Source organism: Mycobacteriales bacterium (assembly GCA_035995165.1).
Lineage (GTDB): Bacteria > Actinomycetota > Actinomycetes > Mycobacteriales > CADCTP01 > CADCTP01.
Genome location: DASYKU010000045.1, coordinates 1 through 49,237, shown reverse-complemented (window position 1 = coordinate 49,237; position 49,237 = coordinate 1). Strand labels below are relative to the sequence as shown.

Here is a 49,237-nt window from a genome sequence, read left to right as displayed (position 1 = left end):
GGAGGCGGACGGCCTGCTGCGCCGGCATCTCGGGGTGGTCTTCGACATCGGCCACCAGTCCGTCGGCTTCGAGGACGTCACGGTCTCGCTGCGGAAGCTCGTCACGGCCGGCATCCCGGTGTTCAAGCTGCAGGAGGCGGCCGCGCTCTGGGTCGAGGAGCTGACCCCGGCGGTCGTGCCGGACCTGCGGGTCTTCACCGACACGATCTACCTGAGCCAGTCGGTGCTGCGGCAGGACGGCGAGGCCCGGCACTTCCTGCACCTGGGCGAGGCGCTGGACGCGTACGAGATGGACCCGCGACCGGCCGAGCTGCGGACGCACTTCCACGTCCCGGTGTTCCTGGCCGAGCTCGGCCCGTTCCGGACGACGCGGTCCTCGGTGCAGGACGCCCTGCGCCTGCACCGGGCCACGCCGCTGTCGGACCACCTGGAGATCGAGACGTACACCTGGGACGTGCTGCCGGCCCACCTCAAGACCGGCGACATCGTCGACTACGTCAGCCGCGAGATCGACTTCGTCCGGGCCGAGCTGACGTCCTAGCGGCTCGCGTAGAGGGCGCCCGTGACCCCTCCGAACGGACGCAGGATCAGCGAGGACCGCTGACCTCGAGGGCGAGCCAGCCGGCGAGATCGTCGATCTCGGCGCCGACGGACTTCGTCATCGCCTTGGTGAACGGGACGTCCTCGTGGATCGCGTCGACCCGCAGCACACCGGCCTTGCGGTCGGCGGTCGCATCGAGCTTCCCGACCAGGCGGTCGCCGTGCAGGATCGGCAGGGCGTAGTAGCCCCAGCGCCGCCTGGCCGCGGGCTTGTAGATCTCCAGCGCGTAGTCGTACTCGAAGATCTCGACCATCCGCTTGCGGTCGTGCACCAGCCGGTCGAACGGCGACAGCAGCGCGGTCCGCCCGGCGAACGGACCGTCCAGATAGGACGGATCGACCCGCCACTCGCCCTTCACGCCCTCGATCTCGGCCGGCTCGCCGACCTCGGCGACGTCGGCCGGCTCGACCGGGCACTCCGGCCCGCGGGCCCGGGCCAGGCCGAGCGCGCGCAGCCGGCGTTCGTTGCGGGTCCGGGTCGCCGTCTCCACCGGCACCGGGCGGGTCTCCGGGTAGATCCGCCCGGCCAGGTCCCAGAGCCGGTCGTTGCCGCGCCGCCCGGCCACCGCGACCTCGCCCCGCAGCACCATGAACTCCAGCAGCTGGCTGACGTTGCGGTTGTTCGTCCAGCCGCTGGACTTCCAGGGCCGGACGCAGCTGTCCGGCAGGTCGCGGGAGGTCAGCGGACCGCCGGCGCCCAGCCGGCCCAGGATGTCCTGGTGGCAGGCGCTGTTGTCGGCGATGAACTCCTGCCGCGGCCGCTGCCAGCCCTTCGGGTCGAACTCGGGCCAGCGGTCCATCTCGCCGCGGTAGAGCGCGACGTCCTCGGCCGGCCGGATCATCGCCCGCAGCTCCACCAGCTCGCGCCGGTCCAGGGCCGCGGCCAGGTCCGCGGGGGAGTACGCGGAGCCCAGCCGGCTCCAGGCGACCAGGTCCGCGCTCGGCGTCACCGCCGCGGTCGGGTCGAGCTGCAGCAGCGTCAGGTGCCGGACCAGCTCCAGCAGGCCCGCCGGCCGCTGCGCGTCGAGCAGCTGCGCCCGTACCGCGATCCGGCGCGCCTGCGCCCGCGTCAACCGATGCACGCTCACCCGGGCCAGCCTAGGGCGTGTCGAAGCGGGTGAGGACAGCGTCCATCTCCTCGAAGGTGGGGGGCGCCGGGAGCGGGCCGGGCGCGGGGGCCGAGAAGGCCTCCAGCAGGTACGCGATGAGCCGGGGCGAGGTCGTCGGGGCCAGCCCCGCGGTCGCGGTGACCACGCCCGCGTTGGCCATGAGCACCATCGGGAAGTCGTGCGGCGAGAAGTCCGCCCGCAGCCGCCCGGTCCGCTTGGCCCGGTCGAAGACCTCGACCGTCCGCAGGTAGGCCTGCAGCCGGAGCTCCTCGAACTCGCCCGCGCCCGGGAACGCCTGGGTCAGCACCTCGGTGAAGCCGCGGTCGCCGGCCTGCAGCGCGCAGACCCGCTCGACCAGCCCGGTGAAGCCGTGCCAAGGGTCCGGGTCCTCCAGCGCGACCTCGACCAGCGCGGCGAAGTCGCCCATCCGGTCGCCGAGCGCGGCCGCGACGAGCAGGTCCCGGCTGGGGAACCGGCGCAGCAGGGTGGCCAGGCCGACGCCGGCGCGGCGGGCGACCTCGTTCAGGGAGGCGCCGAGACCGTCCTCGGCGAACACGACCCGGGCCGCCTCGACGATCCGCTCCCGGTTGCGCCGCGCGTCCGCCCGCAACGCCGGCGGCTCGGCCGGGGGCAACGCTGCCGCACGGTCCTGGGTGCTCGTGTGCGCACTCACAGTGCACACAGTACGCACTTAACCGGAGTGGGTTGTCCACTTGCCCCGGCGCGTGCTTCCATTCGATCTGAACAACCCTCTCCACATCAGCGCCCTGCCCACGCGTTCGGGGGAGCCATGCGAGCACTGCACGTCCCGGCCATCGGTGCCCACGAACAGCTGTCGGACCTCCCTGTCCCCGAGGTCGTCCCCGGCACCGTCCTGGTCCGGGTCAAGGCGGCCGCGCTCAACGCCATCGACAACGTCATCGCCGTCGGGATGCTGGCCCGCCAGCTGCCCCGGGCGTACCCGGTGATCCTGGGCCGGGACGTGGCCGGCGTGGTCGAGGCGGTCGGGTCCGGGGTCGAGCACGTCCGGGTCGGCGACGAGGTCGTCGGCACGGTCCCGCTCACCCCGCCGCTGCACGCCGGCACCCTGGCCGACTACGCCCTGGTGCCGGCCTGCAGCGTGGTGGTCAAGCCGCCGGCGCTGTCGTTCGTGTCCGCGGCCGCGATCCCGCTGGCCGGGGCCGTCGCGATCGCGGCCGTCCAGGCTGTCGACCCCGCACCCGGGCAGACCGTGCTCGTCAACGGGGCCAGCGGCGGCGTCGGCTCGTACGCGATCCAGCTGGTCGCCGCCCGCGGGGCCGAGGTCCTGGCCACCGGCACCGCCGAGGACGCGGTCCGGCTGAAGCGGCTCGGCGCCGGCACCGTGCTCGACCACACCCTGGCCCCGCTGGTCCGGCAGGTCCGCGCGCTGCGGCCGGGTGGGGTGGACGCGCTCATCGACCTCGTCGCGTACACGGCCCGGACGATGCCGCTGGGCGCGGTGGCGGAGGGTGGCGTGGTCGCCAGCGCGCTCGGGGCCGCCGACCCCGGGACGCTCGCGGCCGCCGGGCTCACCGGCGCCAACGTCAGCGCGGCGGTGACCCGGGAGCTGCTCGCGCGGCTGGCCGACCAGGTCGCGACCGGTTCGCTCACGGTCGACGTGACCACGGTCCTGTCGCTGGACCAGGCCATCGACGGCCTGCACACGATCGCGGCCGGGCGGGCCCGCGGCAAGATCGTCGTCTCGGTCGCCGACTAGGCGGTCGAGTCACTCGCCGACGTCGCCGGCCGGGCCGGGGCCACCGCCGCAGACAGGCGGTCGGCCAGTCTGCGGACCTCGGCCTGGAGCTCCTTCGAGCCGAGCACGGTGAACGGCAGCGGGATCGCGGCGAGCGCGCCGGCGTACCAGTCGAGTTCGTTGGTGCTGCCGCGCAGCAGGCAGCTGCCCGCGTCGATCGGCTCGACCCGCCCGAGCGTGCGCGGGACCCAGTGTGCGACCACCTCGGCCGGGGCGTCGATCCGCACCTCGGTCTCGTACGTCCACCCGTCGGCCAGGTGCTCCTCCACCTCCCGCACCGGGTCCAGCCCGGCCGGGGGTTCGTAGGTCTCCCCGGTCGGTTCGCAGCGCAGGACCCGGTCCAGCCGCAGCACCCGGCGGGCGTCGGCGGTGCGCGACCAGCACAGCACGTACCAGCGCCCGTGCCGGACCACGACCGCCCACGGGTCGATGACCATCTCCCAGCTGCGGCCCTCGCTGCGGCCGTACCGGATCCGGACCTGGCGGCCGACCTCGCAGGCCTGCGCGAGCGCGGCGGTGAGCCCGGGATCCGGGCTGGCGGCGGCGTCGCCCGGGTTCTGGGCCAGCACCCGGCGCATGGCGTCGGCCGGCCCGGCCGCCGTGGAGGGCAGCACCCGCACGATCTTGGCCAGCGCGGTCGCCGCGGGGTGGTCGGAGTCGACCGAGCCGTGCCAGCCCTGCAGCACCGCCATCACCAGCCCGAGGGCTTCGTTCGTGCTGAACATCAGCGGCGGGACCCGGGCGCCGCGCCCGATCCGGTAGCCGCCGTACGGGCCGGTGACGGACTCGACCGGCATGCCGGCGTCGCGCAGGATGCCGACGTACCGGCGGGCGGCGCGGTCGGAGACGCCGAGCCGGCCGGCCAGCTCGTCGCCGGTGATGCCGGGCTTGGCCTGGATCGACTCGAGCGCGAGCAGGGCGCGGGCGGTCGGGTTCAGGTCGGGCGGCATTCGTGATCCACTCCGGGTCCAGGAAGCACTTCGTCCGGAATGGACAGTAGTCTTCCCCGGCATGGCGAGCAGGGTTCGACGGCACCGACCTCTCCGGAGCTGAGGTGGAGCTCGGGTTCAGCGGCGAGATCTGGTACTGGCGCGGGCCCGCGCCGTATTACTACGTCACCGTGCCGGCCGGCCTCTGCCGCGACATCGAGGACGTGTCCGGACAGGTCAGCTACGGCTGGGGGATGATCCCGGCCATCGTGACGATCGGCTCGACCACCTGGAGGACGTCCCTGTACCCCAAGGACGGCCGGTACGTGGTGCCGATCAAGGCCTCCGTCCGCCGCTGCGAGCACCTCGACGAGGGCCACATCCCCGAGCTGCACCTCTCCATCGACGCCTGAGCGTCAGGTCCGATCCGCGCCGGTCGGCGGGTCGAGCTCGGCGCGCAGGCGGGGCAGCTGGTCGGGGTAGCTGCGGGCCAGGAAGGCCAGCAGCTTCTCCCGCACCTCGCAGCGCAGGTCCCAGCTGGTCGGCGCGTCCACGGAGCTCATCAACGCCCGCAGCACCATCGTCGTCGGGGTCGTGTCGACGACCTGCAGCACCCAGTCCCGCCTGTCCCACAACAGCGAGGACTCCAGCACCCGCTGGAGCTCCTCCCGTACGGGTTCCACCGGCAGCGAGAAGTCCACGTGCAGCAGGACGCTGCCGAGCACCCGGGCCTCCTGCCGGGTCCAGTTCTGGAACGGCTTCTGGGTGAAGTACGTCGTGGGCAGCACCAGCCGGCGCTCGTCCCAGAGGTGGACCACGACGTAGGTCAGGGTGATCTCCTCGACCCAGCCCCACTCCTCCTCGGCCACCACCACGTCGTCGAGCCGGAGCTCGTCGCTGAAGGCGAGCTGCAGGCCGGCGATGACGTTCGCGAGCGTGGTCTGGGCGGCCAGGCCGGCGACCGCGCTGAGGATGCCGGCCGAGGCCAGCAGGCTGGCGCCGAGCGCCCGGACCGAGGCGAAGGTGATCAGCATCGCGGCGAACGCGGCCACGAAGACCACCGCCACGGCGACCCGGCGGACGACGATGACCTGGGTGTAGAGCCGCCGGACCCGCAAGTTGTCCGGCACCGAGCGGTCGTAGCGGCGCAGCGTCGCCTCCTGGGCGACCAGCGCGACCCGGGCGAACAGCCAGGCCACGGCGGCGATGAGCACCAGCAGCAGGCTGTGCCGGACCAGGTCGGTGGTGTCCGCGTCGGCGCCCCGCTCCGGCCGGGCCAGCAGCAGCGCGACCGTGAGCACGACCAGCCGGAACGGCAGCCGGCCGCGGCCGGACAGCATCGCCAGCAGCGGGTCGCGCCGACCGGCCCGGCTCACCACGACGTGCACGACGGTGGCGATGACGAGGGTCGCCACCAGGGCCGCCGCGCTCGCGACGGCCGCCTGCACCGGGTCCCATCCCACGCCCATCACCTCCGCCGGGCCGGGGCCGGGGTCGGCCGCCGACCGCTCGCGGCGAGTATGGGCGCGCGGGGGAGCAGGCGCTCAGGCGACCTCGATCGGTTCCTCCGGGTCGACGGTGAACACGGCGTCCAGGCCGAGCAGCGCCAGCAGCTGGCGGATCCGGCCCGACACGCCGCGCAGCCGCATCGTGGTGCCGGCCGCGGCGACGTCCCGCTGCGCGGCGACGAGCACGCCGAAGCCGGCGGAGTCCATGAACGTCACGGCGCCGAGGTCCACCAGGACCGGTACGCCCCGGTCGGCCGCGTCCACGAGGGCCCGGCGCATCCGGGGCGCGGTGTCGATGTCCACCTCACCCTGGACCTCGACGACCGTCTGCTCGACGGCGGGGACACTGCGAACCGAGAACGACACGCGACTCCAGAGGGGAGGTCACCGGCCGCCGCTGGACGGTGAGCTGAGTAAGGGACCCCGCCGGAGGCCCGCGATGACGCGATCCGCCGGTTCGGTCGTCCCGGTCGCCGCCGCCGGGTTTGCCGAGCCGGGCCCGGTCAGGCGGGTCGGTCCGGCGGCGCGGCCGCCAGGCGGACCGGCCGGGCGGGTCGGGCGGGTCGGCCGGGCGGGTCGGGCGGGTCGGCCGGGCGGGCCCGGTCAGGCGGGTCGGTCGGCCCCGGCGCCGGCAGGCGGGTCGTCAGACCGGGGGTGCGGTCAGGTCCAGAGCGCGGCGACCGCGGCGGCGTGGGTGGCGCCGAGGGCGCGACCGGCCCGGGCCGCGGGACCGCGGGTGGCGGGGGAGAGCGGGTTCGGGCCGAACGCCTCCAGGGCGGCCTGGTCCGGGCTGATCACGTACACGGCGGCCGGCCCGAGCGCGGCCAGGTCGGCCTCGTCCCCGCCCCACGGCTGCGACGGGGTCGGCAGCGGCTGCAGGATCAGCACCCGGTCGGCGCCGGCGGCGAGGTCGGCGTTGGTCATCGTGCGGACCCCACCGTCGACGTACCGGTGGTCCCCGATCGCGATCGGCGGCCAGACGCCGGGGACCGCGCCGCTGGCGGCGACGGCGTCGACCAGCTCGGCCCCGGACGCCCGGGTGAAGACCGTCCGCTCGCCGGTCCCGGCGTCCACGGTGGTGAGCAGCAGGCGCCGGTCCGGCCACACCGGCACCGGGAGCCGGCCCTTGATCGCGGCCAGCCGGACCGCCGGGGTCACTGTGTCGGCGGCCAGCGCGAGCGCGCCGATCCGGCGACCGGCGTCGGCCGCGTCGGAGGCAGCGGTCTGGGCCGTGGCGAACTCGGCGAACAGCTTCGCCGCGTCGACGTCGACCTCGATCTCGGACGTCGACGGCCGCAGCTGGGCCTCGTACAGCTCGTCGAGCGGGACGCCGCTGGTGATCTGGGCCCCGACTGAGGCGCCGGCCGACGTGCCGATGACCACGTCGGCGCCGAGGACCCGCTCGGCCAGCCCGGGGTCGGCGTCGGCGAGGCCGCGCAGGATTCCGAGCTCCCAGGCGATACCGGCGACCCCGCCGCCGCCCAGGACGAGCGCGGTGCCGTACGAAGCCTGCGGTTCGGTCATGGGCGATCACGTCCTTGTCGAGTGGGTCACCGTCCTCGATCACCGTAGGCGCGGGATACGACAGATCCACCGTTGGCACGCCTCCGTAACACGGACGAAAGTCGGCGCGTTTATACAGACGTCCACGGGGATGGCCCGGGCCGTGCGGGTGCCTGCCCGTTCGTGCCCGGATTCCGGGAGGATCAGTGAACTCACCCGCCAGTCCGCGCGACATCCGTGCCCTGCTGACCCAGCGTCTCGGCCGCCGCGGCTTCCTGCGCGCGGCCGCGGTGGTGGGCGGCGGCGCGGCCGCGCTGTCCGCCACCACCGGCACCGCCGCGGCCGGCTCCCCCGCCACCGGGACGGCCGGGTCCAGGTCCACCGCCCTGCCGCGGGAGGTCCTGCAACCGGGCCAGGGGCCCATCCCGGGCAGGCACTACCTGCCGTCGCTGCCGGACCAGGTCCGCTGGGGCTACGTCCCGGCCCTCGGCAGCGCGCCGGTGCTGCGGATGCGCTCCGGCGAGACCGTCACGGTCGACACCGTCTCGCACGAGGGGATCCTGGAGGACCAGGGCCGCGACCCGATCGCCTACTTCGGCTCGCACGGCGTCCCGCGCAGCCGGGTTCTCACCGACGCGATCGCGGTCGCAGCCGAGTACGACCGGACCACCCGGAACTTCGACGTCGACGGCCCGCACGTGGTCACCGGGCCGATCCAGGTGGACGGCGCCGAGCCCGGCGACGTGCTGAAGATCGAGATGCTGTCCTTCCTGCCCCGGGTCCCGTACGGCGTGGTCTCCAGCCGGCACGGCAAGGGCGCGCTGGCCCGCGCCGCCGACGGCTCGGCCCCGCCCGGGATCACCCTGGCCGAGGTGATGCCGCCGATCGCGACCGACGGGCGGGCCACCGCAATCCCCACCGAGTACGGCAACGTCTCGACGTTCACGCCGGTCGAGTCGCACCGGCGTGGCGCGGTCGGCGTGCTGCCGCGCGGCCGGCACGGGTCGGTCCGGTTCCCGCTGCACCCGTTCATGGGCATGACCGGGGTCGCGTTCGCGCCGGCGCCCACGCTGACCGACCCGAACCTCAACTCGATCCCGCCGACGCTCGGCGGCGGCAACATCGACATCAGCCTGCTCACCGTCGGCTCGACGTTCTACCTGCCGGTCTTCGCCGAGGGCGCGTTGTTCTACACCGGCGACCCGCACCTGGCGATGGGCGACGGCGAGGTCGCGCTGACCGCGATGGAGGGGTCGGTCCGGGCCACCTTCCGGCTGACCGCCTGCAAGCCGGGCTCGGGCGACGCGCCGTCGGTCGCGTTCGGCTACCCGTTCGGCGAGACCGGCGACGTCTGGATCCCGATCGGACTGTCCGATCCGGACGCGGCCCGGCAGGGACAGGTCAACGACCTGAACATCGCGATGCGGCGGGCCGTGGTCAACGCGTTGGACTTCCTGCAGGACGACCTCGGACTGGACCGCGCGGTGGCGTACGCGTACCTGTCGGCCGCGGTGAACTTCCACGTCTCCCAGGTGGTCGACCGCACCACCGGCGTCCACGCCTCGATCCCCAGGTCCCACTTCGGCTGAGCCGTCACATCCCGGCGCCGCCGTTCGTCAGACCGACCGACGCGACGTTCGAGGACGGGACGCCCATGCTCGGTCGGAAGGACTACACCGAGGACGAACTGGCCCGGGCCCGGGCCGCGGTGGACCAGCAACTGGCCACGTCCCGGCGGCTGGCCTCCGCGGCGATGGCGGCCGGCGAGCCGGACACCGTCGCCGAGCTGGAACGGCGGTTCCGCTGAGCGTCAGCCCAGCGCCGCCACGTACGCGGCGAACTCCAGCGCCGTCTCCAGACTGCCCGGACGGGGCGGTGCGTCCGGGTCCCAGCCGAGCGGACGGTCCTCGATCACCTGGGTGAGCAGCGGGCGCCAGCGCGGGTCGAGCTCGTCCCGGGCCCACGTCAGTGCCCCGCGCTTGGACGTCACCTCGGCCGTCCGCAGCGTGTAGAGCACCCGGCAGTACGTCGAGACCAGGTAGCGCTGGGTCCAGGCGATGTCGAACGGTGCCCAGCTCCGCAGGCCGGCCAGGATCCCCGGCAGCGCGGTCCGGGCCTCGGCCCGCAAGGACTCCGGCGGGACCGGGTCGACCAGCTCGGTGACCGGCGGCCCGGCCAGCGTGATGCCGTGCCGGTGCAGGATCCAGCGGGCGTGCGCGCTGTTGCAGTGCGTGTCCCAGATCAGGGTGCGATGGCCGTGGTCGTTGAACAGCCAGGGCACGCCGAGGCCGTCGACGCTCCGCAGCGACGTCACGTCCGCGTACGAGCCCTCGATGTTGCGCGGCCAGAGGCCGGGGCGGGTCGGGATCTCGTCGTGCAGCGCCCGCAGGCCGGCCTCGGCCGGGCCGGACGGTGGTGCGGTGGTGGCGACGATGAAGTCGCAGTCGCTGGTGAGGTCGCCGGCGCCGAGGGCGAAGGAGCCCTGCACGTAGGCGCCGACGAAGGTGTCGCCGAGGATCGCGCGGGCCGAGCCGACCAGGTCGGCCAGCAGCGCGTCGAGCTCGGGAAAGGGGGTGACCATGCGGAATCTCCGTACCCGTAGGAGGTCTGGGGCGTGTACGGGCGCGGCGGAGGCCTCAGCAGGACGTCGCCGCGCTCAGGCGCGACGGATCCGCAGGGCGTCGAAACAGGTCACGCGGTCACGATAGCCCCGTCGCCAACCGGGTTCGGGGAGGCGGGCGTAGCAGGTCTGGGGCCGAGCGCGCGGGGGGTTTTCGGCCGCCGGAAGGATTGTCGGCCCGCGACAGCCGTGGGATATTGCCCCCGAGATCCCTGGGGGTGTTCGCAATGGCGCGAACCATCACAGTCCTGCTCGTGCTCGCCGCGATCGCGGGCGGATCCGTCGCCGCGGCCGGGCCTGCGGCTGCCGCCGGACCGAACTGCCGGGTCCAGAACGCGGCGCTCGGCGCCTCGTACGGGCCCGACACCGGCGTCGCGCTCAGCACCGCCATCGCGGCGGCCCGGGCCGGGGACCGGCTGGTCGTCTCGGGCACCTGCACCGGGAACTACGACGTCACCACGGACCTGACGATCGCCGGTCTGCACCCCGGCGCCCGCCGCCCCGTGCTCGACGGCGGGGGAGCCGGCTCGGTCCTGCTGGTGGACTTCGCCACGGTGACGCTGACCGACGTCGTCGTGACCCACGGCCAGACCGGCATCGACAACTTCGGCACCCTCAAGGCGACCCGCCTGCTGGTCCGCGACAACACCACCGTGGGCTCGGGCGGCGGCATCCTCAACTCCGGGTTCCTCACGCTGGTCCGCTCGACCGTCGCCGGCAACCGCAGCACCCTCAATGACGGTGGCGGGATCTGGAACAACGGCACCCTGGTCACCTGGTCGACCCGCATCAGCGGCAACACCGCCGCCAACGCCGGTGGTGGCCTCCTCAACGAGGAGATCGCGGTCCTGCACGGGTCGACGATCACCGGGAACACCGCCACCTTCGGCGGCGGCATCTTCGCCACCTTCGGCGGCAGCAGCATCCCGACGCTCGACCACACCACGGTCACCGGCAACCACCCGGACGACTGCGCACCGGCCTGCTGATCCTCGGTCCGGCCCGGGACCGGCCGTACGAGGCCTGGGGCCGGTCCGGGCATGGCCTAGGGTCGCGCGGGTGAAGGTCAGCGAGGACGAGGTACGGATCCCGGCACCGGACTGCGAGATCCGGGCGGTGCTGATCACGCCGGCCGGGCCCGGACCGTGGCCGGGCGTGCTGCTCTACACCGACATCTTCCAGCTGACCGACTCGACGCTGCGGACCGCGCGGCGGCTGGCGGCGGCCGGGTTCCTGGTCTGCGTGCCGGAGATCTACCCGCGCGGCGAGCTGGCCGGGGTGGCGCTGGAGTTCGACGACGGTGGCAAGGCGGCCGGCCTGGCCGGGGCGGCCGCGACGACGACCGCGCAGTTCGACTCCGACCGGGTCGCGGTCCTCGACTTCCTCCAGCAGCGGGCGGACGTCGATGCGCTGCTGGCAGTGGGTTTCTGCATCGGCGGGCACCTGGCGTTCCGGGCCGCGTTCGACCCGCGGGTCTCGGCCACCGTGTGCTTCTACCCGACCGGCCTGCAGGACGGCGGGCTCGGCGCCGACGACCCCGGCTCGCTGGCCCGGGCCGCCGACGTCCACGGCCGGCTGATGATCGTGTTCGGCTCGCGGGACCCGCACGTTCCGGCCGCCGCCCGGGCCCAGGTGATCTCCGCGCTCTACGCGGCCGGCCGGGAGGACACCGAGCTGCACGTCTACGAGGGCGGCGAGCACGCGTTCATGCGCGACATCGGCGCCCGGCACGATCCGGTCCTCACCGACCTCGCCCTGACCGAGGCGGTCTCCTTCTTCCACGGCCGCTGACGCGACTCGATCTGCGCCGACCGGGGTAGGGGCACGGCATGACAGAGGACAACGAGCCACTCCGTTCGCCCGACCCGTCGCAGGGCGGCCCGGACATCGAAGCCGCGGTCGAGAACGCCGAGTCCGGCAGCCTGACCGAGGACGTGCACCACCCGGCCGCGCCGGGCACCGAGGAGGGCGAGTCGCGCCTGGAGCAGCTGCGGGAGGTCGACCGCGACGAGGACTAGGCCCGCCAGGGGGCGCGCCAGTCGGGGGCGTCGAAGGGCTCGGCGTAGTAGATGGTCTCGCGGGAGACCTTGTCGCCGCGGAACTCGTAGATTCCGACACCGTGGTTCCAGGGGCCGCCGTCGTACCGGACCGCGATCTCGGCGACCCAGACGTCCTCGCCGCCGCGCACCCGGCGGATCTCGAAACCCACCTGTGCCGGGTACTTCCGCCGCCACTCCAGGAAGTTCGGCACGCCCTCGAACCGCTCGCCCGACTGCGGGAACTCGAGGACCGCGTCAGCTGTGTAGATCTCGTGCGCCCCCTCGTCGTCACCCGCGGCACTGTGGTCGATGTAGTGCTGCAGTGCCGTACGGGCACCGGTCTCGTCCATGCTCCCGGACGGTAACGGCGGATCCGGCCGGATGCGACCGTGTCGCGTCAGGCGGGTTGGTGGGCGCGGGTACGCCGAAGTCGGTAGCGTGCCCCCACGGTGGTCGCTGCGACGCCGCGGGGCAGCGTGGCAGCCGAGCGGTGGGGGCCCGGATGGGGATGAAGGTCACGCGTACGGCCGGGGACGGTGGCGTGCGCATCACGGTCGCGGGCGAGGTCGACATCGACTCCGCGCCCAAGATGCGTCAGGCCCTGGACGCCGCGCTGGCCGTGGGCGACCCCATCGTGGTGGACCTCGCGGCGGTGACGTTCATGGACTCCTCCGGTCTGTCCGTGCTCATCGCCGCGCACCTGCGGGCCCGCGACCGCGGCCTCGAGCTCCGGCTGCGCGACGTGCCGTCCCGGGTGGCGGCGCTGCTGCGGGTCAGCGGCCTCGACAACGTCCTCGTCATCGCCGACCCCTCCGACCCCGGCAACTGAACGCCCGCCGGCCGAGTGCCGCCGCGACCGTCCACAGTGGACTGGTGGCCGCCGGGCGAGCGGGGTCAGCGGGTGGCCGTCCGTCACCCGCAGGACGTCAACGCGCGGACCGCGGTGACGCACGGCGCGACCGTCGGCACCGCCGCCGCCGGCGGTGCGGGGAGCGCGCCGCCGGGGCCGCGACCCGCCGGTGAGACCGGACGTGATCGACCATCCGCCGGATCGCGATGCCCCAGGCCTTTCCCGGGCCCGCCGAGATGTCAGCACGAATCAACGGGGAGGGCCGAGTAATGCCGTGGGCGGCACCTGGTCGCAGCACACCGACCGATCCGATCCGCCGCGAGGCGGCCGCGGCCGACCCGCAGCCCGGACCCCGGGCTCAGGAGCGACGCTAAACCGAGTTGAGGTACGGTTCGGGTGGTTGATTCGCCAGCCGCCGTGCTTCGTCCGCGTCGTTCTGGAGTCGCCATGACCCTTGCGATCGGACCGCCCCTCGGGCGGGACGGCATCCGGGAGATGTTCACCCGGATGGCCGAGCTGCCGGCGTCCGCGCCGGAGCGGGTCCGGCTGCGGCAGCGGCTGGTCGAGCACCACCTGCCGATGGTCCGCTACTTCGCGCACCGCTACGCCGGCCGCGGTGAGCCGCTGGACGACCTGATGCAGGCCGGCTCTGTCGGGCTGGTCAAGGCCGTCGACCGGTTCGACGTCGATCGCGGCCTGGAGTTCAGCACGTACGCGGCACCGACGATCCTGGGCGAGATCCGGCGGCACTTCCGGGACCGGACCTGGGCCGTGCACGTGCACCGCAGCCTGCAGGAGCTGACCACCGAGATCACCCGGTACGCGGGCGAGCTCACCCAGGAGCTCAACCGGTCCCCGAGCGTGGCCGAGCTGGTCGAGCGCTCCGGCCGGACCGAGGAGGAGGTGCTGGAGGCGCTGGAGTGCGCCACCGCGTACCGGGCGGACTCGCTGGAAGCGCCGATCGGGGACGAGCTCACGCTGGCCGACACGATCGGCGGCGAGGACCGGGCGCTGGCCGACGTCGAGCTGCACGAGTCGATCGGCCCGGCGCTGGCGACGCTGCCGGAGCGGGAGCGGCGGATCCTGCTGCTGCGCTTCTACGGCAACCAGACCCAGTCCCAGATCGCGGCCCAGCTCGGCATCTCCCAGATGCACGTCTCCCGGCTGCTGGCCCGGACGCTGGCCCAGCTGCGCACCCAGTTCGCGGACTGAGTCAGCGGCCGGCCGGTGACACCAGGCCGGTCTCGTACGCCAGGACGATGAGCTGGGCCCGGTCGCGGGCGCCGAGCTTCATCAGCAGCCGGCTCAGGTGGGTCTTGGCCGTGGCCGGGGTGACGTGCAGGCGGTCGGCGATCTCGGCGTTGGACCAGCCCTTCGCGACCAGGCCGAGGACCTCGACCTCGCGCTCGGTCAGCCCGTCCAGCTGGGGCGGGGGAGCGGCCGAGCGCGGCGGGCGGCGGACGTACTCCTCGATGAGGTGGCGGGTGACGCTCGGGGACAGCAGCGCGTCGCCGCCGGCCACGGTCCGGATGCCGGACAGCAGCGCGGCCGGCGGGGTGTCCTTGAGCATGAAACCGCTGGCGCCGGCCTTGAGCGCGGCGAAGACGTACTCGTCCAGGTCGAAGGTGGTCAGCATGAGGACCCGGACGGCCTGCTCGGGGTCGGCGGCCAGGATCCGGCGGGTCGCCTCGAGGCCGTCCATGACCGGCATCCGGATGTCCATGAGGATCACGTCCGGGTGCTCGCGGGCCGCGACCTCGACCGCCTGGGCGCCGTCGCTGGCCTCGCCGACGACCCGCAGGTCGGTGGCGGAGTCGACGAGGACGCGGAAGCCGCCGCGGACGAGGGCCTGGTCGTCGGCGACCACGACCCGGATCACGACGCATCCTGGGCGAGCGACGCATCCTGGGCGAGCGACGCGTCCTGGGCGAGCGACGCGTGCTGGGCGGGCGACGCGTCGTGGGCGCGCGACGCGTCCTGGGCGAGCGGGAGCCGGGCCAGGACCCGGTAACCGCCGCCGGGGCAGGGACCCGCGTCGAGGTGCCCGCCGAAGATCGCGACCCGCTCCCGCATGCCGACCAGCCCGTGCCCGCCGTCGACCGGCCGTGGGCCCGGGACCGGCCGGCCGGTGTCGGTGATCTCCAGCCGGACCTCGTCCGGCCGGTGGTCGACGGAGACGGTCGCGGCCGGGCCGCCGTGCTTGAGCGCGTTCGTCAGGGCCTCCTGCACGATCCGGAACGCGGTCAGATCGACCGGCAGCTCCGGCTCGGCCGGCGTGCCGGTGACCGTCGAGCTGACCTCGAGACCGGCCTCCCGGACCTGGGCCAGCAGCAGCGGCAGGTCGGCCAGCCCCGGTGCCGGGGACAGCGCGGCCCGGCTCTGGCCCTCCTCCCGCAGTACGCCGAGCAGCCGTCGCATCTCGGTCAGCGCCGCCCGGCTGGTCGTCTCGATCGCGGCCAGCGCGCGGCGGGCCTCCTCCGGCTGGGTGTCCAGGACGTGATGGCCGACGCCGGCCTGGACCGCGATCACGCTCATCGAGTGCGCCACGACGTCGTGCAGCTCGCGCGCGATCCGCAGCCGCTCGTCGACCACCGCGCGGCGGGCCCGCTCCTCGCGCTCGGCCTCGATGAGCCCGGCCCGTTCCTCCAACGCGGCCCAGCGGGCCCGGCGGTGCCGGAGGTTGTCGCCGCCGAGGCCGGCCACGATCGCCAGCAGCAGCGTGGACACCCAGGTCGAGGCCGTCGCGATCCCGTCGGGCTGGGCCCACACGGCGACCGTCAGCGCGATCAGGGTGGCGGCGAAGACCACGATCCGGCGGCGCCGATCCTCGGTGTGCAGCGAGATCGCGAACAGCAGCGCGAAGGCGTAGAAGCCCGGGTACGACTGGCTGTGCAGGAAGGCCAGGCCCAGCAGCGCGGCCAGGCTGACCGCGGCCGCGACCAGTGGCGCCCGGCGGTGGACCAGGTACGGCAGCACCATCGCGGCGGTGAGCACGGCGACCGGCGCGTCGTGCGGGCGCTGCCCCGGCTGCGGATCGCCCGCGGTCCAGGCCTCCAGCGCGAACAGGCCCAGCAGCGCGAGGGCGACGAGACCGTCGACGGCGACGGGCCGGTCCCGCGGGGGCATCCTCACGGGCTCACCCTAGGCACGGCCGCGCCCGCCGTCGTCGCCCCGACGGCGTACGCCCCGCGGCCGACGACGGCGGTCCCGGACCCGACCGGCGGACCGTCCGGGGTCGGCCGTGCGGACGAGCGGCGGCCGTGCGACCGACGGCAGGTGTCGGCCGGGAGCCCGACGACGCGAGGGCTCCGCCCGCCCATCGTGGAGACGTTCCCGTTCCCCTCACCCGGAGGTCTTCCGATGCCCGCCACCTTCCGCCGCCCGGCCCTGATCGCGGCCGCCGCGACCGCCCTGCTCGCGGCCGGCGCTGTCACCGTCGCCGCCGGCTCGCCCGCCGACGCCGCGTCCCGTCCGCAGGTGCTGCGGTTCGGGGTCCAGTTCAGCCCGTTCACGATCATCGACGTGCCGCCGCTGCAGACCGGCGACGGCGACTTCCGGCCCGGCGACTACACCGTCTTCAGCGACGTCCTGACCGACCGGGCCGGCCGTACGGTCGGCACCGAGGGCGGCACCGGCGTCATCACCAAGGTCGACTCCACCGGCGTGCAGCTGAACTACACCGTCAGCCTGCAGCTGGCCGGCGGGCAGATCACCGCCCAGGGGCTGGCCAGCACCGATCCCGGCAAGCACCTGGCGATCACCGGCGGCACCGGCCCGTACACGGGCGCCGCCGGCCGCTTCGACCTCACCGAGCTCGGCGACGGCACCGGCACCCTCACCCTGACCCTCGGCTGAGGCGCGACTAGCCTCGCCCGGGTGCGGGCGGAGGCCAGTGATCGGCGGCGGGTGCGGGCGCACGTGGACCGCGTCCGGGACGCGCTCGCGGACCCGCGCCTGCAGGACGCGGTCGCCGCCGCGGCCGAGCAGATCCCGGGCGACGGCCACCCGCGGGCGAAGGTCGAGACCGTGATCCCGGCCGACGTCGGCCGGGATCCGTCCTCGGGCGGCGGGCCGCGCGGCGTGCCGTACTTCTCCCGGGCGCCGTTCGTGAGCCTGGTCCAGAGCCACGTCGACGAGGCGCTGGCCGAGCAGCCCGCCCGCGGCCTCTGGGTCCGGATCGTCGCCGCGGTCGAACGGCTGCTGCACCTGGCGCCCGGCTCGTTCACCGCCCGGGACCCGGACTGGTATCTCGGGATCGCCCGTGGCGTGCTGGCGAAGCTCGCCGGCGGCAACCACGACTTCAACCCGTACCCGGCCGAGCGCGAGATCGCGGCGGACGCGCGGCTGGTCGTCGTCGGCGACTGGGGTACGGGCCTGCCGCGGGCCCGCGACGTCGCCACCCACATGCAGGAGGAGGTCCGCGCGGCGCTGGCGGCCGGCCGGCAGGTGCACGTGATCCACCTCGGCGACGTCTACTACTCCGGCCTGGACAGCGAGGACCGCGACCGGTTCCTCGCGTTCTGGCCGGTGACCGCCGAGCAGGCCGCGGTCGGCGTGACGTCCTGGTCGCTCAACGGCAACCACGACATGTACAGCGGCGGCTTCGGCTACTTCGCCACCCTGCTCGCCGACCCGCGCTTCGCCGCCCAGCGCTCACCGGACGGCGCGGCCACGAGCTTCTTCCGGCTGCGTTCCCCGGTCTGGGACTTCGTCGGTCTCGACACCGCCTGGGACGGCGACGTCGTCTCCGACGGCCAGGTCGGGGTCCTGGAGGACCCGCAGGCCGGGTACGTCGCCGAGGTCGCGGGGGAGGGGCGCAAGCTCGTCCTGTTCAGCCACCACCAGCTCGCCTCCGTGTACGAGACCGGCGACCTCGGCGACACCCTGCCGGCCAAGCTCGCGCCGGTGCTCGGCGCGGGCCGGGTCACCGCCTGGTGGTGGGGGCACGAGCACCGTGCGATCACGTACGAGGAGACCGGCGGGGTCCGGTACCCGCGCTGCCTCGGCAACGGCGGGGTGCCGATCCTGCCGGAGCCCGAGCCGCCGGCCGGCAGCGAGCCGGGCATCACCTGGCGCAGCACCCGGACGGTCCGCTCCGGCGGGAAGGCCTGGCGGCGCTTCGGTTTCGCCGTCCTGGACCTCGACGGCGACCGCATCGAGGTCCGCTACGTCGACGACGACGGCACCCTCACCCACACCGAACAGATCGTCTGACCGCCACGTCCGAACGGGCGCCCCGGGTCGAGGACTCCCCGACGCTGCCGGTGCAGCGGGCCACCCTGCGCGAGGCCATGCCGGTGTCCGACGAGACCGCGGACGAATTGCACGTCCAGGCGCGCGGTTTCCGCAGCGTCCTCGTCATCTCGACCTCGGTGCTGTCCGTGATGGCGATCGTGATCTGTGTCGTCGGCGCGATCGAGCCGGCCGCGATCCCGCTGTGCTTCAGCGACGCGCGGCGCCTCGGTCGTGCTGAGCCTCAACCAGCTTCCCAGCGGTGCGCTGACCGGGGTCGTGGGGCTGCTGCTGGTGCGCGGCGAGTTCATCCCTGGACTGTCCACACTGGACGACCAGGGCCAGATCCTGGCCCGGGCGGTCCTGCTCGGCTTCGCAGCACCTGGTGACCAGGTTCATCGACGACGGGGCCGAGCAGGTCATCGACAGCGTTCCGGACAAGTCCGGCCGGTCCGGGACCGAGCAGGGCGGTTCCGGTCCGGAGGACGGGTGAGGGGGTCAGCCCTGGACGATGAGGGTGCCGATGCCCTTCATCTGGGGGTGGAAGGTGCAGCTGAACTTGTACGTCCCGGGCGCGGTGGGCGCGGTGAACGTGGCGCTCTCGTTCTGGTGGATCGCCGGGGTCCGGAACATGCCGGCGTCGTCGGAGACGACGTCGTGGTCCACCGGGTCCTTGTTCGTGACGGTGATCGTGGTGCCCGGGGCGACCGTGAGCGGGGAGCCGAAGGCGAAGCTCTGGATAGTGATCGCACCCGCGGCGGTGGAGGAACCGCTGGACGCGCTGGTGGTGCTGGCGCTGCTGGGCGCGGCCGAGCTGGAGCCGCTGCTTCCGGACGAGCAGGCCGCGATCGTGAGCGCGACGGCGGCCGCGCCCACGCCGAGCGTGACGAGTCTCTTCATGTCCGGGAGCACGGGCCCGGTAGCTGACGCGGTTCAGCCGCGCGCCTAAGCGAACGCTGTGAAGACCCGCAGCGTGTCGGCCTCGGAGACGACGTCGGCGTACTTGGCCTGGAGATCGAGGAGGTTGGCCTCGTGCGGACGTTCGTCCCGGTCGCCGACGGCGTCGCGGACGACGATCGGGACGAACCCGTGCTGCATCGCGTCGAGGGCGGTGGCGCGGACGCAGCCACTGGTCGTCAGACCGACGATGACGGTGGTGTCGACACCGAGCGCGCGCAGGGTCGAGGCGAGGGAGGTGCCGAAGAAGCCCGACGCGTACTGCTTGAGCACGACGACCTCGCCCGGGGCCGGCGCGACCGCGGGCGCCGGCTCGCCCAGCGCGCAGCCCTCGTCGAACACCCAGAGCGAGGGCACTTTGCGCCGGAACAGGCCGCCGTCGAGGCCGCCGGGCTGGTACCGCACCCGGGTGTGCACGACCGGGACGCCGGCCGCCCGGGCCGCGGCGATGACCCGGGCGGCCGAGGCGACCGCGTCCTCGACGCCGGCGTAGAGCGGCGAGTCCTTCTCCAGGTACGCCAGCGCGATGTCGACGGCGACGACCGCGGGCGCGGCGCCGAATCCCAGCCCGGCGCCGAACCCGTGCTCGACGTACTCCGCCCCGAGGTCGGAGCTCACGCCGGGACCCCGGCGCGGAATGTGGGCGGCCGGGGCGCGGGCAGGCCGGTCTCCTCCAGGCACCGCTCCCGCAGCTCCTCGATGCTCGGCCCGTAGACGAAGATCTGGGTGTCGCCGCGCTCGGCCGTCAGCCGCTCCCGCAAGGCCGCGGTCGCGTCCGCGTCGGCGGTCCCGTCCGCGGCCAGCACCACGCCGTACCGGGCGGCGCCGTCGGCGGAGACCAGCCCGCGCCGGACCTCCAGCGCGACCAGCCCGGCATCCCGCGTGTACGGGTCGCCCCACCCGCCGCCGCCCCAGGTCACGTAGTGCAGCACGTCCCCGGGCGTGACCTTCACGTTGTCGCACTTGCTCGGCAGCACCTCCCGCGACCCGTCCGGCCGCGCCAGCCACTTGCGCGAGCGCATCCCGGGCTCGCCGCCGTTGACGCCCCAGGGGTAGGTGAACCAGCGGTCGTCGTGGATGGAGACGGTGCCCGGCTCCAGGAACCGGTAGACCACGTCGATCCCGTTGCCGCCGCGGAAGAACCCGGGCCCGCCGGAGTCCGGCACGGTCTCGTACGACTCGATCCGCAGCGGGAAGTACGCCTCCAGGAACTCGTTCGGCACGTTGGAGAACGACGGCCAGAGCGAGTGTCCGTCCGGCCCGTCGCCGAACGGCCGGCCCGGGATCCCGCCGAAGCCGATCTGGTAGAGCTGGAACCACTCGCCGTCGGCCCGGTTGCCGCTGTACATCAGGTGCGGCGAGGAGGAGAACCCGGCCGCGCAGAGGAACTCCGGCTGCCGCTGGCCGAGCAGCCCGCCGAGGATGTCGAAGATCCGGCCGAGTCCGTGCGTCCGGCAGGACAGCGCCGCCGGGTAGTCGGGCTTGAGCAGCGTGCCCTGCGGGATCCGGACGTCGACCAGCGGGTAGAACCCGTCGTTCCAGAGGATCTGCGGGTCGAAAACCATGATCATGTAGATCCCGAAGAACATCTTGTAGAGGTTCTCGTTGAGGTAGTAGTTGATCGACCCGGGCGACTGCGGATCGGTCCCCTCGAAGTCCAGGACGACCCCGTCGCCCTCCCGGTACATCGAGCAGTGGATCTTGTACGGCCCGAACCCCATCCCGTCGTCGCAGATGTAGTCGGTGAACGTGAGCGTCTCGTCGGCCGGGATCGTCGTCGCGATCAGCTGCTTCATCGCGTCGAAGTTGCGCTGCAGCAGGGCGTCCAAAGTGGACACGTACGTCTCCGGGCCGAAGCGGTCGCAGAGCTCGGCCACCCGGCGGGCGGCGGTCCGGCAGGCGGCGACGATCGCGTTGAGGTCGCTGCGGTTCCACTCCTTCATCCGGACCTGGTTGAGGATCAGGCCCAGCATCTCGGCGTTGAGCTCGCCCTTCTTGTACAGCTTGAACGGCGGGACCAGCACGCCCTCCTCGTAGACGGAGGTGGCGTCGGTCGGCAGCGAGCCCGGGACCTTGCCGCCGACGTCGGTCATGTGGCCGAACATCGCGGCCCAGCCGACGATCCGGCCGCCGTGGAAGATCGGCAGCACCACGAGCCAGTCGTTGGCGTGGCTGATCGCGGCGCCGCACGCGTACGGGTCGGAGGTCATGAGGATGTCGCCCTCTTCGACCGTCCCGTCGAAGCCGGCCAGGAAGTCCGGGATGGACAGTCCGAACTGGCCGACCACCATCTTCCCGTCCGGGTCGGCGATCAGCGGGAACTCGTCGTGCTGCTCCCGGATCCCCGGGCTCATCGCCGTCCGGAACAGCACGGCGTCCATCTCGTAGCGGGCGTTGCGCAGGGCATTCTCGATGATGTCGACGGTGACGGGGTCCACGTCCGCCCGCGCGAGCGGGGTCGTGGTGGTCTCGACCAGGGTGGCCATGGGTCACGCTCCCGCGGGGATCGGACGGATGAGGATCGAGCCGACGGCGTCGACGGTGCCGGCGTGCCCGGGCAGCACGAGCGTGGTGGAGTCCATCTCGGTGATCACGGCCGGGCCGGGGACGACGTTGCCGGCCGCCAGCAGCGCGCGGTCGTAGAGCTGGGCCTGGGTCCAGCCGCCGTCGACGTAGACCTTGGTCTCGCCGGTCCGGGCCGCGCCCGGGTCGGCGTCGCCGGTGGGGACCAGCGGTGCGCTCACGCGCGGCGGCCGGCCGGTGACCACCGCGCGCAGGTTGACCAGCTCGTGCTCGGCGTCGGAGGCGAAGGTGAACAACCGCTCGTGCTCCACGTCGAAGGCAGCGCCGACCGCGCCGAGCTCGACGCGGTCCAGGTCCACGTCGACCGGGACCTCGAAGCCCTGCCCGTGGTAGCGCACGTCGACCTGGTAGCCGACCTCCTGGTCGGCCCGGGCCACGCCCTCGGCGTCGAGCTGGGCCTGGGCGTCGGCGGCCAGCGCCGCCAGCTCGGCCGCGACCTCGGTGTCGGAGGTCTCGCCGAAGCGGCGGATGAACGTACGCGCGCTCTCGTTGCGCAGGCTCGTCGTCGCGTCCCCGTACGCGCAGAGCACGCCCGGGCTGGGCGGCACGATCAGCGGCCAGGAGCCGAGCAGCTTCGCCAGCGCGTTGGCGTGCAGCGGGCCGGCCCCGCCGAAGGCGACGAGGGAGAAGTCGCGCGGGTCGTACCCCTGCTGGACCGAGACCAGCCGCAGCGCGCCGAACATGTTCTCGTTGACGATGTCGATGATGCCGGCGGCCGCGGTCTCCGCGTCGGGCAGGCCCATCGCGTCGGCGACCGCCTGGACCGCCGCCCGGGCGGCGTCCACGTCCAGCGCCATCTCGCCGCCGACCAGGCTGGGCGGCAGGTAGCCGAGCACCACGTTGGCGTCGGTCACCGTCGCCGACCTGCCGCCCCGCCCGTACGCGGCCGGGCCCGGTTCGGCGCCGGCCGACTGCGGCCCGACCCGCAGCGCCCTGGTCAGCTCGGGCACGTGCGCGATCGAGCCGCCGCCCGCGCCCACCGTGCGGACGTCCACAGAGGACGCTCGGACGTTCAGCGAGCCGACCGTGGTCTCCCGGCCGATGCGGGGCTTGCCGTCCTGGACCAGCGCGACGTCGGTGCTGGTACCGCCCATGTCGAAGCTCAGCAGGTTCTCGAAGCCGCTCTGGCGCGCGACCCAGGACGCGCCGGAGACGCCGCCGGCCGGTCCGGACATGAGCAGCTGCACCGGCGCCTCGGTCGCGGCGGCCACCCCGGACAGCCCGCCGTCGGAGCGCAGCACGTGCAGGGTGCCGCCGATCTGCTTGCCCCGCAGGGCCTTCTCCAGGTTCTCCAGATAGCGCCCGACCGTCGGCCGGACGTAGGAGTTGGCCACCGTGGTCAGCGTCCGCTCGTACTCGCGGATCTCCGGCAGGATCACGCTGCTCAGCGAGACCGGGATGCCGGGCAGCTCCGTCGCGACCAGCTCGGCGATCCGCTGCTCGTGGGCCGGGTTGGCGAAGGAGTTGACCAGCGCGACCGTGACCGCGTCGACCCCCTGCGACCGCAGGTAGGCCAGCTTCGGCAGCAGGTCGGCCTCGTCCAGCTCGGTGACGACCTCGCCGCGGGCGTCCACCCGCTCGATGGCCTCGACCGTGTTCTCCAGCGCGGCCAGGGGTTCCGGCTTCGGCCAGATGATCCAGGCCGCCAGCCCGCCCGGGACGAACGAGCGGGCCACCTGCAGCACCTGCCGGAAGCCGCGGGTCACGATCAGCCCGACCACGGCGCCCTTCCCCTCCAGCACGGCGTTCGTGGCCACCGTGGTGCCGTGCATGACGTGCTCGATCTGGGCCGGCTCGATCCCGGCCAGCGCGCAGACCTTGTCGATGCCGACCAGCACGCCGGCGGACTGGTCGGCCGGGGTGGACGGGGTCTTGGCCCGGTGGGTCGCCCCGGTGTCCTCGTCGATGAGCAACAGGTCGGTGAAGGTGCCGCCGACGTCGACTCCGAGCCGGTAGGTCATGTCGTCTCCCGCGTCTGCAAGGGTCGGGGCAGGAAGGGTTCAGCCGCTGGACAGGGCGGCGGTCTCGGCGTCGGAGTAGCCGAGCAGGTCGTGCAGGACCTCGTACGTGTGCTGGCCGAGCGCGGGACCGGTCCAGCGGATCGAGCCCGGGGTCCGGGACAGCCGCGGGGCGACGTTCTGCATCGTCAGCTCGCCGAAGTCCGGGTCCGGGACGGTCACGAGTGACTCGCGCTCGATCATGTGCGGGTCGCTCAGCATGTCCTCGGCCCGGTAGATCCGGCCCGCGGGCACCCCGGCGGCGTCCAGCAGCGCCAGCAGCGGGTCGGCCCCGATCCGGGCCGACCAGGCCGCGATGTGCTCGTCGAGCTCGACCTGGTGCAGGCCGCGGGCGCCGTGGCTGACGTAGCGGGGGTCGTCGGCGAGCTCGGGCTCGCCCATCGCGGTCACCAGCCGGCGGAAGACCGAGTCCTGGTTGGCGGCGATGAGGATCGTCTGCCCGTCCGCGGTCGGGTACACATTGGACGGTGCGATGTTCGGCAGGATCGCGCCGGTGCGCTCCCGCTGGTAGCCGGCCACCTGCCACTCGGTGACCAGGCTCTCCATCATCGCCAGCACCGCCTCGTAGATGGCGGAGTCGACGACCTGGCCGCGGCCGGAGCGCTCCCGCTCCTGCAGCGCGGCCAGCGTCCCGATGCAGGCGTACGTCGCGGCGAGCGAGTCGCCGATGGAGATGCCGGCCCGGGACGGCGCCCGGTCGGCCTCGCCCAGCACGTACCGCAGGCCGCCCATCGCCTCGCCGATCGAGCCGAACCCGGCCCGGGGCGCGTACGGGCCGGTCTGGCCGAAGCCGGTGACCCGGGTCAGCACGAGGCGCGGGTTGATCCCGGCGAGCGTGTCGTAGCCGAGGCCCCAGCGCTCCAGCGTGCCGGGCCGGAAGTTCTCGATGAGCACGTCGCTGACCGCGGCCAGCCGGCGGACGGCCTCCTGGCCGGGCTCGGTCCGCAGGTTCAGCACGACCGACTTCTTGTTGCGGGCGACGACCGGCCACCAGAGCGACTGCCCGTGCGGCTTCTCCCGGCCCCACTGGCGCATCGGGTCGCCGGCGCCGGGTGCCTCGATCTTGATGACCTCGGCGCCGAGATCGCCGAGCAGCTGGCCGCAGAACGGCCCGGCCAGCAGCTGGCCGGCCTCGATGACCCGGATCCCCGCCAGCGGGCCGGTCATGACGCCTGCCCGAGGGCGCGGTAGCTGGACAGCAGCACGGCCCGGGCGGCCAGCACGTGCGAGCGCATGACGCTCTCGGCCCAGGCGCCGTCGCCGGCCCGCAGCGCGTCGACGATCTCGCGGTGGTGGGCGTGGCTGCGGGCCAGCGCGGCCGGCGTGTAGCGCCGATAGGTCTGCATCACCAGCGGCAGCTGCACCAGCCCGCCGAGCGTCGCGGCCAGGTGCGCACTGCCGGCCGCGGTCGTGATGACCGTGTGGAACTGTCCGTTGAGCGCGGCCAGCTCGTCGAACTGCCCGGCCGGCCGGTGGCCCAGGCTCGGGTCGACCGTCACCATCCGGCCGGCCAGCGCGTCGAGCTCGGCCAGCATCGGCTCGTCGATCCGGGCCGCCGCCCGCCGGGCCGCCAGCCCCTCCAGCACCGCCCGCAGCTCGTACGTCTCCTCGAGGTCCTGGGCGGTCCAGGTCCGGACCCGGGCGCCACGGTTGGGCAGCACCTCGACCAGGCCCTCGGAGCCGAGCCGGCGCAGCGCCTCCCGGACCGGGGTGCGGGACAGGCCGAGCTCGTCGGCGATCTCGATCTCGCCGAGCCGCTCGCCGAAGCCGTGCCGGCCGGTGAGGATGCCGGCCCGCAGCGCCGAGTACGCCCGGTCCGCCGCCTGCGTCACGCTGCCCCCTCGGCCTGGATTGCATGCAAAGTAGAACCGCGACGGGCTCGTGGGCAAGGTTTGGCCCGTTGTGTAGGCACCGGTGCATACATCGCTAGCATCGGCGGCGTGGAGGCAGGCGTCGTGCTGGCCGGTGGCCGGTCGTCCCGGATGGGCGCGCCCAAGGCCGGCCTGGAGTGGCACGGCTCGACGCTGCTGCACCGGACGGCCGCGCTGCTGGCCCGGACCGTGACCGGCCCGGTGCTGGTGGTCCGCGCGCCGGGCCAGCGGCTGCCGGCGCTGCCGGCCGGGGTCGAGGTAGCCGACGACGAGGCCGAGGGCCTCGGCCCGATGCAGGGGATCGCCGCCGGGCTGGCCGCGGTGGGGGACCGGGCCGCGGCCGCGTTCGTCTGCTCGACCGACCTGCCGTTCCTGCACCCGGCGTACGTCCGGCGGGTGCTGCGGGGACTGGACGACCCGGCGGTGCAGCTGGTCGTCCCGCTGGTGCGGGGGTTCCGGCAGCCGCTGGCGGCGGCGTACCGGCCGGGGCTGGCGGCGCTGGTCCGGGACCGGCTCGCGCGGGGGAGCCGGCGGGTGAGCGGGTTGCCGGACCTGGCCCCGGCCGCGCTGCCGGACGAGGACGAACTGCTGGCCGACCCGGAGCTGGCCCGGCTCGACCCGCGCCTGGAGTCGCTCCGCAACGTCAACACCCCGGCCGAGTACGCCGCGGCCCGCGCCCGCCCCGGCCCGGAGGTCCTGCTCGAGTGGGACGGCCGGACCCGCCCGGTCGTCGCCGCCACCCTGACCGAGGCCGTCGCGGGCCTGGGCCGCGCCCCCGGGCGGGCCCGGCTGAACGGCGTCGTGGTCCGGCCCGACCCGCTGCTGCCGCTCGTCACCGGCGACGTGATCGCCGTCGAACTCCAGATCCCGGTTGACGGGTGGGGTGGTACGGCGTAGGCACGCAGCGTCGGGGGAGGGCGCATGGGGCGGGACGGCGACTGGACGGTGCGGCTGGCCGGGCCGCTGTCGGTGACGCGGGACGGCCGGCCCTTGGACGAGACCGGGATCGGCAGCCGCAAGGCCCGCAGCGTCCTGGCGCTGCTGGCGCTCGACGCGCCCGCGGCCGTGCCGGTCGACCGGCTGGTGGAGGCGGTCTGGCCGGACGGGGCGCCGCGCCGCCCGGCAGAGAACCTGGCCACGATGGTGAGCCGGCTCCGGGCCGCCCTCGACCCGGCCGTCGTGCTCAGCGTCGCGGGCGGGTACCGGCTCGGCGACCGGGTCGCGGTCGACCTGGCCGAGGCGGCCGTCCTCGTCCGGACCGGGCAGGACCGGCTCGGCGCGGGGGAGCCCGCGCCGGCGCTGGCCACGGCCCGGCGGGCGCTGGAGCTGCTGGGCACCGGAGCGGTGCTCACCGACCAGCCCGGCGCCGAGTGGGCGGCGCCGGCCCGGGCCGACGCGGCTCGGCTGCTCCGGCTCGCGCGGCACACGGCCGCGGCCGCCGCCCTCGCCCTCTCCGATCCCTTGACCACGCTCCCGCGCGCCGCCGCCGACGGCGCGGTCATGGTCGCGGGGGCGGCGGTGGCGGCGGATCCGCTGGACGAGGCCGGGTCGCGGCTGCTGATGCGGGCGTACTGGCAGGCGGGCGAGCCCGCCCGCGCCCTGGCCGAGTACGCCCGGCTGCGGGCCGCGCTGGCCGCCGAGCTCGGCGCCGACCCGGCCCCGGAGACCCAGGCCCTGCACGCGGCGCTGCTGCGCGGCGAGCCACCGCCGAGCGCACCGGAAGCCCGCGCGTCCCGCCGGCGCCGGGCGTCGGAGACCGGTCCGCTGGTGGGCCGCGAGTCCGAGCGCCGGGTGCTGGCCGGGCTCTGGTCGGCGGCGACCGCGGGCGAACCGGGGTTCGTGCTCATGACCGGGGCGGCCGGCATCGGCAAGACCCGGCTCGCGGCCGAGCTCGTCACGCTGGCCGCGGCGACCGGCGGACGGGTGCTGCAGGCGCGCTGTTACGGCACCGAGCGGTCGTTGTTCCTGCAGCCGCTGGCCGACGCGGTCCGGCCGGTCGTCACCGGCCTGCCGCCGGACGTGCTGGCCGAGCTGGCCGGGTCCGACCCGGCCGCCCTGGCGGTGGTGGTGCCGGAGCTGAGCGAGGTGCTCGGCCCGTTCGAGCACGCCCCGGATCTCCGGTTGCGGCGGTCCTTCGCCGTGCTGGCCGGGTTCCTGCGCCGGCTGGCCGGGCGCGGACCGGTGCTGCTCGTCCTGGACGACATCCAGGAGTCCAGCATCGAGACCGTCGAGTTCCTGCACCACCTGGCCCGGCACGCGCGCGGCGTGCCGCTGCTGGTCCTCGTGGTCGGGCGGACGGGGGAGTCCGACGAGGTCGCCGACCAGCTGGCCGACGTCCTGGCCCGGCTGGAGGTGGCGCCGCTGACGCCGGCCGCGGTGGCCGAGCTGGCGGCGGATGCGGGCCGGGCGGAGCTGGCCGGTGAGCTCTACCGGCTGACCCGCGGCCACACGCTGTTCGTGGTGGAGACGCTGCGCGGGCTGCGGGCCGGGGAGCCGGGCGTCCCCCGCTCGCTGCGGGACGCGGTCGTCGGCCGGGTCCGCCGACTCGGCCCGGAGACCGAGGAGGCGTTGCGGGCGGCCTCGGTGCTGGTGCCGCCGTTCGACCCGGCCACGGTCGCGGGCCTGCTGGGCATCCCCGCCCCCGAGTCGGTCCGGCGGTGCGAACGGGCCCTGCGCGCGGGGCTGCTCGCGGTCACCGGCGACGCGTACGAGTTCGCCAACGACGTCGTGCAGGAGGTGCTGCTGGGAACCACCCCCGCCCCGACCCGGGTGCACCACCACCGCCGGGCCGCGGACCTGCTCGCCGACCGGCCCGAGGCGGCCGCCAACCACGCCGCCCGCGCCGGCGAGTCGATGCGCGCGGCCCGGGCCTGGCTGCGGGCGGCCGAGGACTCGCTGCGGCACTGGGCCGCGCCGGACGCGGAGGCCTTCCTGGAGCGCGCGCTGCACGTGGTGTCCACTGTGGACGAACCCGGCCGGGCCGAGCTGGCCGGCCGGCTGTACCTGACCCGGGGCCGGGCCCGGGAGGTGCGCGGCGCGTTCGAGGACGCCTGGGCCGACCACGAGCAGGCGGTCGCGCTGGCCCGGGAGGCCGGCGACCAGCGGCTGGAGATGGCCGCGCTGCGCCAGCTCGGCGGCGACGTGCTGGTCGGGCGGGGCCGCGGGATCGAGCAGTGCGTGTCCTACCTGGAGGCCGGCGTCCGGATCGCGCACGGGCTGGGGGACCGGGTCAGCGAGGCCGACCTGCTGGCCCGGCTGGCGGTCGTCTCGGTCAACCGGCTGCGCTTCGACCTCGGCGTCCGGCACGGCACGGCCGCCCTCGCGACCGCACGCGCCACCGCCGACCCGGCCGCCCTGGCCGCCGCGCTGGACGGCCTGAAGACCGCGTACGCGTACCTCGGCGACCTCGCCCGGCTGGCGCCCGTCCTGGCCGAGCTGGAGCCGCTGCTGCGGGCGCAGGGCGACCTGTGGCGGCTGCAGTGGACGGTGCTGGAGTCCGCGTTCCCGGCCGTCGCGGTCGGCGACTGGGACGCCGCCCTGGACCGGATCGCGGCCGGGCGGGCGCTCAACCGGCGCAGCCGCTTCGGCGCGTACGAGGCCTGGTTCGTGGTGCACGCCGGCTGGGTGCAGCGGCTGCGCGGGCGGCCGGCCGAGGCGGTCGCGGCCGGCCGGGAGGCGGTCGAGCTGGCCGCGCGCGAGGGCGGCAGCCATCCCTGGTGGCCCGCGGCCGCGCACGCGTTCCTGGGCACGACGCTGCTGGCCGGCGGCGACCGGGCGGCCGCGGTACGGGAGCTGGAGACCACGCTGCGGATCACCGTGGACGCCGGCGCGGACGCGTACCTGCTGCGGGGGCTGGCCCCGCTGGCCGAGGCGACCGGCGACCGGGTCCTGCTGGCCCGGGCCGACCGGCTGCTGGCGGGGGTGACCGCACCGGCCGGCGCGGCCTGGCTGCTCGGCGCGGACGCCTACCTGGCGGTGGCCCGGGCCTGGCTGGCCGCGGGCGAGCCGGACCGGGCCCAGGCCGTCCTGGACCGGCTGCTGCCGGCCGCGTCCGGCTGGCCCGTCCTCGTCGCGCTGGCGGCCGAGGTCGCGGCCGAGGTGGCGACCGCCCGCGGCGACGAGCCCACCGCCCGGCAGTGCGCCGCGCTGGCCGCGGTCCTCGCCGCCCGCTACGGCGTGGCCCTGCGCGGTCAGCAGAGCTCGGCCAGCATCCCCGCCGCCCGCGCGGCGGCGCCGGGATCGACCGGCAGGTAGTCGACCTCGCGGCCGATCTCGGCCGCGATCGCCGCGGCCAGCTCGTCCGGCGTGGTCTGCTCGTAGTCCAGCCGCCGGCCGGCCCGGTGGCGCTCCAGCCGGTGTCGCACGTGGACGGTCTGCTCGAAGTGGTTGCGCAGCGGCACGTAGAGAAACGGCCGGCGGCAGGCGGTCAGCTCCATCGTGGTGGACAGTCCACCTTGGACGATCGCCAGGTCGCTCGCGGCCAGGTGCCGGTAGAGGTCGGGCACGTAGCCGCGGACCTCCAGCCCGGGCGCGGCCGGCACCGACGCCGGGTCGATCCGTGGCCCGGTGACCAGGACCGTACGCAGCCCCGGCACCAGCGCCCGCGCGGCCGGCTGGGCTGCCGCGACCCGGCGCAGCAGCGCGCCGCCGACCCCGGACCCGCCGACCGCGACCACGCACACCTGCTCGTCCGGCCCGTACCCGAGCTCGGCCCGCAGCGCGTCCCGGTCGGCGACCTCGGCCGGGTCGAACCCGGTGACGTGGCCGGCGAAGTCGAAGTGCGCGCGGGTCCATTCCGGGATGCCCGGCAGCCCCGGCCCGAGCGGCCGCGGGACCAGGTCGCCCGGGTCGCCGACGAACACCGACCGGTCCCGCAGCCGCGGGAACCGGGCGACCTGCTCGACCATCTCGGCGTTGTAGTCGGCGGTGAGGGTGTCCTCGTCCGAGGACCCGACCGGCAGCCAGCCGACGAAGTCGGTCAGCCAGGCGTACGGCGCGGTCTTCAGCTCCGGGTTCTCGTGCAGGAAGTGGTCCAGGTCCCAGGCCTCGTCGCCGATCCAGAGGTCGTACGGCTCGGACTCGACCAGGTCGGCGAAGACCATGAAGTTCGCGACCAGGATCTCGTCCATCCGCCGGATCGCCCCGAACGCGTGCAGGTCGTGCTCGCCGGCCTCGGCCTCGATGTGGGCGGACTCGGCGGCCAGGACGGCCGAGGCCGGGTGTACCCGCTCGCCGTGCCGCCGCAGCACCTCGGTGACCGGGTGCTGGGCCAGCCAGTCGATCTGCAGCCCGGGCCGGGCCCGGCGCAGCTCGCGGGCGATCGCGACGTCGCGGGCGGCGTGCCCGAGCCCGATCGGCGAGCTGAGGAACAGCGCCCGCCGGGGCCGGTCCAGCGGCCGGGTCCAGCGCCGGGCCGCCGCGCCCGGGAGCATCTCCCGGATCAGCCGGTTCACGACCACCGGCTCCCGGGCCGGGGCCAGGTGGCCGGCGCCGGCCAGCGTCACGAGCCGGCCGCCGGTCAGCTCGGCGGCCAGGGAACTGCGCTCGATCGGCTGGCACCGGTCCGCCTCGCCGTGGACGGTGAGCACGGGGCAGCGGACCCGGGCCAGCAGGGCCTCGGTCTCCTCCCGGGTCGGGGCCACCCGCGCGGAGGTCGCCTGCAGGATCAGCGTCTCCGGCGTGGTCCCCAGGGCCCAGCCCACGGCGTCCTCGTACTGCTTGGACGAGTGCGGTTCGGACAGCAGCTGGTCGAAGAAGAACTCCACGAAGCCGCGGTAGTCCCGCAGCCAGAAGTGCCGGTTGTCCTTGGCCCAGCCCTCCTCGGTGTCCAGCGGCTCGGCCCAGGCGAAGCGCGCCCGCTCCGGGAGCGTCGGGGTCAGCGTCGACAGCTGCGGGGCGAAGGCCACGACGGCGTCGGCCCGGTCCGGGTGCCGGGCCGCGGTCAGCAGGCTCAGCCAGCCGCTCCAGCACAGCCCGACCAGCACCGCCGAGCCGATCCCGGTCTCGTCCATGACCGCGATCGTGTCCGCGACCGACTGGGCGTCGCCGTACGCGTCCACAGTGGACGGACGGTCGGACCGGCCGTTGCCGCGCGGGTCGATCGTCACCACCCGCGCGTGCCGGGCCAGGTACGGCACCTGGGCCTTCCAGACCCGGGAGTGCACGATCGGGTCGACCGGCGGGAAGACGACGGCCTGCTGGCCCCGGCCGAACACCTCGTACCCGACCTTGACGCCGTCGCGCTCGACGAACCCCTCGACGGCCGGCTCCAGTGCCCGCACGGCCACCCCCCTCGGTCCGCGACCAGCATCCCCGCGGTCATTGCAGCCCGGTTGCAATCCGCCTGCAAGGCCCGTGCGGATCCTCCTGATCGACCGAGGACGACGAGAGGACGACAGGATGACTGTGGACGAGGGCAGGCTCACCGAGTTCCTGGGCCGGTTCGTGGGGGACCTGGGCGCGACGGTGGCCGCCGGCGCGGTGGTGCTCGGCGACCGGCTCGGGCTCTACCGGGCCCTGGCCGAGGGTCCGGCCACGGCCGGCGAGCTGGCCGGCCGCACCGGCACCGACACCCGGTACGTGACCGAGTGGCTGCGCGGGCAGGCCGCCGGCGGGTACGTCACGTACGACCCCGAGGGGGACCGGTACGCGCTGACCGAGGAGCAGGCGTTCGCGCTCACCGACCCGGACGGGCCGGTGTTCCTGCCCGGCGCGTTCCAGCTGGCGCTGGGTGCCCTGCGGGCCGCGCCGCGGATCGAGGACGCCTTCCGGTCCGGCGCCGGGATGGGCTGGAACGAGCAGGACGAGGACGTCTTCGACGGCTGCGAGCGGTTCTTCCGGCCCGGGTACGCGGCCAGCCTCACCTCGGCCTGGATCCCGGCCCTGGACGGGGTCGAGGCCAAGCTGGGCGCCGGGGCGTCGGTGGCCGACGTGGGCTGTGGGCACGGGGCCTCCACGGTGCTGCTGGCCCAGGCGTACCCGGCCAGCCGGTTCGCCGGGTCCGACTACCACGGCGGGTCGATCGAGCGGGCCCGCAAACGCGCGTCCGAGGCCGGGGTGGCCGAGCGGGCCACCTTCGCCGTCGCCGGGGCCCAGGACTTCCCGGGCACCGGCTACGACCTGGTGACCACCTTCGACTGCCTGCACGACATGGGCGACCCGGTCGGCGCCGCCCGGCACATCGGCCAGGCGCTGGCCCCGGACGGGACCTGGCTGATCGTCGAGCCGGCCGCGGCCGACACCGTGGCCGGCAACCTCAACCCGGTCGGCCGGGTCTACTACTCGTTCTCCACGTTCCTGTGCGTGCCGAACGCGCGGTCCCAGCCGGGCGGGTTCGCGCTCGGCGCACAGGCCGGCGAGGCGGCGATCCGCCAGGTCGTCACCGACGCCGGCTTCACCCGCTTCCGCCGCGCCGCCGAGACCCCGTTCAACCTCGTGTACGAGGCCCGCCGCTAGGGACGATCCGGTAGGTGAGGTGGGTGACGAGGTCGTTGCCGGTGACCGAGACCGGCTCCAGGTCGGTGTCCCCGACGCCGGTGAACAGCCGTTCGCCGGCGCCGAGGATGGCCGGGACGACGTGCAGCCGCAGCTCGTCGATCAGCCCGGCGGCCAGGTACTGGTTGACCGTCGCGGCGCCGCCGGCGATCGCCACCGCGCGGTCGCCGGCGGCGGCCCGGGCCTGCGCCAGCGCGGCGTCGATCCCGTCGGTGACGAAGGTGATCGTCGTCCCGCCCTTCATGACCAGCGGCTCGCGCGGGTGGTGGGTCAGCACGAAGACCGGCCCGTGGTACGGCGGCTCCTCGCCCCACCAGCCGGTCCAGTCCAGGTCCCACCCGCCCCGGCCGGGGCCGAACATGTTGCGCCCCATCACGTACGCCCCGGCCGCGGTGATCGCGGCGATCTCGGCCGCGTTGCGGTCGGGCTGCTCGAACATCCACCGGTGCAGCCGGCCGCGCGGCCCGTCCCCGAACGGCTCGTCCAGCCGCTGGTGGAGGCCGGCGACGTACCCGTCGACGGACATCGCCATGTCGCAGGTGACCGTGGTCATCGGTTGCTCCCTCGTCCCGCCGGCGCCGATCGCCGGTTCCGGCCCCTGGTCGGAGCCGGTCGCCGGTTCTCGACATCGGCATCCGGCCGAGATCGGGAAGTCCACCCCGGCCGGGGCGACGTCCGGCGGTCCCGGCCGGATGGCGGTCCGGACAGAGGTCCGTCCGGACGCCCGATTGGGGCCGACCGATGCAGGGTGGGTCAATCGCCCCCGCGCGCGGTCTACGGGTGCGACAGTGACTTCGGGCGTGACACACCACAGCTTCGGGGGCCTCGGATGCCGAGAGTGAAGGACCGCCGGGTCGTCCGCGCGATCCGGGTGCTCATCGTGGATGATCACCGCACCTTCGCCGAGATGCTCGCGCTGGCGCTCGGCGCGGAGGCCGACTTCGAGTGCGTGGGCACGGCCGGCGGCAGCCTGGCCGCGGTCGAGCTCGCCGGCCGGCTCCGCCCCGACATGATCGTGATGGACATCCAGCTCGGCCCGGACAGCGGGCTGAACGCGGCCCGCACGATCCGGGCCACGCTGCCGGACTCCATCCTCGTGGTCGTCTCCGCGCACGACGGCCCGGAGTGGGTGGTCCGCGCGGCCCGGGCCGGGGCCAACGCGTTCGTACCGAAGACCGGTTCGCTGCCGCAGATGCTCTCGACGCTGCGGCGGGCCCGGCCGGGCTCGACGCTGGTCGCGCCGTCGCTGTTCGGGCTGCTGCCGCGGACGGCTCCGGACGCCGCGGACGCGCCGGAGAAGCTGACCGCCCGGGAGCTGGAGGTGCTCGGCCTGATGGGCCAGGGCATGGCCCCGGACGCGATCGCGCATCTGCTCAACATCAGCGTCAACACCTGCCGCAGCTACGTGAAGACGATCCACGCCCGGCTCGGCGTGCGGTCCCAGCTCGAGGCCGTCGTGGAGGCGCACCGGCTCGGGCTCATCGAGGTGGCGAGCGGGCGATAGGCCGATGCGCGGGCCGAGCACCGTCCGGCGGGCCATCGTCGCCCTCGCGATGACAGCGCTGCTGGCGTTCGCGTTCGTGGGGACCGCGGCCACGCTGGTGGCCCGGAACATCGCCGAGGACCAGGCGCTGGCGGAGTCGGTCCGCAGCGCCAGCTCCGTCGCCAACGTGCTGTTCGCGCCGGCGATGATCGCGGTCTTCGCCGGCGACACCAAGGCCCGGTCCCGCCTCGACGCCGCGGTCCGCATCCGCGGCCGGGAGGGCGCGATCATCCGGGTCAAGGTCTGGGACGACGACGGGCTCGTCCGCTACTCCGACGACCCCGGCACCGCCGGCCGGAAGTATGCCTTCCATCCCGACGTGCAGCGGGTCTTCGACGGCCACCGCGGCCTCGCGCACCTCTCCGACCTGGCCGACCCCGAGAACGACACCGAGGCCGGTCTCGGCCGGCTGGTCGAGGCGTACGTGCCGCTGCTTCTGGACGACGGCCGCCGGCTCGTGCTGGAGGTCTACTCGACCACCGACCGGGTCGACACGGCCAAGGCCGAGCTGGTGGAACGGCTCGTCCCGGCCGCGCTGATCGCGTTGCTGGTGCTCGTCGTGGCCCAGCTGCCGGTCTCGGTCTGGCTGGTACGCCGGGTCGGCCGGTCCCAGGAGGAGCGCAGCCGGCTGCTGCGCAGCGCGCTCACCGCCTCGGACCGGGAACGGCGCACGATCGCCCGGGACCTGCACGACAGCGTGGTCCAGGACCTCACCGGGGCCAGCTACGCGCTCGGCGCGCTCAACGGTCCACTCGGGACGGACCTGCCACCCCGGGCCCGCAGCATCCTGCACGACGTGTCCACTGTGGTCGGTGGCGCGATCGGCGGCCTGCGGGCGCTCCTGGTGGACATCTACCCGCCGGAGCTGACCCGCTCCGGCCTCGGGGTCGCCATCGACGACCTGGCCGCCGACCTGGACCAGGTCGAGGTGTCGGTCCGGACCGAGCTGGCCGCGGACCCGTCCCGGGAGGTCGCCGCGACCGTCTACCGCGGCGCCCGGGAGGCGCTGGTCAACGTCGGCAAGCACGCCGGCGCCCGGCACGCCTGGGTGGAGCTGACCGGCGACGCCTCCGCCGTACGGCTGCGGGTCTGGGACGACGGGCACGGCCTGCCCGCCGGCGCGGTGGCCGAGCGGGACGGTCACCTGGGGCTGCGGCTGCTGCGGGACGCGGCCACCGACCTCGGCGGCGGCCTGCACGTCGGCCCCGGTCCCGCGGGCGGTCTCGAGGTCGTGCTCGACCTCCCCACGGCGCCGCTGTAGTACCGGCTCACGGCGAGCACAGCTGCCAGCCGCGCAGGATCCGCAGGTGCACGGCCTGGGTCTGCGGCGCCGGGTCGACGCCGAGCTCGTCGGCCAGCAGCCGGCGGCACCGGTCGTACTCGCGCAGCGCGGCCGAGGTCTCGCCCAGCCCGGCGTAGCCGGCCATCAGCAGCCGGCTGGCCCGCTCGCTGTACGGGTTGCCCGCCAGCACCCGGCGGGCGAAGTCCACGGCTTCGGCCGGCAGCCCCAGCGCGGCCACCGCTTCGGCCCCGTCGCAGAGCAGGCCCTGCCGGATCGCGTCCAGCGAGCGCCGCTCGGAGACGACCCAGTCCGCCCCGTCGTCGTGGGCCCGCAGTTCGCCGCGGTAGAGGGCGTCCGCCTCCTGCGCGGCCATCGCCGCGGCCGTCGTGTCGCCGGCCTGCAGGAAGTGCCGGGTCCGGTTGGCCAGCGTGCGGAAGCCGGCGACGTCGACACGGGCGCCGTGCAGCCGCAGCCCGCCGAACTCGCGCTCCAGGGCGTCGCGGCCGAGCACCTGCCGGATCCGGAAGGTCGCCGTCCGCAGGCTCGACTGCGCCCGGGAATGCTCGGAGTCCGGCCAGAGCGAGGCCTGCAGGTCGTCCACCGGCGTCGGCCGCCCCACGGTCAACGCCAGCATCCGCAGCAGGTCCAGGGTCTTGCCGGTCTTCCACTCGCGCCCATCGACGGCGCTCCCGTCGGGCCGGTGCACCTCCAGCGCGCCGAGCAGGCGTATCTCGATCAGTCGTCCCGTCGTCGTGGGTAGAGCCTCGACGATCGCGGTCATCCCCATTCCCCCCCAGGATTCGGGCCGGCCCCACCAGACCGGCGCCAAAGTGGACGTTAGCAACGCACCGGACGTGCCCTCGGCCCCCAATACCGGGGGTCGGCCGCCGCCACGCCCGCTTTCAGCGGGCATTTCACGGCCGGTTGACGCACCAGCCGGACAGTCCCGGCGACTCGCGTCGTCCCTCGGCGCGCGGGTTGCCGGTGTCCGCCCTCGCGGACGCCGGGCCAGCGGTAGCGGCAATTCGATGGGGGCGACGGTGCTCACGAGAAAACGGCTCACCGCGGCATTCGCGGTACTGGCCACGACGATCGGCTTGACGACGGTGGCCTTGACGCCGGCCGCGGTGGCGGCGCCGGCCCCGGTGGGCCAGGGGTTCACGGTGACCGCGTCCGACCTGGCGTTCATCCTGAAACAGATCAAGATCTCCGAGCGGCACGCGGCGACGGAGACGCCCGCGAACCCGTGCGGCACGCTCGTCGGCCCGGCGGTGGACCAGATCCCCGACCGGCTGACCGCGTACGGGCTGCGGACGGTGGACGGGTCCTGCAACAACCTGTTCCCCGGCCGCGAGACCTTCGCCGCCGCCGACCAGCCCTTCCCGCGGTTGACCACGCCGGTGTTCAAGTCGGCCGAGTCGACGCCGCCGGGCTTCGGCCCGCCCGGGCCGTCGAGCTACGCGCAGAAGAAGGGCAACGTCTTCGACTCGCAGCCGCGGGTGATCTCGAACCTCATCGTCGACCAGACCTCGACGAACCCGGCCGCGGTGGCGGCAGCCGCCTTCCCGGTCCGCACCCAGGGCAACCCGGGGCTGTTCCCGTGCACGACGGACCCGGATCCGCTGGCGGATCCGCCGGTCGACGGCGTGCCGGCCAACTGCGTGCCCTCGCACCAGACGCTGTTCATCCCGAACGTGACCACCGACGTCGGCCTCTCGCCGCCGTACAACTCGATCTTCACGTTCTTCGGGCAGTTCTTCGACCACGGCGTCGACCAGACCGTGAAGAGCGGCGCGACCGTGTTCGTCCCGCTGCGGGCGGACGACCCGCTGATCGCCGGCCCGGACCACGTCCTCGGCAACGCCGACGACCTGCCGGCGCAGCTGCGGTTCATGGTGCTCACCCGGGCGCAGAACCAGCCCGGTCCGGACGGCGTGATCGGTGACGACCCCGCGACGCCGGCCGACGAGAGCGCCGACGACATCCAGAACGCCAACAACACCGACAGCCCCTGGGTCGACCAGAGCCAGACCTACACCTCCCACCCCTCGCACCAGGTCTTCCTGCGCGAGTACGTGAACAACACCGACGGTCGCCCGGTCTCCACCGGAAAGCTGCTCGGTGGCCAGGGCACCGCGGCCACCGGCATGGCCACCTGGGCCTCGGTCAAGGCGCAGGCGGCGAGCCTGCTCGGACTGCAGCTGGTCGACGCCGACGTGCTCAACATCCCGATGATCGCGACCGACCCGTACGGCAAGTTCCTGCCGGGTCCGCTGCGCGGGCTGCCGCAGTACGTCACCGCGACCGGCCTGGTCGAGGGCGACACCGCCAGCCCCGTGCTGGTGCCGGCGAACGCATTGCACTTCGACACGCCGTTCCTGACCGACATCGCGCACAACGCCGACCCGAGCCCGGCCGACGCCGACCACAACCCGGCGACGCCGCCGACCGCGCCGGTCCCGGACGCCGACACCACGGCCTCCGCGGACTTCGCCAACCAGCCGCCGGGCACGTACGACGACGAGATGCTCAACGCGCACTTCATCGCCGGTGACGGTCGGGTCAACGAGAACATCGCGCTGTCCTCCGTGCACCAGATCTTCCACTCCGAGCACGACCGGCTGGTCGGCGACATCAAGAACACGCTGACCAACGACACCTCCGCAGCCGGCGTGGCCGCGCTGGCGCAGTGGAAGCTCGTCGCCGGCGCCGGCGGCTGGAACGGCGAGCGGCTGTTCCAGGCGGCCCGGTTCGTGACCGAGATGGAGTACCAGCACCTGGTGTTCGAGGAGTTCGCGCGCAAGGTGCAGCCGGGCGTGCGGCCGTTCCACATCTACAGCCCGGACATCAACCCGGCCATCAAGGCCGAGTTCGCGCACGCGGTCTACCGCTTCGGCCACTCGATGCTCGACGACACCGTGGCCCGGACCAACGTCAACGGCACGGACAACTCCGTCCCGCTGCTGACCGCGTTCCTCAACCCACCCGAGTACTTCAACGGCGGCGGGGTCGGGCACCTGACGCCTGAGGCCGCGGCCGGCAGCATCCTGATGGGATCCTCCAACCAGGTCGGCAACGAGCTCGACGAGTTCGTCACCGAGACGCTGCGGAACAACCTGCTGGGCCTTCCGCTGGACCTGCCGACCCTGAACATGACCCGGGCCCGGGAGGCGGGCGTCCCCTCGCTGAACTCGGTGCGGCGCGAGATCCACGCCGACACCAACGACGGTCAGCTGGCGCCGTACACGAGCTGGGCCGACTTCGGGCAGAACATCAAGCACCCCGAGTCGCTCATCAACTTCGTGGCTGCGTACGGCACTCACCCGAGCATCACCTCGCAGACCACGCTGGCGGGCAAGCGGGCGGCGGCCAAGGCGATCGTCGACCCGGCCACGGCGCCGGCGTCCGACCCGTCGACCATCCCGGCCGACGCGGCGGACTTCATGTTCGGCGCGGGCACCTGGGAGAACGCCGCGGGCGGCGTGACCACGACCGGTCTCGACGACGTCGACCTCTGGGTCGGCGGCCTGGCCGAGATCACCAACCTCTTCGGCGGTCTGCTCGGCAGCACGTTCAACTACGTGTTCCAGACCCAGCTGGAGAACCTGCAGGACGGTGACCGGCTCTACTACCTGAACCGGACGCCGGGCATGAACCTGCGCACACAGCTGGAGGGCAACTCGTTCGCCGAGCTGATCGAGCGCAACACCGACGGCACCGACTCGTTGAAGGCCGACGTGTTCGGCACCGCCGACTGCAAGTTCCAGCTGGCCAACCTGGCCGGCACGCCCGCCGGCTGGGCCGCGAACGGTCCGAACGTGACCGACGACCCGTCCACCGAGTGCAAGGAGAACCTGCTGCTGCTGCGCAAGCCGGACGGCACCATCCAGTACAAGCAGATCAACACCGTCGACCCGCCCGGCATCAACGGCCAGGCCGTCTACAACGGGACTGACGGGGTGGACCGCGTCTGGGGCGGCAACGACAACGACACCTTCTGGGGTGGCGACGGCAACGACATCATCGAGGGCAACGGCGGCGACGACGTCGCGCTCGGCGGCGACGGCAACGACATCGTGACCGACCTCTCCGGCGCGGACGTGGAGAAGGGCGGTCCGGGCAACGACGCCCTCGACGGCGGCATCGGTGACGACATCTTCATGGGCGGCGACGGAAAGGACTTCATCAACGGCGGCGCGAACGACAACGAGACCTTCGCCGGGCCGGGGGATGACTTCATCATCGCCGGTCAGGGTGCGGACGCCGTCCAGGGCGACGGCGGCGACGACTGGATCCAGGGTGGCTCCGGTCAGGACCTGCTGATCGGTGACCACAGCGCGCCGTTCTTCGACGACCCGGGCCAGGTCGCTCCCGGCAACGACGTGTTCGTCGGTCAGGTCGGCGAGAACGACTACGACACCGAGGGCGGCGACGACCTGATGGCGCAGAACGCGGCCGTCGACCGCAACGCCGGCTCCGGTGGCTTCGACTGGGCCTTCCACCAGTACGACACGGTCGGCGGCGACGACGACATGAAGATCAACAACAACCTCGTCGGCCTGCCGCTGCCGATCATCGTCAACCGGGACCGGTGGCAGGAGACCGAGGCCGACTCCGGCAGTGCGTTCAACGACGTGATCCGGGGCGACGACGAGGTGCCCAGCACCGTCGGCGGCGGCGGCTTCACCGGCTGCGACGTCCTCGACCAGGCCGGCCTGGACCGGATCGCCGGACTGTCCACTGTGGTCGGACCGCTGACCGGCGCGCTGGCGCCGGTGGTGGCGGCGTCCGCGACCGGCTCGTGCCCGCTGTCCGGGCCGATCTGGGGTGAGGGCAACATCCTCATCGGCGGCGGCGGCAGCGACACGATCGAGGGCCGCGGCGGCGACGACATCATCGACGGGGACAGGTTCCTCTCGGCGCGGATCAGCGTGCGGACCAACGCGGCCGACCCGGCCACCGAGATCGGCAGCGCGGACCTCATGGAGCACCAGTACCTGCGGACCCCGGCGGGCGCCCTGACCGGCCCGACGCTGCAGGCCGCTGTCTTCGCCGGCACGGTCGACGCGGGCAACCTCGTCATCGTCCGGGAGATCCTGAGCCCGCCGGCCGCGGACGCGGCGTCCACCGACACCGCGGTCTTCTCCGGGCCGCGCGCCAACTACACGATCACCACCGTGAACGGCGCCCTGGTGGTCAACCAGACCGGCGCGAACGTGGTCGGCCAGAAGATCACCGACGGCATCGACACCCTGCGCAACGTCGAGGCCCTGCGGTTCACCGACCAGACCGTCAGCGTCCGGACGCCGGCCGCTCCGGTCATCGGTGTCGCGACCGCCTCGGCCGGCTCGGTCACGGCCAACTGGACCGCTCCGCCGGCCAACGGCGGACCGGTCGTCACCGGCTACGAGCTGGTCATCAGCTCCAACGGTGCGGTCGTCCGTACGGTCACCGGAATCGCGCGGACGGCGGGCACCCGGGCCGTCACCGGACTGACCAACGGGGTGACGTACACGGTCCAGGTCCGGGCGCTGAACGCGTTCGGCGCGGGCCCGCTGTCGGCACCGTCCAACGCGGTCACCCCGGCCGGTCTGCCGGGCGCGCCGACCGCCGTCGTCGCCCTGCGCGGCAACGGCCAGGCCGACGTGTCCTGGACGGCGCCGGCGAGCACCGGTGGCCTGCCGATCACCGGCTACGTGGTCCAGGTCCGGACCGGGACGACCGTGCAGCGCACGGTCGTGCTCACCGGCACCGCCACGTCGACGACGATCACCGGGCTCACCAACGGCACCGCGGTCAACTTCCGGGTCCAGGCGGTCACCGCCGTCGGGGCCGGGGCGTTGTCCACGCAGTCCAACGCGGTCACCCCGGCCGCGGTCCCGGGAGCGCCGGTCATCCTGGCGCCCGCCCAGGGCCCGGCGGGTGGAGCGCTCACCGCGGTCGCCAACTGGAACGCCCCGGCATCCGCCGGTGGCGCGGCGATCACGAACTACCGCGTCACCGCCTACCGGATGGCGGCTGACGGCACGACCGTGACCGGCACGCCCACCCAGGCGATCGTGGGGGCGGCGATCCGGACGCGAGCGTTCACCCTGCCGGCCGGTTCGTACCGGTTCGACGTGGTCGCGATCAACTCCGTCGGCGACAGCCTGCCGTCGGCGCGATCGGCCATCGTGGCACCGCGCTAGTCGCGGTCGGACCGAGCCTGCACCCCGTCCCCGTCCCCTCCGGGGCGGGGTGCAGTGCTCTCCAGCTCCCGGAGGGGAAGATGACCCGCACGATCGGCGGTCTGCTGGCTGTTCTCGCGCTGGCCGGGCTGGTGGGATGCCAGGCGGCGCCGGCCGACCCGGCCGCGGCGCCGACGCCCGCGGCCACGTCGGCCACAGGTCCGTCGGCCACAGGTCCGTCGGCCACGGGTCCGTCGGCCGGTTCGGGCGCCGGTTCGGCTCCCGCCGGCCCGGCCGGGCCGCGGCCGGGTGGCGTGATCCCGGACAGCGCGTTCGCGGGTCACCGGCCGTTCACCGGGCCGGCGGTCGAGGTGTACGGACAGGCCGCGCTGCTGGCCGCGTACAAGGAGATGGTGACGTTCGCGTTCGAGGCCGGCTGGAGCCCGGTCCTGATCCGCAAGGACGACACCCGACTGTCCACTTCGGACCTGAACGGCATCCGGTCGTACCTGACGGCGGCCCGGCGGGCGTTCCTGGACGCGACGTTCGCCCGGGTGGTCCGGTCCGACCGGGCCGCGATCCGGACCCTGGAGGACGTCGCGTTCTTCGGCATCACCGGGGCCGGCGGGCTCACCCCGGTCCCGGCCGGGAACGTCGTCACCGGCCGCCGCTTCACCGAGGCCGCGGTCGCGGTCGCGCCGAAGGACCGGCTCACCCTGTCCTTCGCGGCCAAGGCGAACATCCAGCTGCAGAACACCGCCGGCCACCGGTACGAGCTGCCCACCGGCCGGACGCTGCGCTACACCCTGGTCCGCAACACCGGCCCGACCCGCGCCGCCCGCCCGTTCCTGGTCGACTCCTGGACGATCGCCGTCTCCGTCCGCCGCCCCGAGGCCGCCCCGCCGTCCGGCTGAACTGTCGGAGGTGCGCGCTAGGTTCGCGCGCATGGTCGAGGCGCGGGCGCTCAACCGGGCGACGCTGGCGCGGCAGCTGCTGCTGCGGCGGGAGCGGCTGGACGTGGTCGGGGCGGTGCGCCGGATCGTGGCGCTGCAGGCGCAGGAGCCGGCCTCGCCGTACCTGGCGCTGTGGAACCGGGTGGCCGGGTTCGACCCGGCCGAGCTGGACACGGCGTTCGCGGACCACGCGGTGGTCAAGGCGACGCTGATGCGGATCACGCTGCACGCGGTCGTGGCCGAGGACTACGCGGCGTTCCAGGCCGCGATGGTGCGCTCGCTGCGGGCGTCCCGGCTCGGCGACGGCCGCTTCCTCGACACCGGGCTGTCGGCGGCCGAGGCGGACGCGCTGGTCCCGCACCTGCTGGAGTTCGCCGCGCAGCCGCGGACCGTCCCCGAGATCGAGGCGGTGCTGCACCGGCACTCCGGCCTCGACGAGCCGCACAAGCGCGTCTGGTGGGCCCTGAAGACGTACGCGCCGGTGTCGCACGCGCCGACCGGCGGGCCGTGGTCGTTCGGCCCGCGGGCGTCCTACGTCGCGGCCCGGCACCACGTGCCGGCCGAGCGCGAGGAGAGCCTGCGGCGGCTGGTCCGGCGCTACCTGGAGGGGTTCGGGCCGGCCTCCCCGGCGGACATCGCGCAGTTCACGTTGCTCACCCGGCGGGTCGCGCGGGAGACGCTGGCGGCGCTGGGGGAGGAGGTCGAGCAGCTGCCGGGCACGGACCTCTTCGACGTCCCGGGCGCGCCGCGGCCGGCGCCGGACACCCCGGCGCCGCCGCGGCTGCTGGCGATGTGGGACAGCATCCTGCTCGCGTACGCCGACCGCAGCCGGGTCATCCCGCCCGAGTTCCGCAAGGTGGTGATCCGGAACAACGGCGACGTGCTGCCGACGCTGCTCGTGGACGGGTACGTCGCCGGGGTGTGGCGCCCGGCCGAGGGCGGCATCGAGGCGACCGCGTTCCGGGCACTGTCCGAAGAGGACTGGGCCGGCCTCGCCGCCGAGGCCAGTGCGCTGACGGCCTTCCTGGCCGGCCGCGAGCCGGCGGTCTACCGGCGCTACCGGCACTGGTGGTCCACGCTCCCCGCCGCGGACGTCCGCCGCCTCCCCGGCTAGACAAGCCTCTGCGGCTAGACGTGCTCTCCGGCTAGACGTGCCTCCCTGGTAGACGTGCCTCTCCGGCGGACCCGACTTGCCGGCTAGACCGGCGCAGCCGCGGTCACCAGCTGGTTCAGGACGAGCCGGGTCTTGGTCTCGGTGACCGCGTCGATGTCCAGGCCGGCCGCCCGCGCGTACGACTCGAGGGTCGCCCGGGCCGCGACGGCCTCGTCCAGGGCGGCGACCGTCGACAGCTCGAGGAAGTCCAGCGGGCCCGCGATCCAGCGCTCGGCCTGGATCTCGATGCCCCGAGCGGTGTAGTCGGGCCACCGGGTCGCGTCGACCGGCGGCAGCACGCTGACGGCCGCGAGGTTCACCCGCGCGACGGCGCAGTCGGCCAGGAACTGCCGTTGCCCGGCGGTGAAGAGCGTCTCGACCGGACCGGCGGGATCCAGCCCGTCGCGGTCGGCACTGACGGACACGGCGAGCACGTGCCGGTCCCCGGCCCAATCGGCCTGGATCTTGACGCCGTCCTCCTTGCCCGCGGCCAGCCAGCGGTCGGTCAGCTGCGAGCGGCGGCAGGGCCGCAGCTTCGCGGTGGAGTCGGGCCCCTTCGCCCCGCGCCGCCGGAACCGCAGCACGATCCCGGCGTCCAGCAGCGGGGTCCGCGTCGGCAGCCCCGTCGTCAGGTCCTCGAAGAAGTAGATCTCCCACTGCTCCGGCTCGGCCGGGAGGCCGAGCGCGCCGATCGCCCGCGGCACCTGCTCCGCCGCGACGGTCATCTTGATCTCGGCCGTCTCCCGCGCCATCCCGCACCCCCGTCGACGAACCTCCAGTCTCGGCCCGGAACGCGCCGCCGGCGCACCGTTGCCCCCGACGCTGCCCGCAGAGGCAGGGCCGGGATAGCGTTCGGGGGTGGCTGAGGAGACGGTGGCGCTGACGCCGGACGCGTTCGTGACGACCGGGACCGAGCGCGAGGTGCTGGCCGGTTTCCTGGAGCTCTACCGCGGCATCGTGGTCCGCAAGCTGGCCGGCCTGAGCGAGCAGGACGCCCGGCAGTCGCTGGTGTCCTCACCGACCACGCTGCTCGGGCTGGTCAAGCACCTCGCGTCGGTGGAACGGGAGTGGTTCCAGCAGATCCTCGGCCGGCGACCGGCGGCCGAGCTCGGCCTGCCGCTGCCGGGCGACGGCTTCACGCTCGATCCGGCCGACACGGTCGCGAGCGTGACGGCCGACTACGAGCGGGCCTGCGCGGAGTCCCGGGCGGCGGTCGAGGGCCGGGAGCTGGACGAGGTGGTCCCGCAGGACTACCTCGGCTCGGTCTCCCTGCGCTGGATCCACGTGCACATGATCGAGGAGACCTCGCGGCACGCCGGGCACGCCGACATCCTGCGCGAGCAGACCGACGGCTCGATCGGGTTCGACTGAGCCGTGGCCGTGCTGGGGCCGACCGGGATCGAGGTCGGGGACGTGATCTTCGGCGCCGGGAGCATCGGCGGGTTCGGGTCCTCGCCGGCGACCCGGGGCTGGGGTCTGGACGCCGAGGCGGGACGGCGCCGGCTGGACGAGGCCGCCGCCCGCGGGATCCGGCTGATCGACACCGCCGACGCGTACGGCGGGGGCGAGAGCGAGCGCGTCGTCGGCGCCTGGCGGCCCGGCCACGACCAGCTGATCGCGACCAAGGTCGGCAACGTCGTCGGGGCCGACCGGCGCGGCGTCGACCTGTCGGCCGCGCACATCCGTCGTCAGCTGCGCACCAGCCTGGACCGGCTCGGCCGCGTCGACCTCTACCTGACCCACCAGCCCGACCCGGCCACCCCGCCGGAGGAGACCCTGGAGACGCTGGCGGGGCTGGTCACCGACGGCACCATCCGCGCCTACGGGTGCTGCAACGTCGACGCGCCCGAGCTGGAACGGCTGCTGGCCGCCGCCGACCGGATGGGCGTCCAACGCCCGGGCTGGCTGCAGAACTCGTTCAACCTGCTCGACCGGGGCGACGAGCGCGAGCTGCTGCCGTTGCTGCGGGCCGAGGGCCTGGGCTACACGCCGTACTCACCGCTGGCCGGCGGGATGCTGTCCGACCGCTATCTCGACGGTGCTGAACCGGCCCCGCGCAGCCGGCTCGCCGCCGGGGGAGTGGACTACGTGCACGCCGCCGACGTCCGGTGCCGGGTGCGGCGGCTGGCGGCGATCGCCCGGGAACACGGGGTCTCCACCGCCGCCCTGGCCCTGTCCTGGCTGCGCCGGCACCCGGCCGTGACCGCCGTCATCGTCGCGCCCAGCACCGAAGCCCAGTGGCAGGCGGTCGACGACATGGTCGACCTCGACGACGCGGCCGCGGCCGCGATCGGAGCACTTTAGACAGTCGCGTGTGGACGGAGGGCGCGGCGGACCTCGGCCGGGGTGGTGCCGTGGTGCCGGCGCAGCAGCGAGCGCAGCGTGCCGACGTTGCGGTAGCCGACCGCGGTGGTGATCGAGTGCAGGCTGCGGTCGGTGGTCCGCAGCAGGTGCAGCGCCTGGTCGGCCCGGATGTGGTGCACCAGCTGGATCGGGGACATGCCGAGCTCCGCCGCGGTGGCCCGCTGCAGGCTGCGTTCGCTGACCCCGACCGCCCGCGCCGCCCGGCTGATCTGGATGGGCTCGTCGAGGTGCTCCCGCACCCAGGTCTCGTACGCGGTGAGCACCGGGTCGGGCCGGGTCAGCACCGCCGGCACCACGAACGCCGACTGCAGCGAGCGCGGCGTCGCGACCAGGTAGCGGGCGACCAGCTCGGCCAGCGCCGGGCTGCTGCCCGCCACCACCGACAGGGCCAGGTCGATGTGCGCGAACGCGGCCCCGGCGGTGGTGAGCGTGCCGGCCCGGGCCAGGATCCGGGTCTCGTCCAGCTCGACGGCCGGGTAGCGCTTGCGGAACGCGGAACCCAGCCACCAGCTGGTGGTGGCCGGCCCGCCGTCGAGCAGGCCGGCCTCGCCGAGCAGGAACGTCGCCGTGCAGGCCGCGGCCAGCGGCACCCGCTGCCCATGCAGGTCGGTCAGCCAGGCCAGCGCCGGATGCCGGCGCACGACGTCGACCAGGCCGGCCGGGTCCTTCTCGCCCAGCGCGGGGATGACGACCAGCTCGGGCCGCTCGGTCAGGGCGGCCAGCGGCGTGGTCGCCAGCCGCATCCCGTGCGTGGTCCGGACCTCGGCGCCGAGCCCGACCGGGGTGATCGTGAAGGTCGCCGCGTTGGGCAGCGTCCGGGCCAGCTCGGTCGCCGTGGCCAGCACGTCCAGCACGATGCTGAGCCCGGAGTCGAACACGCCGTCCACGGCGAAAACCGTCACGTTCATGTCGGGAACGGTACCGAAGATGGCGTATCCGCAACCGTCGTACGGCGATCGCCGGATCTACCGTCTGCGGAGTGATCATCCAACGACGAAGGATCCCCGCATGAGCGTGCAGTTCGGCCTGCTGGCCACCCTCGAAGCCAAGCCCGGCCGCGGCGACGACCTGGCCGAGTTCCTCCGGTCCGGCCGCGAGATCGCGGTCGCCGAGACCGGCACCGTGACCTGGTACGCGTTCAAGATCAGCGACACCACGTACGGGATCTTCGACACCTTCGAGGCCGAGGACGCCCGGCAGGCCCACCTCGGCGGGCAGATCCCGGCCGCGCTCGGCCAGGTCGCGGAGGACCTGCTCGCCGCCGACCCCGACATCAAGCTGATCGACATCGTCGCGGTCAAGTAGCCACCGGACGGCGACGGACCCGGGTCACCGGGGCCCGGGGTCCTCGCGTCCACCGTCGCCCGAGGCCTACGATGGAAACGGAGGATCCTCCGTTCTGTTGGCCATGAGAGGCGACGTATGAACCTGGGTGTGCACGTGTCCGACTTCACCTGGCCGGGCGGTCCGCAGACCATGGCGAAAGACCTGACCCGGATCGCGGCCGCGGCCGAGGACGCCGGCTTCGCCAAGCTCAGCGTGATGGACCACGTCTGGCAGATCGGCCACCTCGGCCCGCCGGAGCACGAGATGCTCGAGGCGTACACGACGCTCGGCTTCATCGCGGCGAACACCGAGCGGATGCTCCTGCACACGCTGGTCACCGGGGTCGTCTACCGCGAGCCCGGCCTGCTCGCCAAGGCCGTCAGCACCCTCGACGTCCTCTCCGGCGGGCGCGCCGGGCTCGGCATCGGGGCCGCATGGAACGAGGAGGAGTCGCGCGGGCTCGGCCTGCCCTTCCCGTCCACCTCCGAGCGCTTCGAGCGCCTGGAGGAGGCGCTGCAGATCTGCCTGCAGATGTGGGGCCCGGACGAGGCGCCCTTCGAGGGCACGCACTACCAGCTCGGCCGCACGCTGAACTCCCCGCAGAACCTCACCACGCCCCGGCCGCGGATCATGGTCGGCGGCGGTGGGGAGAAGAAGACGCTGCGCCTCGTCGCGAAGTACGCCGACGCCTGCAACCTCTTCGGCGGGCCCGACGTCACCCACAAGCTCGACGTCCTGCGCGCGCACTGCGAGCGGGAGGGGCGCGACTACGACGACATCGAGAAGACGACCACCGTCCACGTCGGCCCGTCCGCCGAACCGGGGAAGCTGCTCGAGGAGCTGCGCTCCCTGCACGAGCTCGGATTCACCGTCGCCTACATGATGGTCCAGGGCGTCGCGGAGCTGTCGCCGCTCGAGATGCTCGGCACCAGCGTCATCCCGGAGATCGCCACCTGGTGACCTCCTGGGGAAGAATGCGTACGCAAACAGGTACGCTCCCCCCATGAGGACGCCCGAGGTGCTGTCGTTCCGCGAGTTCCGGACCGGCCTCGCGGCCACCTTGAAGCGCGTCCAGGAGCCCGACAGCGGGCCGGTGTTCGTCGGCGCACACCGCAAGCCGGAGGCCGTCGTCCTGTCGGTGTCCCGCTACGAGGAGCTCGTCGAGGCGATCGAGCGGCGCGAGGCAGTAATGGAGGCGCTGGCATCCGTCCGGGCCGAGGGTCTCGAACCCGGCCCGGACGGCCTCTCGATGCTCGACGCCATCGCCGGGGGCCGGATGACCACGGCTGACGCCCGCGAGCGCACCCTGGCGCGCTATTCCAGGTGAGCTGGGATCCCTACCTCGACCTCCGGACAGGC

The 49,237-nt window shown here is 74.2% G+C and carries 46 protein-coding genes; 25 read left to right on the top strand and 21 right to left on the bottom strand.

Translation table 11 applies throughout. The annotated features are described in order from the left end of the window. On the top strand, nt 1-541 hold a 541-nt coding region (locus VGP36_07370), incomplete at its 5' end, for a hypothetical protein (GenBank protein HEV7654543.1). A 46-nt stretch (nt 542-587) separates the two neighbouring features. Here VGP36_07370 and VGP36_07365 read toward each other — a convergent pair. Both VGP36_07365 and VGP36_07360 read right to left on the bottom strand, forming a co-directional pair. Continuing rightward, nucleotides 588-1,688, bottom strand: coding sequence for a crosslink repair DNA glycosylase YcaQ family protein (locus tag VGP36_07365; GenBank protein HEV7654542.1), 1,101 nt, complete (start codon nt 1,686-1,688; stop codon nt 588-590). A gap of 10 nt (nt 1,689-1,698) precedes the next feature. Further along, on the bottom strand, nt 1,699-2,382 hold the full coding sequence (locus tag VGP36_07360; protein ID HEV7654541.1) for a helix-turn-helix domain-containing protein: 684 nt from the start codon (nt 2,380-2,382) through the stop codon (nt 1,699-1,701). A 117-nt stretch (nt 2,383-2,499) separates the two neighbouring features. On the opposite strand from VGP36_07360, the gene VGP36_07355 reads away from it, so the two are divergent. Further along, nucleotides 2,500-3,447 (top strand): NADP-dependent oxidoreductase, encoded by a 948-nt coding sequence (locus VGP36_07355; protein HEV7654540.1) that lies wholly within the window; start codon nt 2,500-2,502, stop codon nt 3,445-3,447. On the opposite strand, the gene VGP36_07350 is transcribed toward VGP36_07355, so the two are convergent. Continuing rightward, nucleotides 3,444-4,436 (bottom strand): WYL domain-containing protein, encoded by a 993-nt coding sequence (locus VGP36_07350; protein HEV7654539.1) that lies wholly within the window; start codon nt 4,434-4,436, stop codon nt 3,444-3,446. The genes VGP36_07355 and VGP36_07350 overlap by 4 nt on opposite strands. A gap of 104 nt (nt 4,437-4,540) precedes the next feature. Here VGP36_07350 and VGP36_07345 point away from each other — a divergent pair, with 104 nt between their 5' ends. Continuing rightward, the gene (locus VGP36_07345) at nt 4,541-4,828 is read left to right on the top strand and encodes a DUF1905 domain-containing protein (GenBank protein HEV7654538.1); all 288 of its coding nucleotides are present in this window, start codon (nt 4,541-4,543) and stop codon (nt 4,826-4,828) included. 3 nt (nt 4,829-4,831) lie between these two features. Here VGP36_07345 and VGP36_07340 read toward each other — a convergent pair whose 3' ends face one another. The 3 genes from VGP36_07340 to VGP36_07330 all read right to left on the bottom strand — a co-directional run bounded on the left by VGP36_07340 (nt 4,832) and on the right by VGP36_07330 (nt 7,447). Then, entirely contained in the window at nt 4,832-5,878 is a 1,047-nt protein-coding gene (locus tag VGP36_07340) for a mechanosensitive ion channel domain-containing protein (protein ID HEV7654537.1), read from the bottom strand. An 81-nt stretch (nt 5,879-5,959) separates the two neighbouring features. Continuing rightward, nucleotides 5,960-6,289, bottom strand: a complete 330-nt coding sequence (locus VGP36_07335) for an STAS domain-containing protein (protein ID HEV7654536.1) — start codon at nt 6,287-6,289, stop codon at nt 5,960-5,962. 294 nt (nt 6,290-6,583) lie between these two features. Then, the gene (locus VGP36_07330) at nt 6,584-7,447 is read right to left on the bottom strand and encodes a patatin-like phospholipase family protein (protein HEV7654535.1); all 864 of its coding nucleotides are present in this window, start codon (nt 7,445-7,447) and stop codon (nt 6,584-6,586) included. 185 nt (nt 7,448-7,632) lie between these two features. Here VGP36_07330 and VGP36_07325 point away from each other — a divergent pair, with 185 nt between their 5' ends. Further along, nucleotides 7,633-9,015: an acetamidase/formamidase family protein gene (locus VGP36_07325; GenBank protein HEV7654534.1), complete on the top strand. Its 1,383-nt coding sequence runs from the start codon at nt 7,633-7,635 to the stop codon at nt 9,013-9,015. 65 nt (nt 9,016-9,080) lie between these two features. After that, nucleotides 9,081-9,233, top strand: coding sequence for a hypothetical protein (locus tag VGP36_07320; GenBank protein ID HEV7654533.1), 153 nt, complete (start codon nt 9,081-9,083; stop codon nt 9,231-9,233). Nucleotides 9,234-9,236: 3 nt separating this feature from the next. Here the strand turns inward: VGP36_07320 and VGP36_07315 are convergent, their stop codons facing one another. Beyond that, the gene (locus VGP36_07315; GenBank protein ID HEV7654532.1) at nt 9,237-10,007 is read right to left on the bottom strand and encodes an aminoglycoside adenylyltransferase domain-containing protein; all 771 of its coding nucleotides are present in this window, start codon (nt 10,005-10,007) and stop codon (nt 9,237-9,239) included. A gap of 266 nt (nt 10,008-10,273) precedes the next feature. Here VGP36_07315 and VGP36_07310 point away from each other — a divergent pair, with 266 nt between their 5' ends. The 3 genes from VGP36_07310 (at nt 10,274) to VGP36_07300 (ending at nt 12,064) form a co-directional block, all read left to right on the top strand. Next, nucleotides 10,274-11,035: a hypothetical protein gene (locus tag VGP36_07310; protein HEV7654531.1), complete on the top strand. Its 762-nt coding sequence runs from the start codon at nt 10,274-10,276 to the stop codon at nt 11,033-11,035. A 70-nt stretch (nt 11,036-11,105) separates the two neighbouring features. Beyond that, nucleotides 11,106-11,837, top strand: coding sequence for a dienelactone hydrolase family protein (locus VGP36_07305; GenBank protein HEV7654530.1), 732 nt, complete (start codon nt 11,106-11,108; stop codon nt 11,835-11,837). Nucleotides 11,838-11,875: 38 nt separating this feature from the next. Then, nucleotides 11,876-12,064, top strand: coding sequence for a hypothetical protein (locus tag VGP36_07300; GenBank protein HEV7654529.1), 189 nt, complete (start codon nt 11,876-11,878; stop codon nt 12,062-12,064). Here VGP36_07300 and VGP36_07295 read toward each other — a convergent pair. After that, on the bottom strand, nt 12,061-12,435 hold the full coding sequence (locus VGP36_07295; protein HEV7654528.1) for a nuclear transport factor 2 family protein: 375 nt from the start codon (nt 12,433-12,435) through the stop codon (nt 12,061-12,063). The two genes, VGP36_07300 and VGP36_07295, sit on opposite strands and share 4 nt — an antisense overlap. Before the next feature lie 152 nt (nt 12,436-12,587). On the opposite strand from VGP36_07295, the gene VGP36_07290 reads away from it, so the two are divergent. Continuing rightward, entirely contained in the window at nt 12,588-12,914 is a 327-nt protein-coding gene (locus tag VGP36_07290) for an STAS domain-containing protein (GenBank protein HEV7654527.1), read from the top strand. Nucleotides 12,915-13,382: 468 nt separating this feature from the next. Then, a complete protein-coding gene (locus VGP36_07285; GenBank protein HEV7654526.1) occupies nt 13,383-14,147 on the top strand; it encodes a SigB/SigF/SigG family RNA polymerase sigma factor in 765 nt (254 codons plus the stop codon). A 1-nt stretch (nt 14,148) separates the two neighbouring features. On the opposite strand, the gene VGP36_07280 is transcribed toward VGP36_07285, so the two are convergent. Continuing rightward, a complete protein-coding gene (locus tag VGP36_07280; protein HEV7654525.1) occupies nt 14,149-14,814 on the bottom strand; it encodes a response regulator transcription factor in 666 nt (221 codons plus the stop codon). Continuing rightward, complete coding sequence (locus VGP36_07275) at nt 14,811-16,061, bottom strand: histidine kinase (GenBank protein ID HEV7654524.1); 1,251 nt, start codon at nt 16,059-16,061, stop codon at nt 14,811-14,813. The genes VGP36_07280 and VGP36_07275 overlap by 4 nt, the downstream gene beginning before the upstream one ends. 234 nt (nt 16,062-16,295) lie before the next feature. On the opposite strand from VGP36_07275, the gene VGP36_07270 reads away from it, so the two are divergent. Then, the gene (locus VGP36_07270) at nt 16,296-16,790 is read left to right on the top strand and encodes a hypothetical protein (protein HEV7654523.1); all 495 of its coding nucleotides are present in this window, start codon (nt 16,296-16,298) and stop codon (nt 16,788-16,790) included. A 21-nt stretch (nt 16,791-16,811) separates the two neighbouring features. Beyond that, the gene (locus VGP36_07265; protein ID HEV7654522.1) at nt 16,812-18,149 is read left to right on the top strand and encodes a metallophosphoesterase; all 1,338 of its coding nucleotides are present in this window, start codon (nt 16,812-16,814) and stop codon (nt 18,147-18,149) included. Nucleotides 18,150-18,665: 516 nt separating this feature from the next. On the opposite strand, the gene VGP36_07260 is transcribed toward VGP36_07265, so the two are convergent. Genes VGP36_07260 through VGP36_07235 form a run of 6 tightly spaced genes read right to left on the bottom strand, consistent with a single transcriptional unit; the run spans nt 18,666 to nt 25,557 of the window. After that, a complete protein-coding gene (locus VGP36_07260; GenBank protein ID HEV7654521.1) occupies nt 18,666-19,067 on the bottom strand; it encodes a cupredoxin domain-containing protein in 402 nt (133 codons plus the stop codon). Between the two features lie 45 nt (nt 19,068-19,112). Next, nucleotides 19,113-19,742, bottom strand: coding sequence for an isochorismatase family protein (locus VGP36_07255; protein ID HEV7654520.1), 630 nt, complete (start codon nt 19,740-19,742; stop codon nt 19,113-19,115). Further along, the gene (locus VGP36_07250; GenBank protein ID HEV7654519.1) at nt 19,739-21,610 is read right to left on the bottom strand and encodes a hydantoinase B/oxoprolinase family protein; all 1,872 of its coding nucleotides are present in this window, start codon (nt 21,608-21,610) and stop codon (nt 19,739-19,741) included. Before VGP36_07250 ends, VGP36_07255 begins: the two co-directional genes overlap by 4 nt. Nucleotides 21,611-21,613: 3 nt before the next feature. Beyond that, nucleotides 21,614-23,668 (bottom strand): hydantoinase/oxoprolinase family protein, encoded by a 2,055-nt coding sequence (locus VGP36_07245; protein HEV7654518.1) that lies wholly within the window; start codon nt 23,666-23,668, stop codon nt 21,614-21,616. 39 nt (nt 23,669-23,707) lie between these two features. Beyond that, nucleotides 23,708-24,892: a CoA transferase gene (locus VGP36_07240; protein ID HEV7654517.1), complete on the bottom strand. Its 1,185-nt coding sequence runs from the start codon at nt 24,890-24,892 to the stop codon at nt 23,708-23,710. Next, nucleotides 24,889-25,557 carry a GntR family transcriptional regulator gene (locus tag VGP36_07235; GenBank protein HEV7654516.1) on the bottom strand — a complete coding sequence of 223 codons (669 nt, stop codon included), beginning with the start codon at nt 25,555-25,557 and terminating at the stop codon, nt 24,889-24,891. Before VGP36_07235 ends, VGP36_07240 begins: the two co-directional genes overlap by 4 nt. Nucleotides 25,558-25,665: 108 nt before the next feature. Between VGP36_07235 and VGP36_07230 the strand changes: the two genes are divergently transcribed. Both VGP36_07230 and VGP36_07225 read left to right on the top strand, forming a co-directional pair. Then, nucleotides 25,666-26,493, top strand: coding sequence for a molybdenum cofactor guanylyltransferase (locus VGP36_07230; protein HEV7654515.1), 828 nt, complete (start codon nt 25,666-25,668; stop codon nt 26,491-26,493). 24 nt (nt 26,494-26,517) lie between these two features. Then, a complete protein-coding gene (locus VGP36_07225) occupies nt 26,518-29,850 on the top strand; it encodes an AAA family ATPase (GenBank protein ID HEV7654514.1) in 3,333 nt (1,110 codons plus the stop codon). Here the strand turns inward: VGP36_07225 and VGP36_07220 are convergent. Further along, on the bottom strand, nt 29,787-31,877 hold the full coding sequence (locus tag VGP36_07220; GenBank protein HEV7654513.1) for an alpha/beta fold hydrolase: 2,091 nt from the start codon (nt 31,875-31,877) through the stop codon (nt 29,787-29,789). The genes VGP36_07225 and VGP36_07220 overlap by 64 nt on opposite strands. Nucleotides 31,878-31,995: 118 nt before the next feature. Here VGP36_07220 and VGP36_07215 point away from each other — a divergent pair, with 118 nt between their 5' ends. Next, a complete protein-coding gene (locus VGP36_07215; GenBank protein ID HEV7654512.1) occupies nt 31,996-33,051 on the top strand; it encodes a methyltransferase domain-containing protein in 1,056 nt (351 codons plus the stop codon). Here VGP36_07215 and VGP36_07210 read toward each other — a convergent pair. After that, complete coding sequence (locus VGP36_07210) at nt 33,023-33,643, bottom strand: dihydrofolate reductase family protein (GenBank protein HEV7654511.1); 621 nt, start codon at nt 33,641-33,643, stop codon at nt 33,023-33,025. The genes VGP36_07215 and VGP36_07210 overlap by 29 nt on opposite strands. Before the next feature lie 285 nt (nt 33,644-33,928). On the opposite strand from VGP36_07210, the gene VGP36_07205 reads away from it, so the two are divergent. Further along, nucleotides 33,929-34,594 (top strand): response regulator transcription factor, encoded by a 666-nt coding sequence (locus VGP36_07205; protein HEV7654510.1) that lies wholly within the window; start codon nt 33,929-33,931, stop codon nt 34,592-34,594. Nucleotides 34,595-34,598: 4 nt separating this feature from the next. Next, a complete protein-coding gene (locus VGP36_07200; GenBank protein HEV7654509.1) occupies nt 34,599-35,894 on the top strand; it encodes a histidine kinase in 1,296 nt (431 codons plus the stop codon). Nucleotides 35,895-35,901: 7 nt separating this feature from the next. Here the strand turns inward: VGP36_07200 and VGP36_07195 are convergent, their stop codons facing one another. Then, nucleotides 35,902-36,696, bottom strand: a complete 795-nt coding sequence (locus VGP36_07195) for a BTAD domain-containing putative transcriptional regulator (protein ID HEV7654508.1) — start codon at nt 36,694-36,696, stop codon at nt 35,902-35,904. A 247-nt stretch (nt 36,697-36,943) separates the two neighbouring features. Between VGP36_07195 and VGP36_07190 the strand changes: the two genes are divergently transcribed. The 3 genes from VGP36_07190 (at nt 36,944) to VGP36_07180 (ending at nt 44,149) form a co-directional block, all read left to right on the top strand. Then, complete coding sequence (locus tag VGP36_07190; protein ID HEV7654507.1) at nt 36,944-42,103, top strand: peroxidase family protein; 5,160 nt, start codon at nt 36,944-36,946, stop codon at nt 42,101-42,103. 80 nt (nt 42,104-42,183) lie between these two features. After that, nucleotides 42,184-42,996, top strand: coding sequence for a hypothetical protein (locus tag VGP36_07185; protein ID HEV7654506.1), 813 nt, complete (start codon nt 42,184-42,186; stop codon nt 42,994-42,996). 31 nt (nt 42,997-43,027) lie between these two features. After that, the gene (locus VGP36_07180; GenBank protein ID HEV7654505.1) at nt 43,028-44,149 is read left to right on the top strand and encodes a winged helix DNA-binding domain-containing protein; all 1,122 of its coding nucleotides are present in this window, start codon (nt 43,028-43,030) and stop codon (nt 44,147-44,149) included. Nucleotides 44,150-44,232: 83 nt separating this feature from the next. Here the strand turns inward: VGP36_07180 and VGP36_07175 are convergent, their stop codons facing one another. Further along, entirely contained in the window at nt 44,233-44,940 is a 708-nt protein-coding gene (locus VGP36_07175; GenBank protein HEV7654504.1) for a hypothetical protein, read from the bottom strand. 106 nt (nt 44,941-45,046) lie between these two features. On the opposite strand from VGP36_07175, the gene VGP36_07170 reads away from it, so the two are divergent. Both VGP36_07170 and VGP36_07165 read left to right on the top strand, forming a co-directional pair. Further along, nucleotides 45,047-45,559: a DinB family protein gene (locus VGP36_07170; protein ID HEV7654503.1), complete on the top strand. Its 513-nt coding sequence runs from the start codon at nt 45,047-45,049 to the stop codon at nt 45,557-45,559. Nucleotides 45,560-45,562: 3 nt separating this feature from the next. Continuing rightward, a complete protein-coding gene (locus VGP36_07165) occupies nt 45,563-46,492 on the top strand; it encodes an aldo/keto reductase (protein ID HEV7654502.1) in 930 nt (309 codons plus the stop codon). Here the strand turns inward: VGP36_07165 and VGP36_07160 are convergent. Further along, on the bottom strand, nt 46,489-47,460 hold the full coding sequence (locus VGP36_07160) for a helix-turn-helix domain-containing protein (protein ID HEV7654501.1): 972 nt from the start codon (nt 47,458-47,460) through the stop codon (nt 46,489-46,491). The two genes, VGP36_07165 and VGP36_07160, sit on opposite strands and share 4 nt — an antisense overlap. Nucleotides 47,461-47,560: 100 nt before the next feature. Here VGP36_07160 and VGP36_07155 point away from each other — a divergent pair, with 100 nt between their 5' ends. From VGP36_07155 to VGP36_07145, 3 genes are all read left to right on the top strand, one after another. After that, nucleotides 47,561-47,857 carry an antibiotic biosynthesis monooxygenase gene (locus tag VGP36_07155; GenBank protein ID HEV7654500.1) on the top strand — a complete coding sequence of 99 codons (297 nt, stop codon included), beginning with the start codon at nt 47,561-47,563 and terminating at the stop codon, nt 47,855-47,857. 117 nt (nt 47,858-47,974) lie between these two features. Further along, a complete protein-coding gene (locus tag VGP36_07150) occupies nt 47,975-48,838 on the top strand; it encodes an LLM class F420-dependent oxidoreductase (protein HEV7654499.1) in 864 nt (287 codons plus the stop codon). A 43-nt stretch (nt 48,839-48,881) separates the two neighbouring features. Continuing rightward, nucleotides 48,882-49,205 (top strand): hypothetical protein, encoded by a 324-nt coding sequence (locus VGP36_07145; GenBank protein HEV7654498.1) that lies wholly within the window; start codon nt 48,882-48,884, stop codon nt 49,203-49,205. The last annotated feature ends 32 nt before the right edge of the window (nt 49,206-49,237 follow it).

Bases quoted from the DNA above. Each gene is read 5' to 3' on its own strand.
- VGP36_07355 (HEV7654540.1), top strand. From the start codon at position 2,500: ATGCGAGCACTGCACGTCCCGGCCATCGGTGCCCACGAACAGCTGTCG.
- VGP36_07350 (HEV7654539.1), bottom strand. From the start codon at position 4,436: ATGCCGCCCGACCTGAACCCGACCGCCCGCGCCCTGCTCGCGCTCGAG.
- VGP36_07330 (HEV7654535.1), bottom strand. From the start codon at position 7,447: ATGACCGAACCGCAGGCTTCGTACGGCACCGCGCTCGTCCTGGGCGGC.
- VGP36_07320 (HEV7654533.1), top strand. From the start codon at position 9,081: ATGCTCGGTCGGAAGGACTACACCGAGGACGAACTGGCCCGGGCCCGG.
- VGP36_07315 (HEV7654532.1), bottom strand. From the start codon at position 10,007: ATGGTCACCCCCTTTCCCGAGCTCGACGCGCTGCTGGCCGACCTGGTC.
- VGP36_07310 (HEV7654531.1), top strand. From the start codon at position 10,274: ATGGCGCGAACCATCACAGTCCTGCTCGTGCTCGCCGCGATCGCGGGC.
- VGP36_07300 (HEV7654529.1), top strand. From the start codon at position 11,876: ATGACAGAGGACAACGAGCCACTCCGTTCGCCCGACCCGTCGCAGGGC.
- VGP36_07295 (HEV7654528.1), bottom strand. From the start codon at position 12,435: ATGGACGAGACCGGTGCCCGTACGGCACTGCAGCACTACATCGACCAC.
- VGP36_07290 (HEV7654527.1), top strand. From the start codon at position 12,588: ATGGGGATGAAGGTCACGCGTACGGCCGGGGACGGTGGCGTGCGCATC.
- VGP36_07285 (HEV7654526.1), top strand. From the start codon at position 13,383: ATGACCCTTGCGATCGGACCGCCCCTCGGGCGGGACGGCATCCGGGAG.
- VGP36_07275 (HEV7654524.1), bottom strand. From the start codon at position 16,061: ATGCCCCCGCGGGACCGGCCCGTCGCCGTCGACGGTCTCGTCGCCCTC.
- VGP36_07270 (HEV7654523.1), top strand. From the start codon at position 16,296: ATGCCCGCCACCTTCCGCCGCCCGGCCCTGATCGCGGCCGCCGCGACC.
- VGP36_07260 (HEV7654521.1), bottom strand. From the start codon at position 19,067: ATGAAGAGACTCGTCACGCTCGGCGTGGGCGCGGCCGCCGTCGCGCTC.
- VGP36_07250 (HEV7654519.1), bottom strand. From the start codon at position 21,610: ATGGCCACCCTGGTCGAGACCACCACGACCCCGCTCGCGCGGGCGGAC.
- VGP36_07245 (HEV7654518.1), bottom strand. From the start codon at position 23,668: ATGACCTACCGGCTCGGAGTCGACGTCGGCGGCACCTTCACCGACCTG.
- VGP36_07240 (HEV7654517.1), bottom strand. From the start codon at position 24,892: ATGACCGGCCCGCTGGCGGGGATCCGGGTCATCGAGGCCGGCCAGCTG.
- VGP36_07225 (HEV7654514.1), top strand. From the start codon at position 26,518: ATGGGGCGGGACGGCGACTGGACGGTGCGGCTGGCCGGGCCGCTGTCG.
- VGP36_07215 (HEV7654512.1), top strand. From the start codon at position 31,996: ATGACTGTGGACGAGGGCAGGCTCACCGAGTTCCTGGGCCGGTTCGTG.
- VGP36_07210 (HEV7654511.1), bottom strand. From the start codon at position 33,643: ATGACCACGGTCACCTGCGACATGGCGATGTCCGTCGACGGGTACGTC.
- VGP36_07200 (HEV7654509.1), top strand. From the start codon at position 34,599: ATGCGCGGGCCGAGCACCGTCCGGCGGGCCATCGTCGCCCTCGCGATG.
- VGP36_07195 (HEV7654508.1), bottom strand. From the start codon at position 36,696: ATGACCGCGATCGTCGAGGCTCTACCCACGACGACGGGACGACTGATC.
- VGP36_07190 (HEV7654507.1), top strand. From the start codon at position 36,944: ATGGGGGCGACGGTGCTCACGAGAAAACGGCTCACCGCGGCATTCGCG.
- VGP36_07185 (HEV7654506.1), top strand. From the start codon at position 42,184: ATGACCCGCACGATCGGCGGTCTGCTGGCTGTTCTCGCGCTGGCCGGG.
- VGP36_07180 (HEV7654505.1), top strand. From the start codon at position 43,028: ATGGTCGAGGCGCGGGCGCTCAACCGGGCGACGCTGGCGCGGCAGCTG.
- VGP36_07175 (HEV7654504.1), bottom strand. From the start codon at position 44,940: ATGGCGCGGGAGACGGCCGAGATCAAGATGACCGTCGCGGCGGAGCAG.
- VGP36_07160 (HEV7654501.1), bottom strand. From the start codon at position 47,460: ATGAACGTGACGGTTTTCGCCGTGGACGGCGTGTTCGACTCCGGGCTC.
- VGP36_07155 (HEV7654500.1), top strand. From the start codon at position 47,561: ATGAGCGTGCAGTTCGGCCTGCTGGCCACCCTCGAAGCCAAGCCCGGC.
- VGP36_07150 (HEV7654499.1), top strand. From the start codon at position 47,975: ATGAACCTGGGTGTGCACGTGTCCGACTTCACCTGGCCGGGCGGTCCG.
- VGP36_07145 (HEV7654498.1), top strand. From the start codon at position 48,882: ATGAGGACGCCCGAGGTGCTGTCGTTCCGCGAGTTCCGGACCGGCCTC.